Here is a 57,352-nt window from a genome sequence, read left to right as displayed (position 1 = left end):
GCTCATCGGGGCGCAGTGGGGCGACGAGGGCAAGGGCAAGGTTACCGACCTGCTGGGTGACCGGGTCGACTACGTCGTCCGTTACTCGGGCGGCAACAACGCCGGGCACACGGTGGTGACCCCGGACGGGCAGAAGTACGCGCTGCACCTGATGCCGTCGGGCGCGCTCTCGCCGAGCGCGATGATCGTGATCGGCAATGGAGTGGTCGTCGACCCGAAGGTGCTGATCTCCGAGATCGACGGTCTGGCCGAGCGGGGCGTGGACGTCTCCCGGCTGCGGATCTCCGGCGACGCGCACCTGATCATGCCGCACCACCGGGCGCTGGACCGGGTGGTCGAGCGCTACCTCGGTTCGTCCCGGATCGGCACCACCGGCCGGGGCATCGGCCCGGCGTACGGCGACAAGGTGGCCCGGATGGGCATCCGGGTGCAGGACCTGCTCGACCCGGGCATCCTGCGCAAGAAGCTGGAACTCGCGCTGCGGGAGAAGAACCAGATCCTGTTCAAGGTCTACAACCGCAAGGCGCTGGACGTGGACGCGGTGACCGAGGAATACCTCGGCTACGCGGAGCGGCTGCGGCCGTACATCGCGGAGACCCGGGTGATCCTCTGGGACGCCCTGGACCGGGGCGAGACGGTGCTGCTGGAGGGTGCCCAGGCCACCATGCTCGACATGGACCACGGCACGTACCCCTTCGTCACCTCGTCCAACCCGACGGTCGGCGGGGCCTGTGTCGGGGCCGGCATCCCGCCGATGGCGATCAACCAGGTGATCGGGGTGACGAAGGCGTACACCACCCGGGTCGGTTCTGGGCCGTTCCCGACCGAGCTCTTCGACGACAACGGCGCGCATCTGCGCAAGGTCGGCGCCGAGTACGGCACCACCACCGGCCGGGAGCGCCGGTGCGGCTGGTTCGACGCGGTGATCGGCCGGTACGCCGTCCGGCTCAACGGCATCACCGACCTGGTCGTCACCAAGCTCGACGTCCTCTCCGGGATGGAGAAGGTGCCGATCTGCGTCGGCTACGAGATCGACGGCAAGCGGTACGACGACATGCCGATGACGCAGACCGCGATCCACCACGCCAAGCCGATCTACGAGGAGCTGGACGGCTGGTGGGAGGACATCTCCAAGGCGCGGTCCGAGGCCGAGCTGCCGGAGAACGCCCGTCGCTATCTGGCCCGGATCGAGGAGCTGTGCCGGACCCGGGTCAGCGTGGTCGGCGTCGGCCCCGGCCGGGAGGAGAACATTGTCCGGCACGAGCTGATCCCGGCCAGAAGCTGAGCGAATCCCGCTCGGGACCCAGTTGATCCCGTCCGGAACCCGGTGATCCCGCGCGTGAGCCGGCCGAGCGTGGCCGGGAGCCGGCCGAGCGTGGCCGGGAGCGAGCGGCTGCGGGCCGGACCCGTAGGATCGGTGGTCGTGCGCGTACTACTCATCGGTGGCGGCGGGCGGGAGCATGCTCTGGCGCTCGGCCTGGCCGCCGACCCGGCCGTCGACCAGCTGATCGCCGCACCGGGCAATCCCGGCATCGCGTCGGTCGCGGAACTGCGTCCGGTGCAGGCCACCGATCCGGCGTCGGTCGCGGCGCTCGCCGTCGAGGTCCAGGCCGACCTGGTCGTGGTCGGTCCGGAGGCGCCGCTGGTCGCCGGGGTCGCCGACGCGGTACGCGCCAAGGGGATCGCCTGCTTCGGCCCGTCCGGCGCGGCGGCCCGGATCGAGGGCTCCAAGGCGTTCGCCAAGGACGTGATGGCGGCGGCCGGTGTGCCGACCGCCCGGGCCCGGACGGTCGACAACCCCGGTACCGGCGTCGGGTCCGCCCTGGTGGCGCAGGCGCTCGACGAGTTCGGCCCGCCGTACGTGGTCAAGGACGACGGACTCGCCGCCGGCAAGGGCGTGGTGGTCACCGGGGACCGGTCGGCCGCGCTCGACCACGCCGCCGCATGCGGCCGGGTCGTCGTCGAGGAATATCTGGCCGGGCCCGAGGTCTCGCTCTTCGTGGTCACCGACGGCGAGACCGCGCGGCCGCTGCTGCCGGCCCAGGACTTCAAGCGGGTCGGCGACGGCGACACCGGCCCGAACACCGGCGGCATGGGGGCGTACGCGCCACTGCCGTGGTTGCCCCCGGGCACCGTCGACGAGGTGATGGCCACGGTGGTCGAGCCGACCCTGGTTGAGATGCGACGCCGGGGCACGCCGTTCGGCGGGCTGCTCTACGTCGGGCTGGCCATCACCCGGCACGGGCCACGGGTGATCGAGTTCAACGCGCGGTTCGGCGACCCGGAGACGCAGGTCGTACTCGCGCTGCTGGAGACGCCGCTCGCCGGCCTGCTGCACGCGGCGGCCACCGGCACGCTGGCCGCGCATCCGCCACTGCGCTGGCGGTCCGGTGCGGCGGTCACCGTCGTGCTCGCCTCGGAAGGCTATCCGGACACCCCCAGGACCGGTGACGTGATCACCGGTGCCGAGCGGGCCGGGATCGTGCACGCCGGTACCGCGCGCCGCGCCTCGGACGGCGCGCTGGTCTCCGCCGGGGGCCGGGTCCTCTCCGGTACCGGCCTCGGTGCCGACCTCGACGCCGCCCGGCTGGCCGCCTACGAGCTGATCTCCGGGATCGGCCTGCCGGGAGCGCACCACCGGACCGACATCGCGGCGCTCGCCGCGGCGGGCCGGCTCGCCGCCCCCGACCGGATGGAGCCCTCGGCCGGCTGAGCCCCTCCACCACCTGCCCGCGGGTGCGGCCCGCCCCGGCACCCGCCCCGCGCGTGCTGGCACGAAACCGTGATTCGCCGATCGCACCGGGTTTCCTACCGTGAGATCACCCCCGGCCGTCGGTCTCGGGGGATCCCAGCGGCGGAGGAGCGACCATGCACAGGTACCTGACCCGGGCGGCCCTGGTCGCCCTCGGCGGCGCGATCGCGGTCGCGGCGACCGGTTGCGTGACGATCGAGACCGGTGGGTCCGCACCGGCCAGTTCGGCGCCGGCCACCGGCGACGCGGGCCTGGGCAGCGCCCCGCCGGACGAGACGGCCGCGACGCCGGCACCGACCGGCAGCCCGGCGGGGCACGGCGGCCAGCCCGGCGGTGGCGGCAACACCGGTGGCGGCAACACGGGCGGTGGCGGCAACACCGGCAGCGGTGGCAACAACAACAGCGGTACGACGGGCAAGAAGCCGAACGGCCCGACCATCGTCTACTACCGGATCAAGCAGAAGCCGCAGTGCGACCAGGGCACGAACGTCAACCGCATCCCCGGGGTACCGGTGATCCTGGAGTGGAAGGTGACCGGCACCGACAAGGTGACCCTCTCCGTCGACGGGCCCGGGATCTACGACACCTATCCGGCGGTCGGCACCGCGACCATCGACTTCCCGTGCGCGGGCATTCCCGGCGAGCACGTCAAGCACACCTACCAGCTCCGGACCGTCGGCGGCGGCGAGGTGCGGTCGAAGACCCTGACCGCCTCGGCACTGGTGCACGAGATCCCGATGGTCTAATCAGGCCCGGTGGTAGCGGCGCAGTTCCCGGGTCAGCACCTTGCCGGTCGCGTTGCGCGGCAGGGCCGGTACGAACAGTACGTCCCGGGGCACCGAGAACCGGGCGCGGTAGCGGCGGACGTACTCGCGTACCGCGTCCGGGTCGAGCGTCTCGCCCGGATGCAGCACCAGGTACGCCGCCAGCCGCTGCCCGTACGTCCGGTCCGGAACGCCGATCACCGCCACCTCGCGTACCTGGGGCAGCTTGGCGAGCAGGTTCTCCACCTCGGACGGATAGACGTTCTCGCCACCGGAGACGATCATGTCGTCGGCGCGGCCGTCCACATAGAGCAGTCCGTCGGCGTCCAGGTGGCCGAGGTCGCCGGTGTCCAGCAGCCGCCCATCGACCGGACCGCCCCGACCCTCCTGCTCCGGGCCGCCCGCCGTGTACCCCTCGAAGAGCAGCTCGTTGCCGACCAGGATCCGGCCGACCTGGCCGGTCGGGGTCGGCTCGCCGCGCCGGTCGACGATCACCAGCCGGGTGCCGTGCGGCGGCCGGCCGGCGGTGGTCGGCGCCCGGCGCAGCTCGGCCGGGGTGGCGATGGCGGCCCAGGAGACCTCGGTGGAGCCGTACAGGTTGTAGAGCACGTCGCCGTAGCGGTCCATGAACCGGGTGGCCAGCCCGCCGGGCAGCGCCGAACCGCTCACCGCGACCACCTCCAGCGGCGGTCGGGTGGCCGGCGGCGGCACCTCCAGCAGCCGCTGCACCATCACCGGTACGGCGAACAGCGCCGTGCAGGAGTGCCGTTGCACCGCCGCCAGCGCGGCCAGCGGCTCGAACCTGCGGTGCAGCACGACGGTGCCGCGCAGCGCGAAGGCCATCTGGAGCGCGGCGTACCCCCAGGTGTGGAAGAGCGGCGCGGCGATCATCATCCGGACGCCGTTGTGCAGCGGGATCCGGCCGATGATCGCGACGAGTGGGCCGAGGCCGCTCGGGGTGGGCCGGCGGGCACCCTTCGGCGTACCGGTGGTGCCGGAGGTGAGCACGATGGTCCGGCCGTCCCGGCCCGGCGGGCGCAGCTCGCCCAGCGGTGCCCCGGCGACCAGCTCCGGGTACTCCCGGTCGTCGACCCGCTCCACCTCCGCCGGCAACCCGACCACCCGGTCGAGGAACTCGGCGTCGTGCACCAGCAGCCGGATCCGTTGTTCCTCGGCGACGGTCGCGAGCTGCGCTCCGGAGAGCCCGGTGTTCACCAGTACGATGTCGGCGCCGAGCAGCCCGCCGGCGAGGGCGGTCTCCACCAGCCCGGCGTGGTTGCGGCAGAGCACCCCGATCCGGTCGCCCTCCGCGACGCCGTAGCGGGCCCGCAGCGACCGGGCCAGCCGTTCGGCCCGGTCCAGCAGCTCCCGGTAGCTGATCTCGCCGCGCTCCTCGTCGATCAGCGCGACCCGGTCCGGATCCCGGGCCGCCGCCTGGCGCAGTTCGCCGGCCAGGCTGAACCCCCAGTTCCGCAGCGCGCCGAGCTGCGCCGCGACCCGCCGGGGCGAGCCGGGCTTGAGCAGCCCGCGCCGGGTCAGCGTGGTGACGAGAAACGCGAGGTCCGAGGGCAAGGAGCGGCTCCGCTGGTTGTCGTTCTACTTCGGGGAAGGTGCCCGCCGGTCGGGGCGGCACCGGGCTCGGCCGCCGCCGCGACCGGGCTGGTCAGCGGATCTGGCGCCCGGAGATGGCCCGGGAGATGACCAGCCGCTGGATCTCCGAGGTCCCCTCGAAGATGGTGTAGATCTTGGCGTCCCGGTACCAGCGTTCGACCGGGTGCTCGCGCAGGTAGCCGGCGCCGCCGAGGATCTGCACCGCCTTCTCGGTCACCGAGACCGCCACCTCGCCGGCCTTGAGCTTGGACATCGAGCCCTCACCCGCGCTGAACGGGCGGTTGTTGCGCCCCATCCAGGCGGCCCGCCAGACCAGCAGCCGGGCGGCGTCGATCTCCATCCGCATGTCCGCGAGCTGGAACGCGATCGCCTGGTTCTCGATGATCGGCCGGCCGAACTGGACCCGCTCCTGGGCGTACGCCAGGGAGTATTCGTACGCCGCCCGGGCCACCCCGATCGCCTGGGCGCCGACGGTGGGCCGGGAGAGTTCGAAGGTACGCATCGCCGCCTGGCTGTTGCCACGCTGGCCGGAGCGGGCCCGGTCGAGCCGTTCGCGCAGTGCCTCGCGCCCGCCGAGCAGGCAGCGGCCCGGCACGCGTACCTCGTCCAAAAAGACGTCGGCGGTGTGCGAGGCGCGCAGGCCGAGCTTGCGCAGCTTCTTGGTCGCGGTCAGTCCCTCGGTACCGGGCGGCACCACGAACGCGGCCTGCCCCCGGGAGCCGAGTTCCGGCTCCACCGAGGCGGTCACCACGTGCACGGCGGCGATCCCGCCGTTGGTGGCGTACGCCTTCTGCCCGGTCAGCACCCACTCGTCGGTGGCCTCGTCGTAGCGGGCCCGGGTACGCATGGCGGAGACGTCCGACCCGGCCTCCGGCTCGGTGGTGCAGAACGCCGCCACCGCCGGCCGGTCGGTGTCGCCGTAGCACTGCGGCACCCATTCGACCAGTTGCTCGGGGGTGCCGGAGCCGTAGATCGCGGCGACCGCGAGGGTGGTGCCGAACAGCGCCATGCCGATCCCGGCGTCGCCCCAGAAGAGTTCCTCGTTGGCGAGCGGCAGGGAGAGACCGGTCGGGTCGGCCCAGCAGTTCGCGATGAACTCGAAGCCGTACAGTCCGACCTTCGCCGCCTCCTGGATCACCGGCCAGGGGGTCTCCTCGCGGGCGTCCCACTCGGCGGCGGCCGGGCGGACGATCTCGGCGGCGAAGCCGTGCACCCAGTCGCGCAGGTCCCGCTGCTCTTCGTTCAGGTCGAGCGAGAACTCGGTCACGCCGTCCCCTCGTCGTCGGTCGTCGGGTCGGTCCCCGGTGCCGGCTCGGCCGGCCCGGTGTCGGGGTCAGGCCTTCGGGATGTCGAACAGGTTGGCGATGTTGGCCGCCAGCCCGAGGTCACCCTTTGCCTTCAGCTTGCCGGTCATGAACATCATCACCGGGTTGGCGCCACCGGAAACGATCTTGAGGAACTCGACCGGGCCCATCGTGAGGGTGAGCTTCGGGTCCCGCTGCGGCGTCTCCGAGACCTGGCAGGCCCCGTTCTCGATGACGATCTCGTAGGTGTCGGAGCCGCCGTCGGGCCGGCCGGTGATGGTCCAGTGCAGGACCGTGTTGGTGTTGCCGGCCCGGTCGGCCCGGAACAGCGTCGGCATCCGGCCGAACACCGCGTCGAGCACGTTGCCGCGCAGGTCGCCGCTCATCACCTCGGCCAGCTTGTCGTCCGGGGTGGACTTGACGATCTGGGCGAACTGCTTGGGCTCGAGCGAGGCGAAGTTCGCCGGGTCGAAGTCGGTCATGCGAAGGCCCTCCGGGCTGCTGGTGATGGTCGCTTTCCGGTCAACATTATTGGTTACTCGCGCGTAACCTTACGCACGAGTAGGTAAGCTCGCAAGGTGTCGACTCCGCCCGCCTTCCGGCGGCTGCCCCGGGCCGTACGGGAGCAGCAGATGCTCGACGCCGCGGTCAAGGTCTTCTCCCGGCGCGGCTTCCACGCGGCGAGCATGGACGAGGTCGCCGACGAGGCGGGCATCTCCAAACCCATGGTCTACGCCTATCTCGGGTCCAAGGAGGAGCTTTTCACCGCCTGCCTGCACCGGGAGGGGACCCGGCTGGTGGAGGCGATCGTCGGCGCGGTCGTACCGGACGTGCCGTTCGAGGAGCGGCTCTGGCGCGGCCTGCGGGCGTTCTTCCGGTTCGTCGGGGCGCACCGGGACGGTTGGGCCGTCCTCTACCGGCAGGCCCGGGGCGAGCGGCCGTTTGCCGGCGAACTGACCGCGATGCGGAGCCGGATCATCGAGGTGGTCGCCGGGATGCTCGCCCGGGGGCTGGCCGCCGACGGCCGCGAGGTCCGCGCACCCGAGCTGGAGGTCATGGCGTACGCCCTGGTCGGTGCCGCAGAGTCGGTCGCGGACTGGTTGGCCGACCACCCCGAGGCCGACCCGGACGCGATGGCGGGCCGGATGATGGCCTTCGCCTGGACCGGCGCCGGCAACCTGCTCGCCGGCCGCCTCTGGCGACCACCGTCCGCCCCGACGGACTGACCGCTGTCCGCTCCGACGGACTGGCCACCGGCCGCCCCGACGGACTGGCCGCCATCCCTTCCGCCTCCTGGGCGGGCGCGACGCTGTCGTGAATCCGCTGCTTGACGTCTGCGGTCCAGGGTGTCAGTCTCATCTGACAGGGGGTGTCAGTCTCATCTGACGCCCGGAAAGGGAACCGGACGCATGGATCAGGCCCCGCCCTCGGGGGAGCAGTTGCTGCGGATGCTCACCGCGCTGGCCAGCCCGCACCGGCTGCGGATCGTGGCGGCCCTCGTCGAGGGCCGCAGCTACGTCAGCCAGCTCGCCCGCCGGCTGGGGATGAACCGGCCGCTGCTCTACATGCACCTCCAGCGGCTGGAGGCGGCCGGGTTGGTCGTCGGCGAACTGGAGACGGCCCGGGATGGCAGCTCGGTGAAGTACTTCGAGGTGGTGCCGTTCGCGCTGACGCTCACCCCGCAGTTGCTCGCCGACGCCGTCGCGACGCTGGGGGCGGCGGAGCCGGGAGCGGGCGGGACAGGGCAGAAGGGCCCGGCAGCGGGCGGATCGGGAGAGGACACGAGCACGTGACCACACTGTTGGCAGCCGACCTGGACATCGCGCAGACCGCCACGATCGCGTCGGCCGCGCTGGCGGTGGCGCTGGCCGCCGTCGTCGGCTTCGTCGGCCTGGGCTTCTACCGGGCCCGGCGCAGCACGGCCGGGGAGGCGGCGTACCGCGTCCTGGTCGAGCGGGTCGTCGAGGCGGAGACCCGGACGGCGGAGGCCACCGCGGCGACCGCCGAGGAACTGACCGGGCTGCGTGCCGAACTGCGCGGCACCCGCGACGAGATGACCGAGGTCAAGCAGCGCCTGGCCGAGCTGGAACGGCTGCTCAGCCAGATCGGCTGAGCACCGGCCGGCGGCACTTTCCACGGGGGAGGAAACCGAAATGAGCGACAGGCTGCGAGACGCCGTCCTGCCGGTGCTGGCGGCATTGGTCGCCCTGCCGACGGCGGTGGCTACCGGGATCGGTCCGGCGGCCGGGGCGCCGCCGCCGGAGGAGATGGTCCGGGTGGAGAGCTACCTGCGGGAGTACATGTCCGAGGTACGGACGCCCGGGCTGGCGTACGCGGTGGTGCGTGGCGAGCAGGTCGTCGGGCAGGGCGCCTGGGGCGTCGACGGGGACGGAGAACGGATCACCCCGCGTACGCCGTTCGTGCTCGGCTCGGTGACGAAGTCGTTCACCGCGCTGGCGGTGATGCAACTCGTCGAGGCCGGTCGGGTCGAGCTGGACGCACCGGTCCGCCGGTACGTCCCGTGGCTGCGACTGGCCGACGACTCGGTCGCGGCCCGGATCACCGTACGGCAACTGCTGATCCAGACCACCGGGCTGCCGCAGGTGGTGGCGATGGGGCTCACCGACCGGTACGACAACACGCCCGGCGCCCTGGCCCGCTCGGTACGGGACCTGGCGGCGGTCCGGCCGACCGCCGAGCCGGGCACGGTGCACCAGTACAGCGACGCCAACTACATGATCCTGGGCGTACTGGTCGAGGAGGTGACCGGGGAGACCTACGGCGGATACCTCCGCCGGCAGGTACTCGATCCGCTCGGGATGGTGGACTCCGCCGCCACCGCGGCCGAGGCGGCGGCGGTCGGCGTGCCGCCCGGGCACCGCTACTATTTCGGCCGCCCGCAGCGCTTCGCCCCGCCCTTCGACGGCTCGGGGGTGTCGTACGGTTTCCTGGCGGCGAGCCTGACCGACCTGACCCACTACGCCACGGCCCAGCTCGCCGACGGCCGGTACGCCGGCCGCGCGATCCTGTCGCCGCAGGGCGTCGCCCGGTTGCACGCCGGCCAGGTCCCAGCCGGCGGCGGCCGGTACGCCATGGGTTGGCGGGACGGCACGCTCGGCGATCCGGCCGAGCGGATCGTCTGGCACGCCGGGGCGACGGCCAACTCGTTCGGCCACATCCTGCTGGTACCCGGATCGGACCTGGCCGTGGTGGTGCTGGCCAACATCTACAGCCTGATGATGGACGGCCCGCTGGTCGCGGCCGCCTTCAACGTCGCCCGGATCCTGGCCGGCGGCGAGCCGGAGGTCGGGGCGGCGAGGGATCCCACCTTCACCCGACTGCTCGGCGGGCTGGTCGCGGTCGCCGTACTCCTGCTCGGCCTGCTGGTCTGGTCGGTGGTCCGGTCAGTCCGCCGGCCGGTCGGGCCGGCGCGGTCGGGCCGGCGGACCGTCGCCGGAACGCTCGGCTGGGTCGCCGGCTGCGCCGCGCTGGCCGCCGCGGTGACCCGGGTGGTCCCGGCGGCCTGGGACGGCGCCGGCCGGGCCCAGGTGCGGCTCTTCGCCCCGGACGTCGCTGACGCGACGGTGGCGGTGGCGGTGCTGGCCGGCCTGCTGGCCCTCGCCCGGGTCGGCGTCGCGGCCGTCGCTCTGACCGGCCGGTCCCGGGTGCCGGTCAAGCGGCCGCGCTACGAGGCGGTCGGCTGACCGGCCGCGCTTGCGGGGAGCGCACCGGCGGCGGAAACGGGGGTACGGGTGCTCCGGCCCGGTGGGACCGGAGCACCCGTCACGTCGCCGGTGGCGCGGGTCGGATCGGCCGACGCCGTGCCGACGGTCAGATCCGGCCGGTGCCGGCGCCGCCGGTGACGATGGACTTGACGTTGGCGGCCGGGTCGACGCTGACGCTGTACGGAAGGCTCCGGACACTGCCGCCGGCCTGGCCGCTACCCGAGTTCACGAAGTGGTTGTTCCGGGCGACCAGGGTGCCGGGGCCGGAGCTGGCCTCGCCGAGGTGGTACGGGTCGTCGGTGTTCTCGAAGTAGTTGCCCTCGACGAGCACACCGGCGCCCTCGGTCGAGGCGACGCCGTAGCCGCCGACGTTGTTGTAGTAGTTGTTGAAGACGTGCACCGGGTTGCCGAACCGGACCCGGGGGTGGCGCTGGTTGGAGCCGTCGAACCAGTTGTGGTGGTACGTCACGCGCAGCTTGCCGGAGTCCTCGCCCGCGTTGTCGTCGGAGTGGCCGAGCAGGAACGACTTGTCGTGGCCGTAGACCCGGTTCCAGGAGACGGTGGCGCAGTCCGAAGCGCGCTTGATGTCGACCGCGCCGTCGTTGCCGTTGGTGAAGCTGTTGTGGTCGATCCAGACCCGGGTCGAGTACTGCACGTTGATCGCGTCGTCGCTCCAGTTCCGGAAGTTGATGTTCCGGATGATGACGTTGCTGACGCTGGCGACGTTGAGCCCGCCACCGGTGATGGCGGCACCGCTGCCCACACCGATGATGGTCTTGTTGGCGGCGACCTTCTGCATGCCGCTGATCGACAGGCTGCCGGAGACTCGGATCACGCGCGCGCCGCTGGCCTGCATCTCGCTGACCAGTTGGCTGCCGCTGGTGACCGTCACCGGGGAGGCGTTGCCGCCGCCGGTGGTGCCGCCGCACTGGGTCGCCCAACCCTGCATGTTGAACGAGGCGGCCGACGCGCTGGGCATGGCGACCAGGGAACTGCCCACGAGCGTGGCGGCGGTGGCCGCAGCGAGCAGCGGGAGCCGGGAGAGCCGCCGGGTACGGCGGGTGGTGGATTCGGTGCTGGACACAGGAAACCTCCGAGCGGAAGTGGTCCACCCCGGCGGCCGGGTCGCGGGTGGGACGCGGACGCCGCCAGCGGTGAGTGGACGGTGCGGCCGGCGGGTCCGGACCGCACTGGGGACGGGAGCTGGAAAGCGCTTTCCAGCATCAAGCGAAGACTATCGATGTGCATCAGTCGTGTCAACGACAAATCTCGATGTTTGTTCCGTCCTGTCGGGCTTGGCCCGAGAGAGTGATCAGTCCGGATCACCCGCATCAGTCCTGGGTCGCGGCGACCCCGACCAGTCCTGGGGCCCGTCCGGATCAGTCCCGGGGCGCGGCCACCTCGCCGAGCAGGTAGGGACGGCCGCGCGACGGATCGTGCAGCCCGAAGCTCCAGCCCGGGGTCGCGGAGAACGCGACCGTCCCGGGCAGCGGCACGGGCAGCTTGAACGCCACGTCCACGGTGTACGCGTCGGGCAGCCGTCCCTCCAGCGCGGCCAGGCACCGGGCCTTGCTCCACATGCCGTGCGCGATCGGCCGGGGGAAGCCGAACAGCCGGGCGGCGATCCGCGAGGTGTGGATCGGGTTGTGGTCGCCGGAGACCCGGGCGTAGTCCCGGCCCACCCGGGAGTCCACCCGCCACAGCGCGGTCGGGGCCGGCGGGGCCGGTCGCTCCGTGGCGTCGCGTCGGCCGCCGTCGGCCGCCGTACGCTCCCGCCGCAAGTACGTCGACACGCCGCGCCACACCACCTCCCCGCCGGCCGAGGCGGTGCAGACCACGTCGAACTGCCGGCCCCGGTCGTGCGGGCGCAGGTCGACGGCGCGGACCGCGAGGTCCAGCGGCTCCGCCGCGTCCACGCGGCGGTAGGTGGTGATCCGGTTCGCCACGTGCACCAGGCCGACCATGGGCAGCGGAAACTCCGGTGCGCTCATCAGGCGCAGGGCCAGCGGGAAGGCGAGTACGTGCGGATAGGTCGGCGGCAGCGCGTCGGCGAGCCGGAACCCGCACACCCGGTCGTACGCCGCCAGGTGCTCCCGGTCGACCGCGACTTCCCGGACCAGCAGTTCGGTCTCGGGGAGCCGGTCGGCGCGCCGGGCCGGACCGAACCTCGGGGCCAGCCCGATCGCCGCCCGCCGGTAGAGCGGCCCGGCGGCCGGCAGCGCCGCCAACTCGACCCCGGACTTCTCCGGCGCTCTCCCGGGCTCGCCGTGCGGCCCCTCGGTGGCGTTCGGCAGCTCGGACATCAGGCCCCCAGCAGGCTCTGGCCGCAGACCCGCACCACGTTGCCGGTGACGCCGGCCGAGCCGGGCGAGGCGAACCAGGCGATGGCCTGTGCGACGTCGACCGGCAGGCCGCCCTGCGCCATGCTGTTCATCCGCCGGCCGGCCTCGCGGAGCACCAGCGGGATCCGGGCGGTCAGCCGGGTCTCGATGAAGCCCGGTGCGACCGCGTTGACGGTGATGCCGCGCTCGGCGAGCACCGGAGCCATCGAGTGCACCAGGCCGATCACCCCGGCCTTCGAGGTCGCGTAGTTGGTCTGGCCCCGGTTGCCGGCGATCCCGGCGATCGAGGAGACTCCGATCAGACGCCCGCCGCGCGGGATCAACTCGCGGTCCAGCAGTACGTCGTTGATCCGCTCCTGGCTGGTGAGGTTGACCTCCAGCACCGAGTCCCACCAGTCCGGGCTCATCCGGCCCAGCGTCTTGTCCCGGGTGATCCCGGCGTTGTGCACCAGCACGTCCACCCGGCCGTGCCGGTCGGCCAGGTGGTCGGCGAGCCGCAGCGGCGCGTCGGGTGCGGTCAGGTCGAGCTGTACCGCCGTACCGCCGACGGCGTTGGCGACCTCGGCGAGCGCGTCACCGGCCGCCGGTACGTCCAGCGCCACCACCTGGGCACCGTCGGCCGCCAGTACCTCGGCGACCTTCGCCCCGATCCCCCGGGCGGCCCCGGTGACCAGCGCGATCCGGCCCTCCAACGGGCGGGCCCAGTCGACCTCCGGCACCTCGGCCGGGCCGATCCGGACCACCTGCCCGGAGACGTACGCCGAGCGGCCGGAGAGCAGGAAGCGCAGGGTCGACTCGACGGCCCGTTCGGCACCCGGCACGACGTAGACGAGCTGCGCGGTCGTACCCCGGCCGAACTCCTTGCCGATGCTCCGGGTCAGCCCTTCGAGGGCGCGCTGCGCGGTCGCCTCCCGGGGCGTGCCGCAGGACTCCGGCGGGGTGCCGAAGACGACCACCCGGCCGGACGGGCGCAGCGCCCGGGCCAGCGGGTGGAAGAAGTCGAAGAGCGCGCGCAGCCCCGAGGAGTCGGTGATGCCGGTGGCGTCGTAGAGCAGGGCGGCCTGTGGCGGCACCCGGCCCGCACCGTCGCCCGGCTTTGTCGCGGTGGCGCCCGGGTCGGTCGGGGTGGCGGTCGCGGTCGGGCCGGTCGCGGTGGCCGCCGGGTCGGTGATCTCGACGCCGGCCGAGGTGAGCAGCTTGGCCAGCGGTTCGACCAGGCGGCCGCCGGAGGCGGCGTCGAGGCGTACCGGGCCGTGCGTCAGCGGGTCGCCGGGGTGGTAGCGGCGCAGCTTGGGCGGGTCGGGCAGGCCGAGGCGCTTGACCAGCGCCCGGCCGGGACCGGTGTGGGCGAAGCTCGCGTACCTGTCGCTCATGACCGTAGCCTACTCGCGGGTAAGGTAGGAACAACCCTGCGTTCTGGAGGCGTCACCATGGAAGCCGTACGTCGCGTCGCGGTCCTCGGAGGCAACCGGATCCCGTTCGCCCGCTCAGGCGGGCGGTACGCCAAGGCGTCCAACCAGGACATGCTGACCGCCGCCCTGGACGGGTTGATCGCCCGGTTCGGCCTGGCCGGCGAGCGGCTCGGCGAGGTGGCCGCCGGTGCGGTACTCAAGCACTCGAAGGACTTCAACCTCACCCGGGAGGTGGTGCTCGGCTCCCGGCTCGACCCGCGCACCCCGGCGTACGACCTCCAGCAGGCCTGCGGCACCGGCCTGGAGGCGACGATCCTGGTCGCCAACAAGATCGCGCTCGGCCAGCTTGAGGTCGGGGTCGCCGGTGGCGTGGACACCACCTCGGACGCGCCGCTGGCGGTCAACGAGGATCTGCGGCGCACCCTGCTGGAGATCAACGCCGCCCGTACCCTGGGCGGGCGCCTGAAGGCCGCCACCCGGTTGCGCCCCGGCCAACCGTTCCGGCCGGAGATCCCGCGCAACGCGGAGCCGCGTACCGGGCTGTCGATGGGGGAGCACGCGGCGATCACCGCCCGGCGGTGGAACGTCGACCGGCAGGCCCAGGACGAGTTGGCGGTCCGCTCGCACCAGCGGCTCGCCGCCGCGTACGACCGCGGGTTCTTCGACGACCTGGTCACGCCGTACCTCGGGCTGACCCGGGACCAGAACCTCCGACCCGACACCAGCGTGGAGAAGCTCGGCAGGCTCAAGCCGGTCTTCGGTACCCGGGGACCGGACGCCGAGCACGCCAGCATGACCGCCGGCAACTCCTCCCCGCTCACCGACGGGGCGTCGACTGTGCTGCTCGCCTCCGAGGAGTGGGCCAAGGCACACAACCTGCCGGTACTGGCCTGGTTCGGCCCGTCGGCGACCGCCGCGGTCGACTTCGTACACGGTGACGAGGGGCTGCTGATGGCCCCCGCGTACGCCGTGCCCCGGCTGCTCGCCCGGGCCGGGCTGACCCTGGCCGACTTCGACTACATCGAGATCCACGAGGCGTTCGCCTCGCAGGTGCTGGCCACCCTGGCCGCCTGGGAATCGCCGGAGTTCTGCACGGACCGGCTCGGCCTGGACGCCCCGCTGGGATCGATCGACCCCGCGAAGCTGAACGTCAACGGCTCGTCGCTGGCCGCCGGCCACCCGTTCGCCGCGACCGGCGGCCGGATCGTGGCCACCCTGGCCAAGCTGCTCGCCGAGCGCGGCTCGGGGCGCGGGCTGATCTCGATCTGCGCGGCCGGCGGTCAGGGCGTGGTGGCGATCCTGGAACGCTGAGCGGGCGCCGTCATCCGTGCCGAGTCCGGCCGCCCGGTCGAGGTGTCGATCCTGATCAAGGGCAGCCACGTGCACGAACTCCAGTACCGCCAGGGCATCCCGGCGGAGACCGTCAGATCGGTGACCTGGAGGCCAGAGGCGTTACCGGGGAGCCATAACGCCTCTGGCGTCCAGGTCTCGGTCGTGAGGCTGTCCGGGGGCAGTGGTCTGCGGTTGTGGCCGCGGCGGGAGCGCAAGCGGGGCAGCTCGACAGTCTCGTAGACGGGCAACGCCACCCCTCGCCGAACCGGCAACGCCGGCAGCCTCGTCGCCGGGCAGTCGGGCCGACTGACCCGGAATTGCCGGAATCGGCAACTCCTGGGTGGACGGCGCGGCGTTCTTCGCACCCGTTGCCGACGGCCGGTACGGTCGCGGTGGCCGGACAGGCGAGCAGCGGGGGCATACGCGATGGGCTATCCAGGGCAATCATCCGGGACGGTGCCGGTTCCGCCGGCCGGGCAGTATCCGGCTCCGCAGGCTGGAGCGGGCTCGGCGGGGCGTGCGCTGCTCGGCCTGGCGCTGCTGCTGCCGGCGCTGATCGCGCTGATCTGGTCGTACGTCGTACCGACCGCCTCCACCGTACTGACCAGCTTCCGGCACGAGAACCTCTTCAGCGAGCCCCGATCGGCCGGGATCGAGAACTATCAGGCGGTCTTCGAAGACGGGTTCCTGGGCCAGCTCGGGTTGGCACTGCTGCTCGGTCTGCTGCCGCTCGCGTTTGCGTTGCTGGTCGCGCCGCTGCTGGCGCTGGTCGCCGACCGGGCCGGCCGGCTGGGTCGGCTGCTCACCCGGGCGGTGCTGGCCGTGCCGATCGCCGGGTACGCCCCGGTCGCGGTGTTCCTCGGCTGGCGGCTGCGGCTGGCCGAGTCGGGCTCGCTCGCCGACGGCGCGCGGTTCGAGCTGACCTGGGTACTCGCGGCGACCTCGTTCGGGCTGGTGGTGGCGGTCGCCGCGACGGCATTCCTGAGTGCGCTGCGGCAGCGGGAACGGGGCCGTTGGCCGACTCCGGCCCTGCTCACCGTCGGTGGGCTGGTCGGCTTGGCCGTGCTCGCCCTGTCACTCCAGATCTTCACCGCACCGGCGCTGCTCACCAACGGCGGGCCGGCGCGTTCGACCATGACACCGGTCCTCGGGACGATGCAGACGAGCTTCACCACCTTCCGGCTCGGCCTGGGTGCGGCCACCGCCACGCTGCTGCTGGTCGTACTCGGCGGGCTCGGGCTCGCCGCGACCGGGTTGCTGCTGACCAGCCGTACCCGGATCGAGTTCGACGGTTGGCGGGACCGGCCCGGCGGCCCGCCGGCTCCGGTGCGCGGCCACTCCGCTGTCCACCTCGGAATCGTCATCGCGGCGCTGGTCGTCGTGCTCGGGGTCTTCGGCTGGGCCTCCGCGCCCTGGCTGCGGCATGCCTTCACCGGGGCCGACCTGCCCGGCGGGGTCAGCACGGCGGGCGTACTCGTCAACACCTGGCTGCCACCGTTCGTCTCGGCGCTGGTGTCGGTCGGGCTGGCGGCGGTGGCCGGGTTCGGCATCGGGGCGCTGCGCCCGCTCGGCCGGTGGAGCGAGTTGCTCCTCCTGCCGTTCGCGCCGTGGCTCTTCGTCGGCATCGGTCCACTGGCCGTCGCCGGGTTCAAGCGGGTCAGCGAAAACGACCAGGTCAACACGTTCCTCGGGATGATCCCGCCGGTCTGGCTCAGCGTACCGGCGCTGTTCGTCTTCACCCTGCTGTTCCGGGGACAGCAGCAGAAGTGGCGGGCCGGCGGGGACGGCGTCCGTACCCTGCTGCTGCCGGCACTGCCGATGCTGGCCGTCGCGCTCCTGCTGACCTGGCTGTTCAGCGCCGAGCAGCCGTTGTGGGCCCGCCTGGTCACGTCCGACCCGGAGAACGCGTCGGCCCCGTTGCTGGCCGAGATGCTGATGGCCGAGTTCGGCAACCGGGGCACCGGCTTCCTGGGCCTGGTCCTGCCGCTGCCGTTGCTCGTGTTGTTCCTACTGGCGTTCGCCGGGCTCCAGATCGGTTACCTGGACCGGCTGGCGATCCGGGTGGGCCGGTCAGCCGCCGAGCCGGCGCAGCAGCCCGGTCCGCCGCCGCAGCAGCCCGGTCCGCCGCCGCCGCACGTCGGGTTCGCCGGCCAGCCGGTGCCCGCACAGCCGTACGCTGCCCCGACCCAGCCGTACCCGGCGCCGTCGTACGGAGTGCCGCCGTCGCCGTACCCGCCCCAGTCATCCCAGTCGCCCTGGGCCGCACAGACCGAGCCGCCGTCGACGGGGAAGGCGGAGTAGCGCCGCGCCCGATTGCCTACCCGTGTTGCCCAGAGGGTGACCTGGACGTGGGAAGGCGCTACCCATGCCCGGTGACCGCCTTTGGCCTACAGGTGAAGGGTCCCGCTGCGTTCGCGGCTAGCCGGCCGGCGCCTTGGCGCTGATCGCGAGCGCGCCGAGCAGCCAGGCGTCCCGACCGGTCCGCGCGGTGACGACGGCGGGTCGGTCGCTGGGCAGGCGGGTCTGGAGTACCCGTGCGTCCGTACCGAAGGTGTTCCAACCGGCGGCCGTACCGTCGGCCCGGCTGGCGGCGGTGTTGTTCGGGTTTTTCCGGTCGACCGGGCTGGCGTTGATGTCGAGCCGGTCGCCGACGCTCGCCCGGTCGGTCTCCCAGCCGACGAACCCGATCTGGGCGTCGGCGCCGGGAGCACCCGGCAACGGAACGGCCACCGAGCCGCTGCGCTGGAGCGCCAGGGCGCCGTCGAGCACCGCGACGGCCCGGGCTGGGCCCCCGTCGGCGACCACGGCGACCAGGCTCCAGCCGCCGAACGCGCCGATCCCGCCGAGGAAGGCACCACGGTGCAGGCCGACCCACCAGGTGCCGGAGCCGGCGCTACGGGCGAGCCGGGTCACGTCGGCGAACGCCTGGTAGCCGCGCCGCCCCTCAAGGGTGGTCGGGAAGTCGTCGACCCGGGAAGCCCGGACGGGGGTGTAGCGGGTGCCGCCCGGTGCCCGGACGTACGCCGTCGGGCTGGCCGGCGAGTGCCCGGTGCCGGCCCAGTAGAGGCCGGCCCAGAGGACCCGGCCGGTCAGTCTCACGGTGGCGCCGCTGACCATTCCTCCGCCGGGCGCGCCGGCCGGTGCACCCGGCGCCGAGTACCGGGTCATCAGGTAGTGGCCGTTGTCGACGCGACCGAGGGCGGGGCGACCCGACCGGGCCGCCCGGCAGGTGAGGTCGAGGTCGGGGCAGGACAGCAGCGAGTTGCCGGCGGTGGTGAGCCGGGCCGGCACCGTACCGGCGAAGACCGCGGAGAGACCGGTGCCGGCGACCGTGAGTTGGGCCGACGCGGTGTGGGTCGGCAGGCCGGGCGTGTCGAGGGTGATCCGCACCGCGCCGCCCCGGGCGGTGCCCGCGACCGTGACCGGCAGGTACGCCGTACTCGACGACGCCGGGCCCAGCGGCCCACGCCGACAGGTGCCGGAGGTCCCGGCGGTGCAGGTCCAGCCGTCCCCGGCAGCGCCGGCGCGCAGCCGGATCCCGCTCGGCAGCGTCAACCGGGTGCTGAGCGGACCCGTCGCGGCGGCGAGTCCGGCCCGGAACGTCCCGGGTAGCCGCCCCCCGCCGCCGTTCGCCCCGGCCTGGTTGGTGACGGTCATGGCGAGCACCGCGGACCGGCCCCGGACCAGCGTGCCGACCGGCGCCAGCGCGACGGCCACCGCTCCGGGCCTGGCCGGGCCGGCGGCGCCGGGCGGGCCCCCGTCCGCCGCGCCCGCCACACCCGACCCGCCCGGCGGCTGACCGCCGACGGTGCCGGGCTCGGTGGGGCCCGGCGGACCAGGAGTGGGCTCGGAGGTCTGTCCCGGATCCTGCGGTCCGGTCGGGGGTACCGGGGCCGGTTGTTCCGGTCCGGCGACCGGCCCCGGGTTGCCGGTGAGGGTCAGCGCGACCGCCGCCACGGCGGCGAGGACCAGGCCGGCCGCGACGAGTTGGGTGACCCGGCGGCGGGCCACCCGCCGGACCCGGTTCCACACGGCGCCCGGAGCCGCCGTACCGGCGCTCAGGTAGCCGCCGGCTGCGGTCGTGCCGACCACGGCGGGAGCCAGCACGGCACCGAGGCCGGCGTTGATGTCGCCGAGTTCGACGAAAAGCAGATGGCAGGCCCGGCATCCGGCGAGGTGGCTCTCGACGTCGGCTGTCTCCCGCCGGGACAGTCCGCTCCGGACGTACGCGCCGAGCCGCTCGGCGACCCAGCGGCAGGTGTCGTCGGTACGAGCGGCGGCATGCTCACGCAGATAGTTCTGGCGTAGGCGCTCCCGGGCGCGGTAGGCGAGCGCCGAGATCGTGTTGGGGCGGACGCCGAGCAGGCGCGCGACCGTCGACGGCGGATCGCCCTCCACCTCGGTGTGCCAGAGCACCAGTCGCCACCGTTCGGGCAGCGCGGCGAACGCCCGGGCGACCATCGCCTGTTCCAGGTTCCGCACGGCGGGGTCGGTGAACGGTTCGCCGGCATCGTGGCGGGCCACGTCGTCGACGAGTTCGATCCGGCGGGCGCGGCGGGCCTCGTCGTAGAAGACGTTGCGCACGGTGGTGAGCAGGTAGGTGCGGAAGGCGGCACTGGGCCCGAGCCCGTCCCGCAGTACGGCGAGGACCCGGGTGAAGGCCTCCGCCACCAGCTCGTCCACTTCGGAGGGCCGATGATCCAGCGTACGGGCCAGCCGCCGGGCCGCCGCCTCGTGCCGGCTGTAGAGGGTGGCGTAGGCGTCGGTGTCACCGGCTCGAACGGCCCGGATCAGTTGTAGGTCGCTCCGCACGTCAACGGCAGCGCTGTCGTTGTCGTCCGCCATGTCCTGCCAAGTCCTGAGGTGTGGTCAATCCGTCGTGGGCAGTGCGGGCGGGACCAAACTACCAACAGCAAGTGGCCAAAGGCAGAAGGTGAGGGAGTGTTGTTGAGCTGCCTGCGCCATTTATTCGTTTTGCTGTTTTTGTTCCTGGCGCCGTCACGGTCCTCCGCAATCTCCGTCTAGACGAGAGGAACTGCCGCGACGAATGGAGTACCAACCCGGATGGACGACGAACGCCGACTGACACCGACGGCGGCGCACCGCCGTGCACGCGCCATCACCCGCTTCCGCACCGAGGCGGTCGTCCTGCGTGAGGCGTGGCGGGCGGCGGCGCTGCACCGCTGCCCGGAGCGGACCGGCGCGTGGTGGACGCCTGCGGTCGACAGCCTGACCAGAGCCATCGCGGAGACGCGCGATCCACGGCCGGCCTGTACCCGGCTGGGCCGGGCCAGGGCCGCCGCCGGGATGGGCGTCGACGACACCCTCGCCGACCTCGCCGCGCTGTACCGCCAGCTCCCGGCCGGCGAACCCCCCGCCCACCTGGTGCGGACACTCTGCGACTCGTGGACCGCCGCGACCCTCGTCCCGGACCACGCGGCGGCCTGTGTCGGCGCGCTGCCCCGGCTCGGCAGCGTCGGCCAGCTCCGGGCGGTGCTGAAGGAGATCGTCCGGCGCGCCTGCCGGGCCGGCGTCCCGCTCGGCAACCGGCACGTGCTGCTGGTCGCCGACCTCGCCGTCCCGCCCTCGGCGGCCGGTACCGTCCCGCCACCGGCGGCCGGACCTGCCATCCCACCGACGGAGTGCGGGGAAGACCTGGCGATCGCCGAGGAGTCCGTGCTCCGGGCCCGGGTCGCCACCCGGTTCCGGGCCAGTTTTCCCGACGGCGAGCCGATCATCCGGCTCTGGCCCGGCGGATACGTCGTGCCGACCACCGCCTCGGCCGAGCTGGCGCACCGTACGGTGGTGCTCTCCCGTGGGCTGGCCCGGATCGGGCTGGCCACCGCCCGGCTGTGGTGTCAGGACCTCCCCGACGACATCCCCGCCACCCAGGTGCTCTTCCGGCACCTCACCGACTTCCGGCACCGCACGGAGGGTTGAGGGCGCGGCACCGAGGGCTGAGGGCACCGCGCGGCGGGCTGGGACACCGGCCCCGGGCGAGACGGTTCCGCTCGGCCGGTGGCCGGTAGGCGGGTCGGTCGCGGGATGGTCGAGAATGGCGGGGTGACCAGCATCCCCAACGTCCTCGCCAACCGCTACGCCTCGGCCGAGCTGGCCGCCCTCTGGTCCCCAGAGGAGAAGATCCGGATGGAGCGCCGGCTCTGGCTGGCCGTACTCCGGGCGCAGCGCGATCTCGGCGTGCCGGTGCCGGACGGGGCGGTCGAGGCGTACGAGCGGGTGCTGGACCAGGTTGACCTGGCCTCGATCGCGGCCCGGGAGCGGGTGACCCGGCACGACGTGAAGGCGCGGATCGAGGAGTTCAGCGCGCTGGCCGGGCACGAGCAGGTGCACAAGGGGATGACTTCCCGGGACCTGACCGAGAACGTCGAGCAGCTCCAGATCCGCGCCTCGCTGGAACTGGTCCGGGACCGGGTGGTCGCCACCCTGGCCCGGCTGGCCCGGCTCGCCGTCGAGCACGCTGACCTGGTGATGACCGGCCGCTCGCACAACGTCGCCGCCCAGGCGACCACGCTGGGCAAGCGGTTCGCCAGCGCGGCCGAGGAACTGCTGATCGGGTACGAGCGGCTGACCGACGTGATCGGACGCTATCCGCTGCGCGGCGTCAAGGGTCCGGTCGGCACCGCCGCCGACCAGCTCGACCTCTTCGACGGGGACGCGGCGAAGGTGGCCGAGCTGGAGCGCCGGGTCGCCCAACACCTCGGGTTCCGCCGCGTGCTGGACAGCGTCGGCCAGGTCTATCCGCGTTCGCTGGACTTCGACGTGATCTCCGCGCTGGCCCAGGCCGCCGCCGCGCCGAGCAGCCTGGCCACCACGATCCGGCTGATGGTCGGCCAGGAGCTGGCCACCGAGGGCTTCCGCCCGGGTCAGGTCGGCTCCAGCGCGATGCCGCACAAGATGAACACCCGGTCCAGCGAACGGGTCAACGGCTTTGCGGTGATCATCCGGGGCTACCTGTCGATGGTCGGCGAGCTGGCCGGCGACCAGTGGAACGAGGGCGACGTCTCCTGCTCGGTGGTACGCCGGGTCGCGCTGCCGGACGCGTTCTTCGCCACCGACGGGCTGTTCCAGACCTTCCTGACCGTGTTGGACGAGTTCGGCGCGTACCCGGCGGTGATCGCCCGGGAACTCGACCGCTACCTGCCGTTCCTGGCCACCACCAAGCTCCTGGTGGCGGCGGTGCGGCGCGGGATCGGTCGGGAGACCGCGCACGAGGTGATCAAGGAGCACGCGGTCGCGGTGGCGCTGGCGATGCGGGAGAAGGGTGCCGCCGAGAACGACCTCTTCGACCGGCTCGCCGCCGACGGCCGGCTCGGGCTGACCCGGCCCGAGATCGACGAGCTGGTCGCCGACCGCGCCGGCTTCACCGGGGCGGCGTCCGCGCAGGTCCGGGCCGTGGTCGACCGGATCGCCGCAGTGGTCGCGGCGCACCCCGAGGCCGCCGCGTACGACCCGGCGCCGATCCTCTGAGCCGCCGGCCCTGAGCGCCGACACGCCGGGCGCCCGCCGAGCGGGCCCAGCCGTCGACCCGCCGAGCGGGCCCAGCCGTCGACACGTGTACCCGGTGGCGGCCGGGCCGCCCGGTGGCGGCCGGGCCGCCCGGTGGCGGCCGGGCCGCACACTGGGGCCATGCTCGACGACCTCGCCGACCGGGTGTCCCGGCTGGACCGTGCGATCGCGCCGATCGCCAACCGCCCCGTCGACCTGGCCGACCCGGAGTGGGCGGACCGGCTGCGGGCGGCGCCGCCCGCAGTCGAGCAGGCCGGTGTGGCCGACGAGGCGGCCGTCGTCCTGGCCGCGCTCCTCACCCTGTACGCCGAAGGGGACGACTCGACGCGTACGGCGATCCGGGGGCTGTTCCGGAAGCACCGGTCGTTCCAGTGGGGGGTCGGGATGTCGTTCCCGGCCGACACGGCGGAGCGGTTCCGGCGCCAACTGCTGCTGCTCTCCGCCCGCGACCAGGGCCTCGACACCCGGGACGAGCTGCTGACACTCACCGAGCTGTGCCGGGAGGCGAGGGCGGCCGGGGTGGCGCTCGGGCCGGTACTCCGCGAGGTGGCGGACCTCTCCAGCGACGTCGACCGGTACGGCATGGGCTCGATGCGGCAGATCCTGCTCCGCTGCGTACCCGGATGACGCCTACCTGCGTGGCACCTTCCGCAGCGTCAGTTCCGCGGAGTCGGGGTGCCGGCGGCGCTGCCCAGGTCCGGTGCGCTCGGCGCTTCGGCGATCGCACCGGAGTCCAGCGGCTCCGCCAGGTGCGCCGTCTCGGCCGCCACCTTCGGCTGGTCGCTGGGTGGATTCTCCGGTGGCTGCCGGACCGCCACCACCGCCGTGCCGTACGCGCACAGCTCCATCCACATCTCGCCGACCTCGCGGTGGTCGAACCGCATCCCGATCACGGCGTTCGCGCCGAGCCGGGTCGCCTCCTCACCCAACTTCTGCACGGCGTCGGTACGCCAGCGGGTGAGGTTCTCGGGCGCCTTGGGGTCGTAGGCGCCACCACGGAGGTTCTTCACGCCTTCCCGGTACGGGTTCCGGGTTCGGGCTTGGGAAGATACGACCTCGCCGAGTACTGCGCGGATCTCGTACCCCGGTAGATGATCCGTCGTCACGACCAGCACACCTTGATGCTGGCAGAGCCGGGCCCGCCCGCTTTGCGAGGGCTGTTCACATCGCTCCAGTTTGCGAAACGGCGCGGCTGCCGCGAAAGGGCGCCGGGAGCCCGACACCTGCCCCCACGCCGTCAAACGGTCCGGAGTTGACGGAAACGGCGCGGCGCGGACGTCCCAACGCAGCTGGAACGTCCGCGCCATACCCCTGAGGAGGGTGTGGAGTGGTGCCTAGACGCCGGAGACGGAGGTGATCCAGGAACGGTTGTAGGCGACGCTGCCGTAGTTCTGGATGCTCTGCCCGTCGGCGGTGGACGCGACACCCACCTGGGCGCCGTTGTAGACCTGCGGGCCGCCGGAGTCACCGCGCCAGGCGTTGCCGTTGATCCGGGCGCTGCGGATCGCCCGGCCGCCGTACGCGTCGGTGACGTTCGTGCTGGTCACCCGGACCGTGGCGGTCTTCAGGGTGGTGGACGCCGAGCAGCCGCTGTAGCAGGTCATCCCCCACCCGTAGATCGAGTTGGTGGAGTTGACCGGCGGGTACGCGCTGGACAGGGGCATGTAGCTGGTGTTGATCGAGGTGGACAGGTTGAGCAACGCCAGGTCGTACCGGCCGTAGCTGGCGGTCACCCCGCTGGTGGTGCCGCCGGAGGACCGGTTGACGCTGCCGACCCGCACCGACATCGTGCCGCTGACGCAGTGCCGGGCGGTGAGCACCCAGCGGGCCGCGATGATGGTGCCGGAGCAGGTGAACGAGCCGTTGCTGAACACGGCCGCGGCCCACGGGGCCGACGAGACGGTGCCGCCACCGATGATGAACGGGCTGACCGGGGCGGCTGAGGCGACGGACGGCGCGACGAGCGCGCCGGCCAGGGTGGTGGCGAGCATCACCAGGGTTCGGCGAAGACGCACGGGGGGGCTCCTTCCGGGGGGTTTACCCGGGGTCACCGGGTCGGTTCGAGCCGCCGTAGGCGGGAGGATGTCCGCCATACGGGTCTGGACACTCAACGTTCGGTGTAGGTAACCGGACGTTTGACGCCACACGCTAAGCCGTTCGTCACCTATTCACAAGGGTGAACCTCTGCGGTCGGTTTCCGACCCTCTCCGGCGGGTGACCGGGTCCACCGGAGGCGCCCGGCGGGCACCCCGGGTCCGTCGGGGCATCGACGCGCCGGCCCGTGCGTCAACTCGCTGGTCGGCCGGGTACGCTGGCTCCGCTCGCCCCTTTCGTGGGCCGGCACCCAACTGCGTACACAGTCAGGAGTGCCCAGTGCCTCGCGTCGTCGTCGACGTCATGCTCAAGCCGGAGATTCTCGATCCCCAGGGCCAGGCCGTCGCGAATGCGCTGCCGAGGCTCGGAGTCACGGACGTGTCCTCCGTGCGCATCGGTCGGCGGATCGAGATCGAGTTCACCGGCCAGCCGGACCTGGACCGGGCTCGGGAGATCGCGGACAAGTTGCTGGCCAACCCGGTGATCGAGGACTTCGCGGTCCGGGTGGCCGAGGCCGGGGATGCCGAGGAGAGCAATCCATGACCGCCCGGATCGGCGTGGTGACGTTCCCCGGCTCGCTGGACGACCGCGACGCGGCCCGGGCCGCCCGGATCGCCGGCGCCGAGGTGGTGTCGCTCTGGCACGACGACCCCGACCTGCGCGGCGTCGACGCCGTGGTGCTGCCCGGCGGCTTCTCCTACGGCGACTACCTGCGGTGCGGCGCCATCGCCCGGTTCGCCCCGGTGATGGAGACCATCGCCGCCGGCGCCCGGGACGGCCTGCCGGTACTCGGCATCTGCAACGGGTTCCAGATCCTCTGCGAGGCACACCTGCTGCCCGGCGCGCTCACCCGCAACCAGCACCTGCACTTCCGCAACCGCGACCAGGTGCTGCGGATCGAGTCGACGGGCACCGCCTGGACCAACGCGTTCCAGCCCGGGCAGGAGATCCTGATCCCGGTGAAGAACGGCGAGGGCTGCTACGTCGCCGACGAGCGCACCCTCGACGAGCTGGAGGCGACCGGCCGGGTGGTGGCCCGCTACCTGGGCGGCAACCCGAACGGGTCGCTGCGGGACATCGCCGGCATCCGCAACGAGGCCGGCAACGTGGTCGGGCTGATGCCGCATCCGGAGCACGCCGTGGAGGCGCTGACCGGCCCATCCCTCGACGGGCTCGGCTTCTTCACGTCGGTCCTCAAGCACCTCGCGGGAGTACCCGCATGATCGAACGGAGTGAGGTCATGGGCCAGCCAGAGCCCGCCCTCGCCGACCACCCCTCGGCATCCGGCCCCGCCGCGCGGCCCGGCCCGGCCGTCGACCCGGTGGGTCAGCCGGCTCCGGCGGAGCAGCCCGTGCCGGGCCAGGCGGTGCCGGCGAGCGTCGCCGCGGAGCTGCCGGTGAACGGCTACCCCGGCGGCGTGGACACCGTCTCGAACGCGGCGGCCACCCCCGGCGACCTCCAGCCCTACGCCGAGCTGGGCCTGCGCGACGACGAGTACGACCGGATCCGGCAGATCCTCGGCCGCCGCCCCACCCAGTCCGAGCTGGCGATGTACTCGATCATGTGGAGCGAGCACTGCTCCTACAAGTCGAGCAAGGTGCACCTGCGGCAGTTCGGCGAGAAGGCCCCGCCGAGCGACCGGCTGCTCGCCGGCATCGGCGAGAACGCCGGCGTGATCCAGATCTCCGACCAGCTCGCGGTGACCTTCAAGGTCGAGTCGCACAACCACCCGAGCTTCGTCGAGCCGCACCAGGGCGCGGCGACGGGGGTCGGCGGGATCGTCCGGGACATCCTGGCGATGGGTGCCCGGCCGGTCGCGGTGATGGACCCGCTGCGGTTCGGTGCCGCCGACCACCCCGACACCGCCCGGGTACTCCCCGGCGTGGTCGCCGGGATCGGCACCTACGGCAACTCGCTCGGCCTGCCCAACATCGGCGGCGAGGTCGTCTTCGACGCCTGCTACCAGGGCAACCCGCTGGTCAACGCGCTCTGCCTCGGCGTGCTACCCGTGCAGCGGTTGCAGAACAAGGCCGCCGCCGGCCCCGGCAACGTCGTGGTGCTGCTCGGCGCCAAGACCGGGCGGGACGGCATCGGCGGGGTCTCCGTGCTGGCCAGCGCCACCTTCGACGACGGCAGCGCCCAGCGCCGCCCGTCGGTGCAGGTCGGCGACCCGTTCATGGAGAAGCTGCTGATCGAGGCGTGCCTGGAGCTGTACGACGCCGGACTCGTCGTCGGCATCCAGGATCTCGGCGGTGCCGGGCTGACCTGCGCGCTCACCGAGACCGCCGCCGCGGCCGGCACCGGCATGCGGGTCTTCCTGGAGCGGGTACCGCTGCGCGAGGCGTCCATGCAGCCGCACGAGATCCTGGCCAGCGAGTCGCAGGAGCGGATGCTGCTGATCGTCGCCCCGGAGAAGCTCGACGCGGTGCTCCGGATCGCCGAGAAGTGGGGCGTACCGGCCAGCGCGATCGGTGAGGTGACCGGTGCCCCGGAGGGCTCCGGTCCGGGCCGGCTGCTGGTCACCTGGCAGGGGCACACCGTGGTCGACGTACCGCCGGGGTCGCTGGTGGACGACGGTCCGGTCTACGCCCGCCCGATGCGGGAGCCGGCCGACCTGATCCTGCTCCAGGCGGACCGGGCCGAGACGCTGCCCCGGCCGGCCACCGCCGAGGCGCTCCGGGAGACCCTGCTCCGGATGATCGCCTCGCCGAACCTCTGTGACAAGACCTGGGTCACCGAGCAGTACGACCGGTACGTGCTCGGCAACACCGTGCTGGCGCAGCCGGAGGACGCCGGGATCATCCGGATCGACGAGCGGTCCGGGCTGGGCGTCGCCATCTCGGTCGACGGCAACGGCCGGTACGCCCGGCTCGACCCGTACCACGGTGCGAAGCTGGCGCTTGCCGAGGCGTACCGGAACGTGGCGGTGACCGGTGCGAAGCCGGTCGCGGTGACCGACTGCCTGAACTTCGGCTCGCCGGAGGACCCGGGCGTGATGTGGCAGTTCGCCGAGGCCGTACGCGGGCTCGCCGACGGCTGCGCCGAGCTGGGCATCCCGGTCACCGGAGGCAACGTCAGCTTCTACAACCAGACGGGTGCGGCGGCGATCCACCCCACCCCGGTCGTCGGGGTGCTGGGCGTGCTGGACGACGTCGCGCAGCGGGTGCCGATGGGCTTCGCCCGGACCACCGGGGCCGACCACGACCTGATCTTCGTGCTCGGCGAGACCCGGCTGGAACTCTCCGGCTCCGAGTGGGCCTGGGTCACCCACGAGCACCTCGGCGGGGTACCGCCGAAGGTCGACCTGGCGGCCGAGCGGGCGCTCGCCGAGCTGATCGCCGAGGCGGCCCGGGTCGGGCACCTGCGCTCCGCGCACGACCTCTCCGACGGCGGTCTCGCCCAGGCGCTGGTCGAGTCGAGCCTCCGGCACGGCGTCGGCGCCAGGATCGCCCTGCCGGAGGGCTTCACCGCCGGCTCGATGCCGTTCGTCTTCCTGTTCAGCGAGTCGGCCGGCCGGGCGATGGTGGCGGTGCCGCGCGGGCACGAGAAGGCGTTCACCGCGCTCTGTGTCGAGCGGGGCGTGCCGTGGACCCTGATCGGGGTCACCGACACCGCCGGAAACGAGCTGGAGATCCGGGACCAGTTCACGATCGGCCTGCCGGAGCTGCGCGCGGCGCACAGCGCGACCCTGCCGAGCCTGTTCGGCGAGGGCACGGCGACGCTGGCCGAAGCCGTCGCGACCGGCACGAGCACCCCGGACCCCGGGCCAGCCGGCTCCGACCGGGGCGCCGCCGAGCCGGTCGTCGACACCGACCCGGCCGAGCCGGACGCCGCCGACGGGGCCGACGGGACCGAGCCGGTGGACTCCGCCGCTACCGCGTCGGCGCCGGCCGCCGGTCCGGAGGCCGCCGCAGGTCCCGCCACCGTTGCCGCTCCGGACGACACCGCCGCTGCCGGTGACGCCGCTCCAGCGGCTTCGGCTCCGGTGGACGCCGCTCCGAGCACCGCCGACGGGCACCAGGAGGCGGCGGCCCGGACCGACGCCGGAGATCGCCCGACGGATTGATCCGACCGCGCGGCGGTCGGATCTTCCGGTGGCGAGGGAACCGCATCGTGACGGAACCAGCAGGACCGGCGGAGTCGGTCTACGCCCAGCCCGGTACCGGCGCCAGGCTGGACTGGGGGCTGGCCGGCGCGGCCGAGTTGAGCCGGGTCTGCGCGGTGCTGGTGGTGGTCGACGTGCTCTCCTTCACCACGTCGGTCGAGGTGGCGGTCGCGCGGGGGATGCGGGTGCATCCGTTCCCCTGGGGCGCCCAGGCCGCCGAGTACGCCACCCGGGTCGGCGCGGTAGCCGCCGTCGGCCGACGCGCGGTGACGCCGGAGCATCCCTGGTCGCTCTCCCCGGCGGCCCTGTACACCGCTCCGGTCGTACCGGACCTGGTGCTGCCGTCCCCGAACGGCTCGGCGATCAGTGCCGCCGCCAGCGCCACCGGGCTGCCAGTGGTGGCGGCCTGCCTGCGTAACGCCACCGCCGTCGGGCGCTGGCTCCTCGCCCAGGGGTACGGCTCGACCACGGCACCGATCGGTGTCGTCGCGGCGGGGGAACGCTGGCCGGACGACAGTCTCCGGCCGGCCGTCGAGGACCACCTCGGCGCGGCTGCCGTACTGGACGCACTCTCCACAGTGTCCGGCGGGCTCTCCGTCGAGGCGGCGCTGGCGCTGGCCGCGTTGAACAGTCTCCCCGACATATCGGCGGCGGTCCGGGGCAGCGTGTCGGGGCGGGAACTCGTCACCCGGGGATTCGGCCAGGACGTCGAGATCGCGGTCCAGGTCGGCGTCTCCGACGTGGTGCCGGTACTCCGCAACGGGGTCTACTCGCCGGCCTGACCCAGGTCTTCCCCGTCGCCGTCCCGGGTAACGGACCCGTGCGGTGGTGAGAACCGGCAGGGGCCCGGCTCGCCGTCGCGAACCGGGCCCCTGCGGGTTATCTCGTGCGTGCCGCCTCGGTCAGTCGTCCAACCAGTCGAGCGACCGGCGCTCCGAACGGCTCGACTGCTGCGGTGCGGCGGACCGGCTGTGCCCGGCCCGTGGCGCATCGTCGTAGTAGCCGCCGCCAGCCTGCTGCTGGTCGTAGCCACCCCGGTCGTCGTAACCGTTCTGGTCGTCGTAGCCACCACGCGGCTGGTCGTAGCCGCCACCGGTGGTCGGCTGGTCGTAGCCGGCCCGGTCGGCGTCGTAGCCCTGCTGGTCGTAGCCGGCCCGGTCGGCGTAGCCCTGCTGGCCGTAACCGTCGTCGGCGCGGTCGTAGCCGGCACCGGTACGCGGCTCGTCGCCGTAGCCGCCCTGGCCCGCGCCGTAGCCCCCGGCGTCGTAGCCGTCGTCGTCCCGGCCGTACTGCTGGGTGGGCTCGTAGCCACCGTGGCCGGCACCCGAGGACGGGCGGTAGGCGTTGGTCTCGTACGGGTCGGCCGCCGGGCCGTACTCGTCGGCACCACCCCGGCCACCGGTGTAGCGCCCCGTCGGCTCGTCGTACCCGTCGTCGTAGCCACCGGCACCGTTGGCGGAGTATCCACCGCCGGAGACGGGCGCACCGTAGCCGGCACCCGAGCCGGGAGCGTTGCCGTAGCCGGCCCCGGAGGCGGGAGCGCCGTAGCCGGCACCCGAGCCAGGTGCGTTGCCGTACGCGCCGGCACCCGAGCCGGGGCGGTCACCGTAGCCGTTGGCGTTGCCGCCCCAGCCCGGCTGTCCGGCGCCGTAGCCCGGCGTCTGCGGCCCGGGCAGCGGCGCACCGTACGGATCCGGGAACTCCTCGTCGACCAGTGGGGCACTGTGCATCATGGTCGGTGCGTCGGCCAGGTTGCCGCCCCGGTTGACCATCGTCGGGTCGGCACCGGCCCGGTTGGTGACCCGGGTGGCGTCGTCGTAGCCGCCCCGGCCGGCCCCCGCGCCCGAGCGCGGCCCCGGCCCGCCCGGCCCACCCGGCCCGTCCTCGTCGTCATCGCCGCCGTCTTCCTTGCGGCGCATCAGCAGCAGCACGATCGCGCCGACACCGAGCGCGACCAGCAGGCCGCCGGCCAGGATCAGTACCCACGAGCCGAGCCCGCCGCCGGACTCCTCGTTGGCGGCCTGGTCCGCCGCACCGGCATCCTGGCTCTCCTCCGCGGCGGCGTCCTCGGTCGGCTCCTCCTCGGCGGCGTCCTCGGTCGGCTCCGCCGAGGTCTCCGGTGTCGCGCTCGGCGCACCGGCCAGGGCGAGTTGGATGCCCTGGTTGTTGACCCGGGCGCCAGCGGCCCCGTTCACGTCCTTGGTGTCGGTGATGCCGTCCTTGGTGGCCCGGATCTGGAGCCGCCCCGGCGCGATCGGCCGTTCCCGCGAACCAGTGAACCGGTAGCTGCCGCTGTTGCTCGTGTTGGTCGTGTGGGTACGACCCTGCCCGTCGGTCAGCCGGACGCTGGCGTTGGGAACCCCGTCTCCGGTGGTCTCGTTGGTGACCCGCCCCGACACCTCGGCGACCGTCTGCACCGGCGGCGGCGCGGGTCGACCGACCAGAGTTACTCGGGCGGTGGCTGTATCAGTGGGGCCGTTGCCGATAAGGGCGTCCTCCGTGGCGCGGACAGTGATCGTCGCACTCTGGTTAGAGTCAAGCGTTGCCGACGTCCGTTTGAAGACGGCCGTGTAGCTGCCAGCCTCGGCATCTTGCACGGAGCATCCATCCGTGCAAGTCAGCCGCGAGTTGTCGGAACTAACCTGGATGTCGGCGTTGTCACCACTGCCGTTGAAGGCGAGCGTGAACCTGACCGTCGTGGTGCCGTTGACATCGACAGAGCTAGGCGAGGCGGTAACGGTTCTGAGGTCTGGGTCAGCCAATGCTGGTGTGGTGGGTAGAGCGAATACAGCGCTGGCTGCCAGCGCTACGACCACACCGGCCCGGGAGATCCAGGCTCGTCGGTGTGCTGTCACGTCCACCGCCTTCCGGGGCTCCACCGCCGACCCGTCGTCGGCCGGGGATCAACCCATACGACTACACCGTCGGCAACTATGCCTTGTCTGACCGGATGAGCGCGACCCAGGGGCGGCGAAAAATGCCACGAAGCCGGGTCGTATCGTCCCGACGTGTCCTCTCCGCACAATAAGTCCGCAGCGGTCGCGGCCGCGCTGGCGGACCTCGACGCCGGCCGTACGCCGGACCGGACGACGTTGCGGGACGCCGTTCGTGCCCTGCTGAGCGACCTGGCCCGGGCTGCGCCGGGCCGGGCGGTAGAGGTCCGGGTGCCACCCTATGGGGCGATCCAATGTTGTGCGGGGCCCCGACACACGCGTGGCACCCCGCCCAATGTGGTGGAGATGGCACCGGAGACCTGGCTCCGGCTGGCGACCGGGCGGATGTCCTGGTCGGCGGCGGTCGCCGAGGGCCTGGTGCAGACGAGTGGCAATCGTGCTGATATCTCCCCATTCCTTCCTGTCTAGCCATGCTTATCCATCACCATCCGTCACTTACGGGGGCCATAACGTGGCTCTCTGTGTCGGCTGCGGTTCGCGTACACTGTCTGAGTCGACGGAACCCGAAATCACCCGGGTGACAGGCGAGTCCGAGCAGATCAGCAAGAGGGAGCGGCAGGTGCCCCGAGGCGACGGCCGGTTGAGCCATGACCTCGACCCCCAACGACCCGGCCCACAGGACGCGTGCGGCGTTTTCGGAGTCTGGGCTCCGGGCGAAGAGGTGGCGAAGCTCACCTACTTCGGTCTCTACGCACTCCAGCACCGTGGCCAGGAGGCTGCCGGCATCGCCGTCAGCGACGGGTCGGGCGTGGTGGTCTACAAGGATCTCGGCCTCGTCGCCCAGGTCTTCGACGAGCCGACGCTGGCGAGCCTGCGCGGCCACCTGGCGATCGGGCACACCCGATACTCCACGACCGGCGGGTCGACCTGGGAAAACGCCCAACCGACCATCCGGGCCAACACGGCGGGCACGACGATCGCGTTGGCGCACAACGGCAATCTGGTCAACACCGCCGAGCTCGCCCGGGACGCGGTCGAGCGCGGCATGGACTCCGACGGGTCGACCTCCGACACCGCCCTGGTGACCACGCTGCTGGCCAGCCGCCCCGACCTGTCGGTCGAGGCCGCCGCGCTGGAGGTGCTGCCGACGCTGCGCGGCGCGTTCAGCTTCGTCTTCATGGACGAGACCACGCTCTACGCCGCCCGTGACGCGTACGGGGTCCGTCCGCTGGTGCTCGGGCGGCTGGAGCGCGGCTGGGTGGTGGCGAGCGAGACCGCCGCGCTGGACATCGTCGGGGCGAGCGTGGTCCGCGAGGTCGAGCCCGGCGAGCTGATCGCCATCGACGAGCACGGCCTGCGGTCGGCCCGGTTCGCGGCACCGGAGCCGAAGGGCTGTCTCTTCGAATACGTCTACATCGCCCGGCCGGACACCACGATCGCCGGCCGCAACATCCACGCCGCCCGGGTCAGCATCGGCCGGCAGCTCGCCCGGGAGCACCCGGTCGAGGCCGACCTGGTGATCCCGGTACCGGAGTCCGGCACTCCGGCCGCGATCGGCTACGCGGAGGAGTCCGGCATCACCTACGGCGCCGGCCTGATGAAGAACCCGTACGTCGGGCGCACCTTCATCCAGCCGTCGCAGACGCTCCGTCAGCTCGGCATTCGGCTCAAGCTCAACCCGCTCCGGGAGAACGTCCGGGGCAAGCGGGTGGTCGTGGTGGACGACTCGATCGTGCGGGGCAACACCCAGCGGGCGATCGTCCGGATGCTGCGTGAGGCCGGTGCCCTGGAGGTGCACGTCAGGATCTCCTCGCCGCCGGTCAACTGGCCCTGCTTCTACGGCATCGACTTCGCCACCCGGGCGGAGCTGCTCGCCAACGGGCTGGACAACGAGGGCATCCGGCGGTCGATCGGGGCCGACAGCCTCGGGTACGTCTCCCTGGCCGGTCTCATCGCGTCCACCGAGCAGCCGAAGACCCGGCTCTGCCGGGCCTGCTTCGACGGGGAATACCCGATCGAGCTGCCGGCGGGGAACCTGATCGGCAAGCACGTACTCGAAGGAGTTGACCGCCGGGTCGCCGGCGCCGGGGCGGAGGAGGCGGTCCCGGACGGGGCCGCCCGCGGTCCGGGCGGTCAGCCGTTCGTGAGCAGTTCCAGTGGCGGCGAGGTGTCGTCGCACGCGTAGGCACCACGCCGGGTGGGCTCATGGGCACGACGCCCGGCGACAGGACCGGCCCGACCGGACACATCCGGCCGGGCAGCACGAAAGTCGAGCGATCCTCGACCGCTACCGACGCGGCCAGCCGCGAGAACCACAAAGGGGAGAACCGTGACGCACGTGACCGAGCGCAGTGGTGCAGGAAGCGGCCCGGGCGGCACCCATCAGCCCTGGACGGCGGGGATGGGCCGGTCCGGCCGCAAGCGCACCGTGTCGTACGCGGACGCCGGCGTCTCGATCCACGCCGGTGAGCGCGCGGTCGAACTGCTCCGGCCGAAGGTGCAGGGCACCCGGCGCCCCGAGGTGATGGGCGACATCGGCGGTTTCGCCGGCCTGTTCCGGCTGGACACCCAGAAGTACCGCAACCCGATCCTCGCCTCGTCGACCGACGGGGTGGGCACCAAGCTGGTCATCGCGCAGCAGATGGACATCCACGACACGGTCGGCATCGACCTGGTGGCGATGGTGGTGGACGACCTGGTCGCCTGCGGTGCCGAGCCGCTCTTCCTGCTCGACTACATCGCCTGTGGCGAGGTCGTCCCGGACAAGGTCGCCGAGATCGGCGCCGGCATCGCCGACGGTTGCCGGTACGCCGGCTGCGCGCTGCTCGGCGGCGAGACCGCCGAGCACCCCGGGGTGCTCCGTCCGGACGAGTACGACGTCTCGGCCACCGGCGTGGGTGTGGTGGAGGAGAGCGAGATCCTCCGCCCGGAGCGGGTCGAGGTCGGCGACGTCGTGATCGCGATGGGCTCGTCCGGCCTGCACTCCAACGGCTACTCCCTGGTCCGGCACGTGCTGCTCGGCGCCGGCCGGATGCGGCTGGACAGCGTGATCGAGGACTTCGGCCGGCAGCGCACCCTGGGTGAGGAGCTGCTGACCCCGACCAAGATCTACGCGCAGGACTGCCTGAAGCTGATCGCCGAGGCCGAGGTACGCGCCCTGGCGCACGTCACCGGCGGCGGCATTCCCGGCAACCTGGTCCGGGTGCTCCCGGACAACGTCGACGCGGTGGTCAACCGGGCCACCTGGCGGCCGCAGCCGATCTTCGACCTGGTCCAGGCCAAGGGCCGGATCGAGGACCAGGACATGGAGTCCACCTTCAACATGGGTGTGGGCATGTTCGCGATCGTGTCGGCCGAGGACGCCGACCGGGCGCTGGCCTGCCTGACCGGCCGGGGTGTCGAGGCCTGGCAGGCGGGTGAGATCATCGAGGGCACCGGTGAGGTGCACATGATCGGCCAGCACACCCGGGGCTGACCCGGCGCACGAGCCGGCGGCCACCCGGGGCGCGACCCTGCCACCCGGGCCACGACGCCGGGCCGAGCACAACAAAAACGCCAAAACCCGCATCCGCGATATTTGCCCGTGATTCTCGGCATACCTGGTCAGGACTTCACCGGGGTGGCTACCGCCACCTAGCCTGAGGGGCACCTCAGAGGCGGGGGAGGAGGGCCATGGCTGTCCGTGGACAGGAGTTTTCCGGCATGCGGGGGATCGCTGCGGTCCCCAGCTACGTGGTCATGCAGCCGACCACGCTCTGCAACCTCGACTGTGCGTACTGCTATCTCCCGTTGCGGGCGGCGGACCGTCGGATGACGGTACCGGTGGCGGCCGCGGTGGCCGGGCCGGTCAACGACTGGGCCCGGCACGGGCGGTTCTCGGTGGTCTGGCACGGGGGTGAGCCGCTCGCCGCCGGACGGGAGCATCTGGCGGCCCTGCTGGCGCCCTTCGACTCCTCGGTCGAGCACCACGTGCAGACCAACGCGACGCTGATCGACGACGCCTGGTGCGAGTTCTTCGCCGCGCACCGGATCCGGGTCAGCGTCAGCATCGACGGACCCCGGGACCGCAACCGGGAGCGGGTCGGCCGGGGCGGCCAACCGTCGTACGACCGGATCATGGCGGGCGTCGAGGCGCTGCGCCGGCACGGGATCCCGTACTCGGCGCTCTGTGTGGTGAGCCGGCCTGAGCCGGGGCTCGCCACCGAGCTGTACGACTACTTCCTCGACCTCGGCTGCGACGTGCTCGGGATCAACATCGAGGAGACCGAGGGGGTCAACACCCGGCGCAACGCCCATCCGGCCGAACTGGTCAGCGGCTTCTGGGCGGAACTGGTCTCCGCCTGGCGCCGGGACCCCCGGATCCACCTCCGGGAGATCGAGTGGTCGCTGCGGTACGCTGCGGCCGTCCTCGACGGGGCCGAGGACGACGTGCTGCCCCGCCAGCTCGACCCCATCCCGACCATCGGGTACGACGGCTCGGTGGTGCTGCTCTCCCCGGAGCTGGCCGGCTTCTCCGACCCGGACTACGGCGACTTCAGCAGTGGAAACGTCCTGGAAACCCCGTTGGGTGACATTCTCGCCACGGCGGCACAGACGCCGTGGGTGACGGAGTTCCTGACCGGCGTGGAGGCCTGCCGCGCCCGCTGCCCGTACTTCGGATTCTGCGGGGGTGGGCACGCCGCCAACCGCTACTTCGAGCACGGGCGTTTCGATGGTACGGAGACCGACCACTGCCGCAACAGCAAGATCCGTCTACTAGAGGGAGTGTTGGACCATGCCCGAGACCACGAGCCAACGGCCGCCTGAGCCCGTCGAGGCCGGACCGCACGATCCGCTGGCCGCCCGGGTCCTGGGTGCTCGGGCCGGGCTCACCACGCTGCTGCGGGAGGCGGCGGAGGCGCGACGGCTCCGGGCCGAGGTGGCGACCGGCGGGGACGGTGCGGCTGCGGTCTGCGCCTGGAACCACTTCGAGAACATCCCGACGTTCTACAACTGGAACAACCGCCCCCGCTGAGCCCGAGGACGGTCGATCCGCCGGAGCGTCCGGTTCCGTCCGCCGAGGGGTCGGACGTCCCGGGGTGCGGCGTACGACGGTACGCGAAGGGCGGTGGGGCTTTCCCGGTGTCGGGGAGGACGGGCCACGGCCAGCGGTAAGGACCTGCCGAGGGGTTGGAGACAGGCTCCGTCCCCGGCAGGTCCTTACCGGTTGGCGTCCCGATCGGCGGTACGGCCCGCAGGCACTCGGACACGCGTGAGCACGCGGTGTTACCGCGTGCTCAGATGTGACCGGAGGTCAGCGGGTTGACGCCCAGTTGCCCGGGTCGTCGTCCGCGTCGTGATCCTCGTCATCGTCGTCGACATACTCTTTGTAGTCGTCGTCGAAGTCGTGGTCCGACTTGCGGCTGCCGCCGAGTTCTCGCTGCAAGGCGGCGAGGTCGGTGTTCGGGGAGTGGTACTTCAACTCCCGGGCGACCTTAGTCTGCTTGGCCTTAGCACGGCCGCGCCCCATGGCTCGACCCCCTCGCACAGAATTCGGGGCAGCCCGAAGGCGGGCCCCGATGACGTCAGGCATCTCTCGTGGCTCTTACGGTACATGGGGATGCCCCGGTTCGGCACCTCGGGTTACCACCGCCCGTGCCCGCGCGTCGCGGGGACATCGACGGGCGGTCCCATGCTACTCAGTAAGGAGCGCCGGCCCGGCCTGGCCGTGACTTGTTTGGGGCCTCCAGCCCCAATCAGTCCAGTACAGCGTACTTTCTGCCTGATTAACCGGCAATCGACCGGGCGTCCGTGGCGGAGGTGGGCACCGAGCCGGTACCCGCATCGGCCCCACCCCCTCGCGGACGGCGGACCGGTCAGCGCAGGTGGATGGTGCGCAGCCGGCCGACCTCGGCCATCCGGCGCTCGGCGAGCCGGTCCGCGGCGACCGCCGGCGGCACCCCCTCGGCGTCGGCCAGCCGCAGGATCTCCCGGGTGGTGTCGAAGATCCGGGTGGCCCGCAGCTTGGCCCGCTCGAAGTTGAAGCCCTCGATCTCGTCGGCGACCTGGATCACCCCGCCGGCGTTCACCACGTAGTCGGGGGCGTACAACACGCCCCGGTCGGCGAGCAGCTTCTCGATGCCCGGGTGCGCGAGCTGGTTGTTGGCCGCGCCGACCACCACCGAGGCGCGCAGCGCCGGCACGGTGTCGTCGTCCAGGGCGCCGCCGAGGGCGCACGGGGCGTACACGTCGATGTCGGAGGTGATCAGGGCCTGGGTGTCGGCGACCACGTCGACCTGCGGGTAGGCCTGCCGGACCCAGGAGAGCGCCTTTTCGTTCACGTCGGTCGCCACCACCGAGGCGCCGTCGTCGATCAGGTGGCCGGTCAGGTGCTTGCCGACCTTGCCGAGCCCGGACACCCCGACCCGGCGCCCGGCCAGGGTCGGCGAGCCCCAGGTGTGCTCGGCGGCGGCCCGCATCCCCTGGAAGACGCCCCAGGCGGTCAGCACCGACGAGTCACCGGCTCCGCCGTGCTCGACGCTGCGGCCGGTCACGAAGCGGGTCTCCCGGGCCACCAGGTCCATGTCGGCGACGTAGGTGCCGACGTCGCAGGCGGTGTAGTAGCGGCCGTTCAACGACTCCACGAAGCGGCCGTACGCCCGCAGCAGTGGCTCGGTCTTGATCCGCTCCGGGTCGCCCCAGATGACCGCCTTGCCGCCGCCCAGGTCCAGCCCGGCGAGCGCGTTCTTGTACGCCATGCCACGGGACAGGTCGAGCACGTCGTGCAGCGCCTCGGCCTCGGTGGCGTACGGGTAGAACCGGGTGCCGCCGAGCGCCGGGCCGAGCGCGGTCGAGTAGATGGCGATGATCGCCTTGAGTCCGGTCTGCTTGTCCTGGCAGAACACGACCTGCTCGTGGCCGTCGGATTCCGGACCGTCGGTACTGGCGAATACGTCCATGTCTGGCTCCTGATCGCAGGTGGGCATCCTTGTGGGATGCGGGCGGGAGAGGGCTCCCGGTATGCCGGCGGGGGATGGTGCCGGCCTGCTCCGAGCCTAATCGCGATCGGCCTCAGGGTGGATCGCGGCCGGCGCGCCCGAGACTGATTGGAGATGCTGGAGACTCCGCCGCTCTCGTTTCGTGGGAGGATCGCGCCGTGCCGTCGCTCTTCGCTTCCTACCTGCGGGTGTACGAGCCGTTGACCGCCTTCGATCGGGACCGGCAGCTCTTCTGGCGTCGGTACGTCAAGGAGGGCAGGGCGGTGGCCCCTTTGGAGGGGCCGGTCCGGCAGCGGACGGCGGTGATCGAGGCGCTCGGTGCCGGCTGGACCCGGCTGCCCGACCTGCCCGAGGAGGCGTACGTCCTGGAGGCGGACGACACGCTGCTGGTCTGCCCCTGGAACCTGCGGGTGCGGGTCGCCGAGGCGGCGCTGAGCGCCCGGGACGGCGTGCCTCCGGTGCTGGCCGACGCGTTCGTCCCGCCGGTGCTGGCCGGCCAGGCGAAGGCCGTGGTGGAGGACTGGCGCAGCGGGGCCCGGGTGCTGGAGCACGGGGTGCCGAGGCTGCACGAGCAGATCGCCACCTGGGGAGTGCCGCTGCGCTGGTTCGTCTTCGTCGACCCGGAGGAGCGCGAGCTGACCACCCGGCCGGACCGGCGGGTGCTGCGCTACCGCACCGAGATCTCCAAGGCCCGGCGGCGGGCCTCCCGGGGCCTGTCGGTGCTGCGCAAGTCGGTCGGGGACGCGCCGATCACCGAGGCCGTCGAGGAGGGGGCCCGGTGGCTGGAGGAGTTCCATCCCCGGTCGGTGGTGGAGCTGGACTACGGCGGGCTGGTCGACCTGCTCCCGGACGAGGCGCTGGCCGCGGATGACTCTCCGGAGCTGGTCGCGGCCGGGCTGGCCGGGCTGTCCCGGGGCGACGCGGAGGCGGCCACCGAGGCGTACGAGAAGCTCGTGGCGCGCTGGCGGGCGGTCCAGTTACTGGAGCGTTGCAATTAGCGAACAATGCGGCTCAGGGCCCATTGGGAGCGCGCACAGGTGAATGCCCCTCGTAATATCGACGTCACGAGGGGCAATCGGCCGTCCGGTTAAGTCTTTTTCTGGCATAAAAAAGGACCATATATCGGTCATTGTTCATCCGTCCATCCAGGGACCTTCGGCCGTTCGGCCCATGTCGGACATCGGGGACTAGCCGGACCATGGGAGACGCGTCGGCCGGCGGGACCCCGGCCGATGTCTATAGGCACCTGTGGAGGAGTGACCGATGGCATCGCGTACGCATGAACCTGAGCCGCTACTCACGCCGGCAGAGGTCGCGTCGATGTTCCGTGTCGACCCGAAGACCGTGACCCGGTGGGCTAAGGCGGGGAAGCTCAGCGCGATCAGAACGCTGGGCGGGCACCGCCGTTACCGCGAGTCGGAGGTTCGTGCCCTGCTGCAGGGCCAGATCCCCCAGCAGCGGCAGGGCGACTGAGACTCGAAACCGAACGTCGAAACAGGGGTGGGGCTCGTACGAGCGTACGAATCCCACCCCTGAATCGTGTCCGGGCGAGTCAGCTCCCGGTCAGCACCCCGTCTTGCCGCTCCGCCCCGTCCACCAGCCGGCCGTCGCGCAGCGTCAGGACCCGGTCCGCCAGGTCGATCAGGGTCGGATCGTGCGTGGCCACCAGCGCGGTCATCCCTCGGGCGTGTACCAGCGCGCGGAGCAGGTCCATGATCGAACGACCGGTCTCCGAGTCGAGCTGGCCGGTCGGCTCGTCCGCGATCAGCAGCGCCGGATCGTTCGCCAGCGCCCGGGCCACCGCGACCCGCTGCTGCTGGCCGCCGGAGAGCTCGTACGGGCGCTGTGCCGCCTGACCGCCCAGCCCGACCAGTTCGAGCAGCATCGTCACCCGCTCCTCCCGCTCCGCCCGGCGCCGCTTCGCCAGCCGTAGCGGCACCCCGACGTTCTCCGCCGCGGAGAGGATCGGGATCAGCCCGAAGGACTGGAAGACGAAGCCGATGGTGGAGCGGCGCAGCTCCAGCAGTTCGCTGCTCCCGGCGGCGGTGATCTCGTGCCCGGCGACGTGTATCCGCCCGTAGCTCGGCCGGTCCAAGCCGCCGATCAGGTTCAGCAGGGTGGTCTTGCCCGCGCCGGACCGGCCCCGGATCGCCACCAGTTCGCCCCGGGCGGCGCTGAACGAGACGTCCCGGACCGCGTGCACCACCCGGTCCCCGGCGGCGTAGTCCCGGCCGACGCCCTCGACCCGGACCAGTTCCTCAGCCATCCCGAGTCCTCTCCCGCCGTCTCCGTCCGCTTCCCGGTGCCGCTGCACTGCGCCGGTCACGGCCGCGCACCGTCCCCGCCCGGCCGGACCTGCACGTGGTCCGGCTCCAGGTTGAGCCGGACCCGGTCGCGCAGGCTCAGCGCGTCCACGAAGGCGGCCGGCAACTGCATCCGGCCCGACCGGTCCAGCAGCGCGTACTCCTCGGTGACCAGCTCTTCCACCCCGTCGGCGCCGAGCCGGGTGGAGCGGCGTACCTCGGAGGCGGTCCGCCCGTCGCGGATCGCGACCGTCCGGCGGACCTGGGACGAGACGGCGTGGTCGTGCGTGACCACCACGATGGTGACGCCGAGTTCGGCGTTGATGGTGCGCAGCGCGCCGAAGACGTCGGCCGCGGTCGCCTCGTCCAGCTCACCGGTGGGCTCGTCGGCGAAGAGCACCTCCGGGTCGTTGGCCACCGCGACCGCCACCGCACAGCGCTGCTGCTCGCCGCCGCTCATCTGGTCCGGCCGCCGGTCGGCGCAGTAGCCGACGCCGACCATCTCCAGCAGCTCGGTCGCGCGTTCGCGGGCCGCCCGGCCGCGCAGCCCCCGGGCCAGCCGCATCGGCAGTTCCACGTTCTCCCGGGCGGTCAGGTACGGCAGCAGGTTGCGGGCGGTCTGCTGCCAGACGAAGCCGACGGTGTGCCGGCGGTACCGCAGCCGGCGCTTCGGCGACATCGTCAGCAGGTCGAAGTCGGCCACCCGGGCGATACCGGCGGTCGGCACGTCCAGCCCCGAGAGGATGTTGAGCACCGTCGACTTGCCCGAGCCGGAGGCGCCGACGATGGCGAGCAGCTCGCCCCGGTCGACCACCAGGTCGAGCCCCTGCAGCGCGACCACCTCCACGCCCTCGGTCTTGAAGATCCGGACCAGCCCGTCGCAGACGATGTGTCCCCGCAGCCGGTCCTCGCCGCCGGCCCGGGCCGCCGCCCGCTCCGCGGCCCTGCGCTGGAGTACGGCGAGATCGGGCACCGCAGCGGCAGTCGTCGGACTCGCCATCAGTCCTCGTCCCCTCTCCGAGCCATCAGTTCTCCTCTCCGAGCCGGAGCACCTCGCCGAGGCGCATCCGGCGGTTGATCAGATTCTCGACACCGAGGGCGGCGACCAGCGCCGCCACCACCAGCAGCAGTACGCCGACCACCAGCAGCGGATCCAGGTGGATCCGGGCCGGCAGGCCGCCGGTGAACCCGGACAGCCCCAGCGCCGGCCCGAGCAGCCGGGGCAGGGCCACCCCGACCAGCCCACCGGCCAGCACCGCGACGCCGAGCAGCGGCACCAACTCGTAGACGAGCAGCCCCCGGCCCTGCCGACCGGAGAGCCCCATGGTGCGCAGCCGGGACAGCATCCGGCCCCGCCCCGGCGCCTCGGCGAGTACGGCGAAACCGACCGCCAGCAGCGCCAACGCGGTCGCTCCGGCCACCCCGGTGCCGAAGGTGAAGCTGAGCAGCCGGTTCACGCCGCCGCGTTCCAACGCCTGCCGGTGCGCCGACCAGGTGGCGACACTGACCGGCGTCTGCGGGCGTACCTGCTCGACCGGCTGTGCCAGCACCTTCGCCAGGTACTCCCGCTGGGCGGTGTCGACCGTCGCGGTCAGCTCGGCGGTGGCGAAGCCGTCGCCGGCCACCAGGAACTGGTTGGACCGGATCGGCTGGAACTGCGGCACCGGCAGCGCCTGCCAGGGAAGTACGACGAACCGGCGGACGTCGGCCGCCAGCCCCGGGAAGCCGGACGCCACCCGGTCGACCCGGAACTCGTACCGCCGGCCCTGCACCTCGGTCACCGCACCGGCACCGACCGCCTCGGCCACCTCCGGCGAGACCAGCGCCGGCACCGGACCGTCGATCCGCCCCGGCGCGGCCAACCCGGCCGGCACGGTGACGTCGACGCCGCTCGCCGCCAGCACCCGGGCCAGCGACGGGCCGTCCACCACCAGTACCTGGGTCTGGCCGAGGTCGCGGCCGCCGAGCAGGTCCGGGGTGGGTGAGCGCAACGGCTGGCCCACCTCGACCGCCAGCGGGCTGACCGCGCTCACCCCGGGCAGCGCGGCGAGCCGGTCGGCGGTGGCCTGGTCGGAGTAGGAGCCGATGACCCGGGCGTCGGCGCCGATCTCCTGGTCGGTGACCCGGTCCCGGGCCTCGGCGACGGTGCTGGTCACCACGCTGGTGAAGACACCGGTGGCGATCGCGACGACGAGCACGGCCAGCGGCCCGACGGTCACCGGCGCGCCCCGGCCGGCCCGGGCCAGCCCGACGAACGGCACCACCGTACGGGCCCGGGCGGCGATCCGGCCCACCTGGCGCAGCGGCCACGGCACCAACCGCAGCGCCACCAGGGCGGCGGCCACGGCCAGCAGCACCGGCACCGAGACCAGGTACGGGTCGACCCCGCCGTCCTGGCTCAGCCCGCGCCGTTGCAGCAGTACCACGCCGAGCACCGCGAGCAGCAGCACGAAGAGTTCGGCGGTCAGCCGGCGTACCGACGGGCGGTGGCGCACCAGGTCCCGGCGCCGGCCCACGAAGCTCGCCCGGCGCTGGCTCAGCATCGCCAGCAGCGGAATCGCCAGGGTGGTGCCGACGGCCACCAGCGCGACCCCGAGCGGCTCGGCCCCGGCCGGGCGACCCGGCGCCAGCCGGCCGAGCAGCCAGCCGGCGAGTACCGCGACCGGCAGCACGCCGACGGTCTCCCGCAGGGTACGGGCACCGATCTCCACCGCCGCCGCCCCTCTGGCCCGGAGCAGGGTGAACTCCTCCCGGCGGCGCTGCACCGCCAGCCCGGCGGCGAGGGCGACCAGCCCGAGCAGGGTGGCCAGGATGCCGGCCTGCACCACGGCGAGCAGTGCCTGCACCGCGCGGAGCTGGCCGTCGAACCGGGTCAGGCCGCTGTCCAGGCCGGTGGCCAGCACCAGCCCACGCTCCGGCGGGGTACGCCGGGTCGCCGCGATCGCGGTCAGCACCTCCGGAATGTCCCCTGTGGTCATCCGCTCCTCGTCGACCCGGTAGCGCCACTCGTAGGTGAGCCCGAGCCGTCCACCGGCGGCGGTCATCCCGGACAGGTCGGTCAGCAGGGCGGCCCGGTGGGTGGTGCCGGCGGTCGGGTCCGGGCAGGGCACCTCGGCGATCCGGATCCCGTCCCAGGCGGGTGCGGCCGGGTCGATCGGGTCGTACAGCCCGACGATCCGGACCGGGACGGAGCCCTGGGCGAACCCCTTGCCGCTGAGCACGACGGTGGTGCCGACCCGCAGCCCGAGGATGCCGGCCGCCTCCCGGGACAGCGCCGCCTCGACCCCGTCCCGGGACGCCGGCCAGCGACCCTCGACGACCCGCAGCTCCCGTTCGACGTCGGCCTGGCCGCGCAGTTGCAGCTCCGGCCGGCAGCTTCCGCGCAGCGACGGCGCGTCGCCCGCCACGCCCAGGTCCTTCGGGCCGATCCGGCCGGCGAACCACTGCTGGCCGACCAGTGACGGCAGCGGCCCGGGCAGCTTCTGCCGGTACCGGTCGAGTTGGGCGGCGGCCAGGTGGGCGTCCGGGCTCTGGATCGCGTCCTGGTTGGCCGTGTAGGTGAGGTCCCGGACCTGGTACGGAAGTCCGCGTACGTCGTGCCGCATCCCGTCGTCGGCGAACTCGTTCGCCAGCCGGGGCGCCCCGGTGACCAGCAGCGCGGCCACCAGCCCGAGTACGCCGAGCAGCCCCAGGTAGCCGGCGAAGATCCGGGCCCGGCGCAACGGCCCCGGCAGTCGAGCCCCGGACCGCCTCGGCACCGATCCACCCCGCACAGCGTCCTGCCCCTCCACGGTTCCCGCGTTCACCGGTCCTCCCCGATCCGCAGCTGGGCCGCGGCCAGCCGTTGCCGCATGGTGGCGGCGGTCAGCCCGCTCAGCGCGAGGGCGAGCAGCAGCAGTACGGCGGCGGTCCCGGTCGCGGGCAGCCAGGCGACGTCCAGCAGCGGCGCCGGTACCGGCCGCTGCGCCGACGGGGTGAGGATGACCAGCGGGGCCATCGTGGCCGCCACGCCGACTCCCACCCCCAGTCCGACCAGCACGCCGATGCCGGCGAGGAACGCCTGCTCGACCAGGAGCGATCGGGCCAGCAGCCGGGGGCCGGCGCCCAGGGTGTGCAGCACGGCCAGCTCGGTGACCCGGCGCCGGGCGGTGGCCCGGACGTCCACGGTGACGCCGACCGCAGCGAGCAGGATGGCGCCGAGCGCGGCGGCGAAGAGAGCGGCCCGGGCGCCTACGCCGTACGGGTCGTCGCCCGAGCGGCTGGCCACCTCCACCCGGTCGGCGACCTGGAGCCCGCCGAGCCCGGCCGCCGCCCGAGCCGCCTCGGCGTGCTGCTCGGGGCGGGTGGTCAGCCACCACTCCTCGGGCGCGGCGAGGATGCCCCGCTCGTGGAAGAGCGCCGTAGCAAGCGACGGCAGGTCGACCAGGAGCCCGGCCGACTCCGGTACCCCGGGCAGCGCGGCGACCGTACCGGTGATCCGGACGTCGACGGCTCCGCCGGCCAGCACCAGTACGGTCTGGTCGCCGACCCCCAGTCGCAGCGCCGCCAGCGCCTCCGGGGTGGCCACCACCGGCACCTGCCCCGGGCCGGGCGCGACGGTCACGGCGAACGAGATCAACGAGCTGACGCCCGCCCAGCCCCCCGACGGAGACGCCTGGTACTGGGCGGTCAGCCCGCGCGGTCCCGCCGTCGCCGGTCCGGTCTCGCCGGAGCGGTGCACCGCCTGCCACTGCCGGCCGTCGGCGACCGGCACGGCGGTCCCGGCGCCGCCGGCCGGGGCGGCGCGGAGGTCGGTGAGCTGCCAGTCGACGACGTACCCGGGAGGTCCGTGGGTGTCCACCGCGAAGCCGGCCAGTCTCGGCGGGGTGTCCCCGCTCGCCGGTAGCTGCACGCTGAACCGCAGCGGCTCGTCGTCGTAGCTCGCGCCGAGCGGGATCCGGAGGTGCCCGCCGTGCGGCTCGGTGAAGACGGCAGTGGTGCGGACCGGAACCCGGGCGGAGCCACCGGTGCCGGTGGTGGTGATTCGACCGGTCAGCCGAGTGGTTCCCGGCGGAAGCTCCACGACCGGGGCGGTCACCCGGGCCCCGGCCATCCCGGTGAAGAGCCCGGCGGCGGCGCCGTCGACCAGGTCGTCCCGGAGCCGGACGACCCGTCCGGCCTCGGCGACGTCCAGCGCGACCATGCCGGCCGGCACGCCGTCGGTGCCGAGCCGGGGACTGTCCCGCCAGGCGGGCAGGACCAGTTCGGTGCCGGGCAGCTCGGCGAGCTGCCCGGCCCGGGCCGGCGGCGCGACCCCGCTCGACTCGACCAGCCGCAGGTCGGCGCCGACCTGGTGGTTGGCCTGGTCGGTCAGGGACCGTTCCGAGGTGGCGGCCAGGCACCAGGCGAGGGTGCCGACCGCCACCGCCAGGGCGAGCAGCAGCACCGGGCCGGCGTGCGGCCGGCGGCCGGCCTGCCACATCCCGAGCATGGTGCCGGTCCAGGACCTGCGGTCGACCCACCGCTCGGCGAGCCGGGCCATCGGCGGCAGGCCGCGCAGCGCGAGGACCGCGCCGGCGAGTACCCCCACCGTGGGGGTCGCGGCCAGCAGCGGGTCGATCCCGAGGGCGCCGTCCGGGCGGGAGCCGGCCAGCGGCGAGGAGTACTGCCGCAGTTGCAGCCAACCCAGCACCGCCAGGGCGACCAGCGCGACGTCCAGCCCGGCCCGCTGCGCGATCGTCCGCCGGCTCGGCCGGGACCGGCTGGCCAGCTCGCCGACGTAGCTGCCGCCGCGGCGCAGCGCCGGGCCGAGCATCGCCAGCGCGCAGCCGAGCGCGGCCAGTGCGGCGATCAGCCAGGTACGGGTGTCGAGCCGGGGATCCAGCCGCAGCGCGGCGGCGGCCAGCATCGGGGTACGGTCGGCCAGCCGGACCAGTTCGGTGGCGAGCACGGGCGAGATCACGGCGGCCGGCAGGACGACCAGCAACGCCTCCCGGGCGGCCAGCCCGGCCAACTGGCCCCGCCCGGCGCCCCGGGCCCGGAGCAGTGCCGCCTCGCCCCGGCGCTGTTCGGTGAGGAGCAGCGCGACCAGCAGCAGCGCGTACCCGCCGAGGACCACCACCAGCAGCATCGGGGTGACCAGCGCCGACCGGCCGACCAGCCCGGCCCGGTCCAGCCGCTGCATGAGCTGGTCGAGCTGCGTGGTGACCAGCCCGGAACTGCCGAGCCCGGTCTCGGCGGGCAGGCTGGCGCTGGTCTGGCTGGCGGCCTCACCCAGCCGGCCCAGCGAGGTCATCGTCACCCCGGACAGATCGGGTTCGACCAGCCAGCCGGCGGAGGCGTTGGCGATGAAGTGGTCGAGGAAGTCGGCCCGGTCGACGGCCAGCGGCCCGTACGTGGCGGACCCGGTCGCGACCCCGTCCGTCACCTCGGGCACGAGCCGCCAGTACGGGTCCCGGATGTCGCGCGGCTTCCAGACGCCGGTGACGGTCACCTCGGTGACCCGGTCGGTGACCCGGTCGGTGATCGGGATCCGGTCACCGACCCGGGCGCCGAGGATCTTCGCGACCGGCTCGGCGAGCGCGGCCTGCACCGGTCGCCGGCCGGGGCTCGGCCACGCGCCGTCGGTCAGCAGGGCGTGCCTCGGAAGGTCGTCGAGGAAGACCACCCGGGCGAAGACCAGGCCCTGGGCGTCCGGTACGGCGTCTCCGGTGCGCCCGGCGAACTGCCGCCCGGCGGCGTAGCCCGCCCCGGAGATGTCGGCCGGTACTCCGCCGAAGCCGCCGGTGAACCGGGAGCGTACCGCCTCGTCCCGCTCGGCGAGGCTCTCCGGTGTGCTGCCGGCGGTGCCGCGTACCAGGATCGACCGCTCCTCCTGGGAGGCCGACGCGACCGCACGCTCGGTGCCGGAGTCGACCACCTCCCGGCTGTAGCCGGCGAGCCCGGTGAGCAGGGCGGTGGCGATCAGGGTCGCCCCGGTCGCCGCGAGGAGCAGACTCTTCGCACCCCGGGCGCGCCGAAACACCAGCCTCATCGTTCTGCTTCTCCCCCATGGGCGAGGCGGGCGGCGTCGGTCGTCGCCCCTCATGGCTGCGAAGCGCCCGAGGGCGAGCGAAAGGTTGGCGTACGGCGGAGTGAATTGCCTGACAGGCGACTTCGTGACCCGATCATGACGGAACTGAGATCGAGTTGTTGTGGATCATCACTGGCCCGGGCGGTGGCGGCACGCACCGTCCGGGACGATTTCGGATCCGACAAGGCCGTGGCGGCGGCTCTCCGGATCCGACGTACCCGGAGAGCCGCCGCCACGGCCACGATCGGCCTGGTGCCCGGCGGCGTCGGTCAGGTGGTCGGCGGAAGGCCGCCGTCCCCGTCCACCACCTCGTCCGGCTTGCCGTCCTCGTCGGCGTCGACCATGGTGATGTCGACTTTGCCGTCGCCGTCGGTGTCGAACTGGAAGAGGTCCGCCTTGCCGTCGCCGTCGGTGTCCACCACCCAGACGTCGGTCTTGCCGTCCTGGTTGGCGTCCGCCCGGAGCAGTTCGATCCGTTCGTCACCGCGGGTGTCGACGGTCTCCTGCGACTCGCTCATCTGTTGCCCTTCCGTCAGCTAGAAGTTCTGGCCACGCCGGAACCCTCGATCTGCGTGCCGCCCGGACACCCACGAGAAACTCCCCGACACGACTACCGCACTGTGCCACCTCGCACTACCCCTGTGGGGCCCCGACCATGCCGACCGGGGCACGGCGAGACCCGGGCACAGGCAGCCGAGCTGGACGGATCGGGCAGCACGACGGCCGCCGTACGCGTCCGGCGGCGTTCGCCGCCGCGATCAGTTCGTGACGTACGGGTTGGTCTGCCGGTCCTGGTAGTTGACCTGGTCGACGGTGCCGTCGTGATCGGTGTCCACCATCAGCCGGTCGGCCTGGCCGTCCTCGTCGGGGTCGACCCGGATCTCGTCCGGGCGCCCGTTGAAGTCGCTGTCGGTCATCCAGGTGTCCGGCCGGCCGTCGAAGTCGGCGTCCGCGACCACCCGGTCCACCACGCCGTCCCGGTTCGCGTCGGTGACCACCGAGTCGACCCGGCCGTCGCCGTCGTTGTCCTCCAGCACCTGGTCGACGTGGCCGTCCAGGTTGGAGTCCCGCTCGACGCTGTCCAGCCGGCCGTCCCAGTCGGTGTCCTGGTAGCGGACGTCGGCCACCCGGTCGCCGTTGACGTCGAACTCGAGCAGCTCGGCGTAGCCGTCGCCGTCGAGGTCGGTGGCGACCTCGGTGATGCCGCCCGCGTAGTGCGTCACCACGGAGGTGACCGGCGGGGGCTCCTCGGCGATCTCCGGCGGGTCCAGCCCGAGCGGGTCCGAGGAGAGCGGGTCCGAGCCGAGGTCCGCTGCCGGTCCGAGGCCCTGCTGGTCGTCGACGCCGGGCAGTTCGTGCTCCGGAAGGGCGTCGCCCAGCGCGCTGGGGTCGTCACCGTCGTAGCTCATGTCGTACCTCCCCGGTCTCCCTGTGCCCGGCGGGACCGCCGGACACACGGGTAACGCTAGGCCGACCAGCCCACCCGGCGACTCCCGGAAGTGTGCCACTCCCATCGGGTACCGGCGGACCGCCGCTCGGGCGGGTGAGGTTACTGCTGCTGGATGTGCACCCCGGCGGCGGCGAGCGCCTCGATGACCCTCGCCGACTCGCCGAAGCCGATCACCAGGATGGCGTCGGCGCCGAATTGCTTGATCTCCTGAGCGCCCTCGGTGAAGTCCACCGGCGGGGCGTCGGGGCCGTCCTTCACCTCGTAGTTGAACAGCCGTACCTGGTCCGAGCCGTGCCCGGCCCGCTCCAACTCGGCCCGGACGTTGCCCTGGAGCCCCTCGCCGTACGAGTCCTGCCGGGCCACCAGCGCGATCCGGCTCGGCCCGTCCCGCAGGATCATGTCGGCGAGCGCCCGCCCCTGGAGGATGTCCGACGGGGCGGTACGGAAGTAGAGCCCCTGGTCGTCCACGGTGCTGAGCCCGGCGTCGGTGTTGCTCGGCGAGAAGAGCACCAGCCCGGCCGCCATCACGTCCGGCAGTACCGCCCGGGAGATGCCGGAGGCGCCGGCCCCGATGATCACGTGCACCCCGGCGCGTACGTGCTGCGCCACGGTCGCCTTCGCGGTGTTCGGGTTGGTGCCGTCGTCGCCGTCGACCCAGACCACCGGCTTGCCGAGTACGCCCTCGGCGGCGTTGACCTCGTCGACGGCCAGCGCCACGGCCGCCGCCATCGGCGGATAGGCGAGCGCCAGGTCACCGGTGCGGGGCAGCAGGCCACCGAGCTTCAGCGGCGCGCCGCTGCTCTGCTCGACCGCCTTCGTCTGCCGCTTGCCGGCCGGCGGCTTCTTGACGCTGGCCGTGGACTCGTCACCGGCGCCGAGGAACTCGGTCTTGCCGTCGTCGAGCTGCTCGTCGCTGCCGAAGTGCAGGGTGGCGTAGCTCGCCGTGGAGGGCTCGCCGGCGTCGGTGAAGCCGCCCCGGCTCAGCGAGACGCCCCGGTAGGCGACGTCGGTGCCTTCCCGGGCGAGTTGCAGGCAGGCCGCGATCGAGTCGCAGCGCTCCCCGCCGGTGGTGACCCCGACGATCTGCCCGGCGATCTGGGCTGGCTCGGTCGAGCCGGCGAGCTGCGCCGCGATCGCGCTGATCGCGACGGCGTCGTACGACTCGGCCGCGTAGAGGAAGTCGGAGAGCTTCGGGTCCTTGCGCCGCAGCCGGTTCTTGAAGTCCTCGGAGAGCGGGGTGAGTGGCGTGGTGCCCTTCATGCCCTTGAGTAGACCGGTCTGCTGGTCGAACTCCGCCTTGAAGGAGTTCTGCATGTTGCCGTCCGTGCCGTACAGGCGGACCTGGGTCGGCCGGGACTGCTCGGCCTGTCCGGCCTCACCGTCGCCATCCGAACCGCAGCCAGCCAGCAGCAGCGCCGCACAGGCAGCGGCGGACAGTGCGGCGCGGCGGGTGCCGCGGAATACGAGCATGGGGTCGTCCTTCCTCCCCGGAGATCCGTTGCGCAGATTAGCGCGCCTGCTCCCGGCGTGCGCCCGCGGTCGACCGTCAGTTGGCGACCGAGGGGCTCTATCATCCTGGATAGGTATCGTTCATGCCGTTTGTCGGACGCTGCTTGACCTGGCGGCATACCCTTCCGCACGTGACGGACGTTCCGCAGGAGACGCTGGATGACGCCACCGCCGTGCTCACCTCCGCGCTGGCCGGTGACAGCGACGGCGTGGTCGGCACGTTCGACGCGGTGGTCGACCGGTCCGGCGTCGCCGGTGCGTACGAGGTGGCCTGGTGCCTCGCCGCCACGATGGTCGGCGACGGTGTGCCCCGGGGCGCGTGGACCCTCGACTTCCCCGGGATCGACGAGGCGGGTTACGACGCGCGCTGGGTGGCCCGGTTCGTCAGCGCGTACGCGAACGCCGACGGCGACACGGGTGCCGCACTCTTCGGCGCCGCACTCGCGGACGGGCAGTTGCCAGAATGCCTGCTCACCCTTGCCGGGTCGGCCGTCGCGACGTTGCGGCACCGCGCCGGATAGCTCTCTCATCGACGTCCATCTTTGCATGCTCCTCATCCGGTTTGTCCAGCGGGCAGCCGCCGGACCGGTGTGATAGCTCTGGTGCATGTCCGACGCGATGCTCAGCAAGGTCCGCAAGTTGCTGGCCAAGGCGGAGGACCCGGCCTGCACACCGGCCGAGGCCGAGGCGTTCACCGCCAAGGCGACCGAGCTGATCGCGCGGTACGGGGTGGACCGGGCGCTGCTCGCCGCCCGTGACCCCGGCACGGACCCGGTCGGCGACCGGATCGTCGACATCCCCGCCCCGTACGCCCTGGACAAGGCGGGCCTGCTGGCCGGGGTCGCCGACGCGTTGCGCTGCCGGTCGGTACGCCGGCGCGGCGGCAGCGGGTTCGTCATGCACCTGTTCGGCTTCGCCAGCGACCTGGAACGGGTGGAGCTGCTCTTCACCTCGCTGCTGGTGCAGGCCGCACACGGCATTTCGGTCGCGCCGGTCCCGCCAGGCGACCATCCGGCCGCGTTCCGCCGCTCCTGGCTGGCCGGCTTCGCCGCGGCGGTCGCCGGGCGGTTGCGCCGGGCCGAGGCGGCGGCCGCCTCGACGGCTCCGTCCGGCGCCCCCTCGGTGGCCCTGGTCCTCGCCGACCGGTCCGACCGGGTCGACCGGCGCCTCGCCGAGGCCTACCCACGACTGCGCACGGCCGCGCCCCGCCGGCTGCTCGGCGGCGGCCTGGAGCAGGGCGCGGCGGCGGGCCGGCGAGCCGACCTCGGCGGCACCGAACTCCGCTCCAGCCGGCCGGCGCAAAGCGTCGGCGGGGCGTCGACGGAGGTGAGAGGGTGAGGGCGGGCGGCCACGGGGGCCGCGTAGCGCCGCTGCCCTGATCTCCGCCGCGCCTGGCTGGCCGGTCGGTCGGGTGGGAGCGGCAGAGGGCACCCATGACCAGGATCGGCGTCGTGCAGTGGCTGCGTCGGCGGGACCCGGACTACCGGGTACTCCGCCGGGGTCTCCGGCTGGCGCTGGTCGCCGGCGCCGGCCTCTTCGGCGGCAGGTACGGCCTGGGCAACCCGCTGCTCGGGCTCTACACCCTCTTCGGGGCGATCGCCCTCGGCTTCATCTCGCAGGTACCCGGTGGCCCCACCCAGCGGGCCCGTACGCTGCTCGCCGCGCTTCCGGCCGCCTGGCTCCTGGTGACCGTCGGGTCGCTCCTCGCGGTCAACACCTGGGTCGCGGCGGCCGGCATGCTGGTGGTGGGATTCGCCATCCCGTTCGCCGGAGTCGGCGGGCCACGGATCCTCGGCCTCGCCACCGGATTGCAGCTCTTCTACATCGCGGCGTCGTTCCCGCCGTACCAGCCGGAGACCCTGCCGTCCCGGCTCGGCGGGGTGACGCTCGGGGTGGGCCTGCTGATCGCCGCCGAACTGCTGCTCTGGCCCGACCCGGCGCCGCCCGGCTACCGGCAGCGGCTCGGCGAGGCGGCCGGTTCGGCGTCCCGCTTCCTCGACCTGCTGGCCGGGCTACCCGGCGGTGCGCCGGTCGACCGCGCCGAACTGTCCCGCCGGGAGGAGGAGGCGGCGCGGGCGATGGAAGGGGTCTGGCTGGCCCGGATCCCGCCTACCCAGCGGCCGGCCTCGGCCGGTCCCCGCGACCGCGCGCTGCGGCACGGCGACCGGCTGCTGCGCCAACTGCTCTATCACGCGTGCCGGATCGCCGGCGACCTCGGCGACGTCCGCGACGACGAGCTGGCCGGGCTGCTGCGGCAGTCGGCCGGCGTCCTGCACGACGCCGGCCGGACACTGCGCGGCGGGGCGGAACCGGTCGAGATGACCCGGCTGACCGAGCTGGAGGCCCGGATCAAAGACCTCTACGACCGGCCGCCGGCCACATCGACGCAGGAGTCCGGCCCGGCACACCTGCGCTGGGAGGCGATCTGCCTGCGGGCCGCAGACCACGCCCACGCGTTCGGCGTCGCGGCCCGGATCGCCGCCGGGTCGCGTCCACCGGCCCGGTCGCCCGGCGGACCGGGCCCGGACGAGTTCTGGTACGCCCACCGTTCGCCGTTCGCGCTCTACTGGCACCAGTTCCGGTTCCATCTGACGACCCGCTCGGTCTATCTCCAGGGGGCGATACGGGTCTCCCTGGCCCTGGCCACCGCCCGGGTGGTCGCGGGCTTCCTGCACCTCAACCACGGGTTCTGGGTACTGCTGGCGATCCTCACCCTGATGCGGACCTCGGCCGTCGACACCCGCAGCGCGCTGCGCCCGGTGCTGCTGGGCACGCTGCTCGGCGCCGCTGCCGGCAGCCTGCTGCTGTTCGGCGCGGGCGAGGCCGCGGAGGTACTGCTGGTGGCCCTGCCGGTCGCCATGGTGCTGACCTTCGCGATCGGCCCGCTGCTGCCGCAGCTCTGGGGGCAGTCGCTGTTCACCGTGCTGTTCGTGATGGTCTTCGCTCAAGCCGGTCCGGCGAACCTGCAGATCGCCGGTGCCCGGCTGCTCGACGTGACGATCGGTGCCGTGCTCGGGGTGCTGGCCGGCCTGCTGCTCTGGCCGAAGGGTGGCAGCGGGGAGCTGCGCCGCTCCATCGCCCGCTATCTGGCGGTGAGCGCCGCCGCGGCCGAGGAGGTGACCCGGACGCTGTCCGGCCGGCCGTCCCGGCAGGACGCGGTCGGTGCGGCGCGGCAGGCGTGGGTCCTCGCCGAGGCGTCGTTCCTGCAGTACCAGATAGAGCGGGACGACCCCCGGTTGCCGCCGGTCAACTGGCAGGCGGCGCTCGCCGCCGGCCAGCACCTGCACCTCGGCGCGGTGTCCCGGCTGCGCCGGGGCGCGCACGCCCGGCTGACCCGGGTGCAGGACGCCGCCGGCCCGCTCGACGACCTCGCCGGACGGCTCCGCCGCCGCTACGCCGACCTCGCCGAGCAGGTGTCCACCGGCCGGCTCAGCCGTCCGGTGACCCCGCCCCGGCCACCGGAGGACTTCCCCGCCCGGGTACGCGATGTGCTGGCGGCGGGTGAGTCCCGGGCCGCCGCGTTGAACCTGGTGGACGTCGAGCTGTGGCTCACCGGCGCCGGGGCCGAACTGGAGCGGATCCAGCCGGAGATGGCGAAGGCGACCGCCGGCCACGGCCAGCCCGGCTGACCCGGTATGCGCGCCGGGCTTCAGCCCTGGCCGCTGGCGCTTTCGACGGCCGCCGCGTAGCGGGAGAGCAGCTCGTACCAGCCGGCGGTGAGCGCCTCGCGGTAGCCCTCGGCGGCCTCGCCGTGCCGGTCGAAGTCGCGGTGTTCCACCTCGACCAGGGTGGTTCCGTCGGCCTGCGGCGCGAACCGGGCCTCCACCACGCTGCTCCGGGCCGGATCCGGCACCGGGGCCCGGTCCGGGCCGATCTGCCAGTTGAACACCAGGCGCCGGGGCGGCTGCCAGTCCAGCACCCGGCCCCAGTCGGCGCGGAACCCGTGCGGGCCGATCTCGTACAACATGCCGCCGCTGCCGGGCTCGATGCCGAGCTTGGCCAGTTGCTGCGGGCCGGACCAGGTGTATTCCTTCACCCACCAGTCGGCGAGACCCTCGGTGAAGACGGTGAATGCCCGGTCGGCCGGGCCCGGGACACGGAGGCTGCTGCGCACCGAGTACGTGGTGGTGGCCTGCTGGATATCGGAGGCGTTCGTAGTCTCCTGTCCCATACGCCGGGACCATACCGGCTGCTGCTGAGCTGTGCAGCTTCTACATCGACGGACGGTCGATCCCTGCGCCGAGCGGTAGATCATCAATGAACCTTTCTCAACCTGGACCGCGCGGCGCTTACGCACCGCATCCGACCTTGCGGTCCGTCGGACCGCAAGGGGAGGTTGAAAAGGTTCGATGGACGGTCAGACCGGGCCGCGCGACTACCATCGACCGGGAGCACTGGCCGAGCGAGTCGACCCGGCCGCACCCGGGGCGACGCCGGTGGGAAGGAGATCCGGCGTGCCCGACGATCCCGCCGCGTACCGCCTCGACGGGCGTCGACTCCGGCGCCGACTGCTGCTGGTCGCGTCGTCGTACCTGTTGGCAGTGTTGGTGTCGGCCCTGGTGGCCCGCGCGGGCCTGGCGGCTGGCCGGTCCGGCGCCGACCGGATCGGGCTGCCCTGGGCGGTCGTCGGGCTGGCCGGGATGCTCGGCGCCGGCACCCTCACCGCCGCCGCCTGGTACGCCCGCCATAGCGTCGGCACCTGCCCCGCCGATCCGACCCGGCTGGCCCGGGCGGTACTGCTGGCCCGGGTCGGCCGGATCGGGATGGTGCTGGTCGCTGCGGTACTCGGGGTGGTGCTGGCGCCGGACGGGGCCGAGCGCGGCTTCGCCATCCTGGCCAGTACCGGCCTCGCCGCCCTGCTCGCCCTCTTCGCCGTACTCGCCAACGACCTGACCCGCCTCCTACCGGACGAGAGCGGCAGTACGTAGCGTTTGGCCGGCTATAGCCGGCCAAACGCTACGGGATCAACAGTCACTCGCAGCCCACGCCGTCGCCGTCGCGGTCGAGGTGGCGGCCGTAGCCGGGGTCGCCCCTGCGGATCGGGTCGGCACCGGCGGCGCGGACGGCGGTGCAGTTCTTGTAGTAGACCGAGGAGGACCCGCCGTCGTCGTCGTTGTCGTCGTCACCGGTGCCCGGTGCCGGCCCCTCGGCCGACTCGCACGCCCGGCCGTCGCCGTCCCGGTCCAGCCCCGCGCGGTAGCCGGGCTGGCCCTTGCGTAGCGGCGCCTCACCGGCGTCGCGTACGGCGGAGCAGTTCTTGTAGTAGACCGGCTTCGGCGGGGCCTTGCTGGTGGGCTTCGGCGGCGGCGGAGGTGCGGCGGCGGTGGTGGCCGGCGGGGTGGGCTCCGGTGCGCTGGTCACCACGACCGGCGCTGGTGTCGTCGGTTGACTGCTGGCCTGGGCCGCCGCCGGCTCCCGGTCGGGGTCTGCGTCGTCCGGGGAGAGCGCGGAGATGACCGAGGTTCCGCAGCAGGCGAGCACGAAGAGGCCGAAGATGCCGAGTACGGCGACACCGAACCGCTGCGCGCCGGTGAGCTTGCGAGGTTGCCGCCCTGGCCGGAGCGGTTGTGTCGGGTGGATCGGCGGTCGGCCCGGGGCGGCGGGTGGCTGCTGGCGGTTCCAGGGGTCTTGCGGTGGCGGATAGGACATCGTCGCAGTGTTGCGCTGTGGATACGCTCCGGATAGCGCTTGATCGGGTCTGACCGGCGGCCGACCGTCCGGCCTGCGTGAGGAGTCAGCCGGTGGCGCTCGCCGTGCGTCCGGCGCTTTGGAGCGTCCCGCTCGGGCTGCGGCCCGGCTAGCCACCTATGGCTCGCCCGGTGTGGGCTGAGAGTAGCGGTCGGGCGGAGCGGAGACCGGACGTAGCGGCAGCGCTCGCGTCCGTTCGGTCCACCTAGCGGAGGCGAACGAACTGGCGCCTTGTGCCTAGCCTCATCCTGCAACGGCCGGCCACCCAGGAGATCAGGATTCCGAGGATGCCGAAGGAGTGGTGATGCGCCAGCCCTCGCCCGGCTGGAAGGCAGGGGCAGTGCCGCCAGCCGGGCGAGCCACTCGTCGGCTCCGACCGTCCAGGGCCGACGCCAACCTCGGTGAGGTGACGTGGGCGGGGTCAGACGTGCAGGGTGGGCCGGTAGATGAGTTCTTGGGTGCGGCCGTCGAGCGTCCGGCTCTCGATCAGTTCGAGGTCGAAGTCGGCCGCG

48 protein-coding genes and 1 pseudogene (1 of these 49 cut by a window edge) are annotated in these 57,352 nt (G+C 73.0%); 28 read left to right on the top strand and 21 right to left on the bottom strand.

Annotated elements, in window-relative coordinates; translation table 11 throughout:
• The 3 genes from AAH979_RS11410 to AAH979_RS11400 form a co-directional block, all read left to right on the top strand.
• Positions 1-1,285 carry the 3' portion of an adenylosuccinate synthase gene (locus AAH979_RS11410; protein WP_346258051.1) on the top strand. 14 nt of this gene lie to the left of the window's left edge, so 1,285 of the gene's 1,299 nt are visible here — the last part of the coding sequence; the start codon falls outside the window, past its left edge; it ends in the stop codon at positions 1,283-1,285.
• A 138-nt stretch (positions 1,286-1,423) separates the two neighbouring features.
• Positions 1,424-2,713 (top strand): phosphoribosylamine--glycine ligase, encoded by a 1,290-nt coding sequence (gene purD / locus AAH979_RS11405; protein WP_346258050.1) that lies wholly within the window; start codon positions 1,424-1,426, stop codon positions 2,711-2,713.
• Between the two features lie 155 nt (positions 2,714-2,868).
• Complete coding sequence (locus tag AAH979_RS11400) at positions 2,869-3,498, top strand: hypothetical protein (protein ID WP_346258049.1); 630 nt, start codon at positions 2,869-2,871, stop codon at positions 3,496-3,498.
• Here the strand turns inward: AAH979_RS11400 and AAH979_RS11395 are convergent, their stop codons facing one another.
• The 3 genes from AAH979_RS11395 to AAH979_RS11385 form a co-directional block, all read right to left on the bottom strand.
• Positions 3,499-5,088 (bottom strand): AMP-binding protein, encoded by a 1,590-nt coding sequence (locus AAH979_RS11395; protein WP_346258048.1) that lies wholly within the window; start codon positions 5,086-5,088, stop codon positions 3,499-3,501. It abuts the gene before it with no gap.
• A gap of 91 nt (positions 5,089-5,179) precedes the next feature.
• Entirely contained in the window at positions 5,180-6,394 is a 1,215-nt protein-coding gene (locus AAH979_RS11390; RefSeq protein ID WP_346258047.1) for an acyl-CoA dehydrogenase family protein, read from the bottom strand.
• A gap of 66 nt (positions 6,395-6,460) precedes the next feature.
• Complete coding sequence (locus AAH979_RS11385; RefSeq protein WP_346258046.1) at positions 6,461-6,913, bottom strand: SCP2 sterol-binding domain-containing protein; 453 nt, start codon at positions 6,911-6,913, stop codon at positions 6,461-6,463.
• Between the two features lie 96 nt (positions 6,914-7,009).
• Between AAH979_RS11385 and AAH979_RS11380 the strand changes: the two genes are divergently transcribed.
• The 4 genes from AAH979_RS11380 to AAH979_RS11365 all read left to right on the top strand — a co-directional run bounded on the left by AAH979_RS11380 (position 7,010) and on the right by AAH979_RS11365 (position 10,135).
• On the top strand, positions 7,010-7,657 hold the full coding sequence (locus AAH979_RS11380; protein ID WP_346258045.1) for a TetR/AcrR family transcriptional regulator: 648 nt from the start codon (positions 7,010-7,012) through the stop codon (positions 7,655-7,657).
• Between the two features lie 183 nt (positions 7,658-7,840).
• Positions 7,841-8,224 (top strand): winged helix-turn-helix domain-containing protein, encoded by a 384-nt coding sequence (locus AAH979_RS11375; RefSeq protein WP_346258044.1) that lies wholly within the window; start codon positions 7,841-7,843, stop codon positions 8,222-8,224.
• Entirely contained in the window at positions 8,221-8,544 is a 324-nt protein-coding gene (locus AAH979_RS11370; protein WP_346258043.1) for a hypothetical protein, read from the top strand. Before AAH979_RS11375 ends, AAH979_RS11370 begins: the two co-directional genes overlap by 4 nt.
• 40 nt (positions 8,545-8,584) lie before the next feature.
• Positions 8,585-10,135: a serine hydrolase domain-containing protein gene (locus AAH979_RS11365; protein WP_346258042.1), complete on the top strand. Its 1,551-nt coding sequence runs from the start codon at positions 8,585-8,587 to the stop codon at positions 10,133-10,135.
• Positions 10,136-10,262: 127 nt separating this feature from the next.
• Here AAH979_RS11365 and AAH979_RS11360 read toward each other — a convergent pair whose 3' ends face one another.
• From AAH979_RS11360 to AAH979_RS11350, 3 genes are all read right to left on the bottom strand, one after another.
• Positions 10,263-11,240 (bottom strand): right-handed parallel beta-helix repeat-containing protein, encoded by a 978-nt coding sequence (locus tag AAH979_RS11360; RefSeq protein WP_346258041.1) that lies wholly within the window; start codon positions 11,238-11,240, stop codon positions 10,263-10,265.
• Positions 11,241-11,535: 295 nt separating this feature from the next.
• Positions 11,536-12,459 carry a MaoC/PaaZ C-terminal domain-containing protein gene (locus AAH979_RS11355; protein WP_346258040.1) on the bottom strand — a complete coding sequence of 308 codons (924 nt, stop codon included), beginning with the start codon at positions 12,457-12,459 and terminating at the stop codon, positions 11,536-11,538.
• Positions 12,459-13,871 (bottom strand): 3-oxoacyl-ACP reductase, encoded by a 1,413-nt coding sequence (locus tag AAH979_RS11350; RefSeq protein ID WP_346258039.1) that lies wholly within the window; start codon positions 13,869-13,871, stop codon positions 12,459-12,461. Before AAH979_RS11350 ends, AAH979_RS11355 begins: the two co-directional genes overlap by 1 nt.
• A gap of 57 nt (positions 13,872-13,928) precedes the next feature.
• On the opposite strand from AAH979_RS11350, the gene AAH979_RS11345 reads away from it, so the two are divergent.
• The 3 genes and pseudogenes from AAH979_RS11345 (at position 13,929) to AAH979_RS11335 (ending at position 17,543) form a co-directional block, all read left to right on the top strand.
• The gene (locus tag AAH979_RS11345) at positions 13,929-15,221 is read left to right on the top strand and encodes an acetyl-CoA C-acetyltransferase (RefSeq protein WP_346258038.1); all 1,293 of its coding nucleotides are present in this window, start codon (positions 13,929-13,931) and stop codon (positions 15,219-15,221) included.
• Positions 15,222-15,230: 9 nt separating this feature from the next.
• Positions 15,231-15,317, top strand: a pseudogene (locus AAH979_RS11340) (GntR family transcriptional regulator); the annotation flags it as partial.
• A gap of 381 nt (positions 15,318-15,698) precedes the next feature.
• Positions 15,699-17,543, top strand: a complete 1,845-nt coding sequence (locus AAH979_RS11335) for a sugar ABC transporter permease (protein WP_346258037.1) — start codon at positions 15,699-15,701, stop codon at positions 17,541-17,543.
• 117 nt (positions 17,544-17,660) lie between these two features.
• Here the strand turns inward: AAH979_RS11335 and AAH979_RS11330 are convergent, their stop codons facing one another.
• Entirely contained in the window at positions 17,661-20,087 is a 2,427-nt protein-coding gene (locus AAH979_RS11330; protein ID WP_346258036.1) for a sigma-70 family RNA polymerase sigma factor, read from the bottom strand.
• A gap of 219 nt (positions 20,088-20,306) precedes the next feature.
• On the opposite strand from AAH979_RS11330, the gene AAH979_RS11325 reads away from it, so the two are divergent.
• The 3 genes from AAH979_RS11325 to AAH979_RS11315 all read left to right on the top strand — a co-directional run bounded on the left by AAH979_RS11325 (position 20,307) and on the right by AAH979_RS11315 (position 23,396).
• The gene (locus AAH979_RS11325) at positions 20,307-21,182 is read left to right on the top strand and encodes a hypothetical protein (protein ID WP_346258035.1); all 876 of its coding nucleotides are present in this window, start codon (positions 20,307-20,309) and stop codon (positions 21,180-21,182) included.
• A gap of 123 nt (positions 21,183-21,305) precedes the next feature.
• Complete coding sequence (gene purB, locus AAH979_RS11320) at positions 21,306-22,730, top strand: adenylosuccinate lyase (protein WP_346258034.1); 1,425 nt, start codon at positions 21,306-21,308, stop codon at positions 22,728-22,730.
• A 159-nt stretch (positions 22,731-22,889) separates the two neighbouring features.
• Complete coding sequence (locus AAH979_RS11315; protein WP_346258033.1) at positions 22,890-23,396, top strand: hypothetical protein; 507 nt, start codon at positions 22,890-22,892, stop codon at positions 23,394-23,396.
• Positions 23,397-23,425: 29 nt separating this feature from the next.
• Here the strand turns inward: AAH979_RS11315 and AAH979_RS11310 are convergent, their stop codons facing one another.
• Both AAH979_RS11310 and AAH979_RS11305 read right to left on the bottom strand, forming a co-directional pair.
• The gene (locus tag AAH979_RS11310) at positions 23,426-23,884 is read right to left on the bottom strand and encodes a YbjQ family protein (RefSeq protein ID WP_318398999.1); all 459 of its coding nucleotides are present in this window, start codon (positions 23,882-23,884) and stop codon (positions 23,426-23,428) included.
• 219 nt (positions 23,885-24,103) lie between these two features.
• The gene (locus AAH979_RS11305; RefSeq protein WP_346258032.1) at positions 24,104-24,784 is read right to left on the bottom strand and encodes a DUF1986 domain-containing protein; all 681 of its coding nucleotides are present in this window, start codon (positions 24,782-24,784) and stop codon (positions 24,104-24,106) included.
• A 358-nt stretch (positions 24,785-25,142) separates the two neighbouring features.
• On the opposite strand from AAH979_RS11305, the gene purS reads away from it, so the two are divergent.
• From purS to AAH979_RS11285, 4 genes are all read left to right on the top strand, one after another.
• Complete coding sequence (gene purS / locus AAH979_RS11300) at positions 25,143-25,406, top strand: phosphoribosylformylglycinamidine synthase subunit PurS (RefSeq protein ID WP_346258031.1); 264 nt, start codon at positions 25,143-25,145, stop codon at positions 25,404-25,406.
• On the top strand, positions 25,403-26,086 hold the full coding sequence (purQ, locus tag AAH979_RS11295; RefSeq protein ID WP_346258030.1) for a phosphoribosylformylglycinamidine synthase subunit PurQ: 684 nt from the start codon (positions 25,403-25,405) through the stop codon (positions 26,084-26,086). Before purS ends, purQ begins: the two co-directional genes overlap by 4 nt.
• Before the next feature lie 143 nt (positions 26,087-26,229).
• The gene (gene purL / locus AAH979_RS11290; protein ID WP_346258181.1) at positions 26,230-28,929 is read left to right on the top strand and encodes a phosphoribosylformylglycinamidine synthase subunit PurL; all 2,700 of its coding nucleotides are present in this window, start codon (positions 26,230-26,232) and stop codon (positions 28,927-28,929) included.
• A gap of 47 nt (positions 28,930-28,976) precedes the next feature.
• Complete coding sequence (locus tag AAH979_RS11285; protein WP_346258029.1) at positions 28,977-29,750, top strand: 2-phosphosulfolactate phosphatase; 774 nt, start codon at positions 28,977-28,979, stop codon at positions 29,748-29,750.
• A 120-nt stretch (positions 29,751-29,870) separates the two neighbouring features.
• Here the strand turns inward: AAH979_RS11285 and AAH979_RS11280 are convergent, their stop codons facing one another.
• Positions 29,871-31,367, bottom strand: a complete 1,497-nt coding sequence (locus AAH979_RS11280; RefSeq protein ID WP_346258028.1) for a carboxypeptidase regulatory-like domain-containing protein — start codon at positions 31,365-31,367, stop codon at positions 29,871-29,873.
• Between the two features lie 609 nt (positions 31,368-31,976).
• Here AAH979_RS11280 and AAH979_RS11275 point away from each other — a divergent pair.
• From AAH979_RS11275 to amcA, 5 genes are all read left to right on the top strand, one after another.
• Positions 31,977-32,330 (top strand): sterol carrier family protein, encoded by a 354-nt coding sequence (locus AAH979_RS11275; RefSeq protein ID WP_346258027.1) that lies wholly within the window; start codon positions 31,977-31,979, stop codon positions 32,328-32,330.
• Positions 32,331-32,481: 151 nt separating this feature from the next.
• Complete coding sequence (gene purF / locus AAH979_RS11270; RefSeq protein ID WP_318399091.1) at positions 32,482-34,047, top strand: amidophosphoribosyltransferase; 1,566 nt, start codon at positions 32,482-32,484, stop codon at positions 34,045-34,047.
• Positions 34,048-34,191: 144 nt separating this feature from the next.
• Positions 34,192-35,337: a phosphoribosylformylglycinamidine cyclo-ligase gene (purM, locus tag AAH979_RS11265; RefSeq protein ID WP_318399006.1), complete on the top strand. Its 1,146-nt coding sequence runs from the start codon at positions 34,192-34,194 to the stop codon at positions 35,335-35,337.
• Between the two features lie 227 nt (positions 35,338-35,564).
• On the top strand, positions 35,565-36,668 hold the full coding sequence (gene amcB, locus AAH979_RS11260; RefSeq protein ID WP_346258180.1) for a cyclophane-forming radical SAM peptide maturase AmcB: 1,104 nt from the start codon (positions 35,565-35,567) through the stop codon (positions 36,666-36,668).
• A complete protein-coding gene (amcA, locus tag AAH979_RS11255) occupies positions 36,637-36,876 on the top strand; it encodes a multiple cyclophane-containing RiPP AmcA (RefSeq protein ID WP_318399007.1) in 240 nt (79 codons plus the stop codon). Before amcB ends, amcA begins: the two co-directional genes overlap by 32 nt.
• 279 nt (positions 36,877-37,155) lie before the next feature.
• On the opposite strand, the gene AAH979_RS11250 is transcribed toward amcA, so the two are convergent.
• Together AAH979_RS11250 and AAH979_RS11245 are read right to left on the bottom strand one after the other, a co-directional pair.
• A complete protein-coding gene (locus tag AAH979_RS11250; RefSeq protein WP_203867382.1) occupies positions 37,156-37,371 on the bottom strand; it encodes a DUF3073 domain-containing protein in 216 nt (71 codons plus the stop codon).
• Between the two features lie 346 nt (positions 37,372-37,717).
• The gene (locus AAH979_RS11245) at positions 37,718-38,800 is read right to left on the bottom strand and encodes a Glu/Leu/Phe/Val dehydrogenase dimerization domain-containing protein (RefSeq protein WP_346258026.1); all 1,083 of its coding nucleotides are present in this window, start codon (positions 38,798-38,800) and stop codon (positions 37,718-37,720) included.
• Positions 38,801-38,997: 197 nt separating this feature from the next.
• Here AAH979_RS11245 and AAH979_RS11240 point away from each other — a divergent pair, with 197 nt between their 5' ends.
• On the top strand, positions 38,998-39,837 hold the full coding sequence (locus AAH979_RS11240) for a hypothetical protein (protein ID WP_101368644.1): 840 nt from the start codon (positions 38,998-39,000) through the stop codon (positions 39,835-39,837).
• 265 nt (positions 39,838-40,102) lie between these two features.
• Positions 40,103-40,312 (top strand): BldC family transcriptional regulator, encoded by a 210-nt coding sequence (locus AAH979_RS11235; RefSeq protein ID WP_007073996.1) that lies wholly within the window; start codon positions 40,103-40,105, stop codon positions 40,310-40,312.
• A gap of 79 nt (positions 40,313-40,391) precedes the next feature.
• On the opposite strand, the gene AAH979_RS11230 is transcribed toward AAH979_RS11235, so the two are convergent.
• From AAH979_RS11230 to AAH979_RS11200, 7 genes are all read right to left on the bottom strand, one after another.
• The gene (locus AAH979_RS11230) at positions 40,392-41,105 is read right to left on the bottom strand and encodes an ABC transporter ATP-binding protein (protein WP_346258025.1); all 714 of its coding nucleotides are present in this window, start codon (positions 41,103-41,105) and stop codon (positions 40,392-40,394) included.
• A gap of 56 nt (positions 41,106-41,161) precedes the next feature.
• Positions 41,162-42,142, bottom strand: a complete 981-nt coding sequence (locus AAH979_RS11225; RefSeq protein ID WP_346258024.1) for an ATP-binding cassette domain-containing protein — start codon at positions 42,140-42,142, stop codon at positions 41,162-41,164.
• A gap of 25 nt (positions 42,143-42,167) precedes the next feature.
• Positions 42,168-44,948 (bottom strand): FtsX-like permease family protein, encoded by a 2,781-nt coding sequence (locus AAH979_RS11220; RefSeq protein WP_346258023.1) that lies wholly within the window; start codon positions 44,946-44,948, stop codon positions 42,168-42,170.
• Positions 44,945-48,154, bottom strand: a complete 3,210-nt coding sequence (locus tag AAH979_RS11215) for an FtsX-like permease family protein (RefSeq protein ID WP_346258022.1) — start codon at positions 48,152-48,154, stop codon at positions 44,945-44,947. Before AAH979_RS11215 ends, AAH979_RS11220 begins: the two co-directional genes overlap by 4 nt.
• Before the next feature lie 308 nt (positions 48,155-48,462).
• Positions 48,463-48,711 (bottom strand): hypothetical protein, encoded by a 249-nt coding sequence (locus AAH979_RS11210; protein ID WP_318399012.1) that lies wholly within the window; start codon positions 48,709-48,711, stop codon positions 48,463-48,465.
• A 240-nt stretch (positions 48,712-48,951) separates the two neighbouring features.
• Positions 48,952-49,602, bottom strand: a complete 651-nt coding sequence (locus tag AAH979_RS11205) for a hypothetical protein (protein WP_346258021.1) — start codon at positions 49,600-49,602, stop codon at positions 48,952-48,954.
• A gap of 140 nt (positions 49,603-49,742) precedes the next feature.
• Positions 49,743-51,113 (bottom strand): ABC transporter substrate-binding protein, encoded by a 1,371-nt coding sequence (locus AAH979_RS11200; RefSeq protein WP_346258020.1) that lies wholly within the window; start codon positions 51,111-51,113, stop codon positions 49,743-49,745.
• 170 nt (positions 51,114-51,283) lie between these two features.
• Between AAH979_RS11200 and AAH979_RS11195 the strand changes: the two genes are divergently transcribed.
• The 3 genes from AAH979_RS11195 to AAH979_RS11185 all read left to right on the top strand — a co-directional run bounded on the left by AAH979_RS11195 (position 51,284) and on the right by AAH979_RS11185 (position 54,781).
• Positions 51,284-51,673, top strand: a complete 390-nt coding sequence (locus AAH979_RS11195) for a hypothetical protein (RefSeq protein ID WP_101368637.1) — start codon at positions 51,284-51,286, stop codon at positions 51,671-51,673.
• Positions 51,674-51,758: 85 nt separating this feature from the next.
• The gene (locus AAH979_RS11190) at positions 51,759-52,490 is read left to right on the top strand and encodes a DUF2786 domain-containing protein (protein WP_346258019.1); all 732 of its coding nucleotides are present in this window, start codon (positions 51,759-51,761) and stop codon (positions 52,488-52,490) included.
• A 95-nt stretch (positions 52,491-52,585) separates the two neighbouring features.
• Entirely contained in the window at positions 52,586-54,781 is a 2,196-nt protein-coding gene (locus AAH979_RS11185) for an FUSC family protein (protein ID WP_346258018.1), read from the top strand.
• 20 nt (positions 54,782-54,801) lie between these two features.
• On the opposite strand, the gene AAH979_RS11180 is transcribed toward AAH979_RS11185, so the two are convergent.
• Positions 54,802-55,323 (bottom strand): SRPBCC family protein, encoded by a 522-nt coding sequence (locus tag AAH979_RS11180; RefSeq protein WP_346258017.1) that lies wholly within the window; start codon positions 55,321-55,323, stop codon positions 54,802-54,804.
• A 283-nt stretch (positions 55,324-55,606) separates the two neighbouring features.
• Between AAH979_RS11180 and AAH979_RS11175 the strand changes: the two genes are divergently transcribed.
• Complete coding sequence (locus tag AAH979_RS11175) at positions 55,607-56,080, top strand: hypothetical protein (RefSeq protein ID WP_346258016.1); 474 nt, start codon at positions 55,607-55,609, stop codon at positions 56,078-56,080.
• 43 nt (positions 56,081-56,123) lie between these two features.
• Here the strand turns inward: AAH979_RS11175 and AAH979_RS11170 are convergent, their stop codons facing one another.
• Complete coding sequence (locus AAH979_RS11170) at positions 56,124-56,801, bottom strand: excalibur calcium-binding domain-containing protein (protein ID WP_346258015.1); 678 nt, start codon at positions 56,799-56,801, stop codon at positions 56,124-56,126.
• Positions 56,802-57,352 lie beyond the last annotated feature (551 nt).

The sequence above is a fragment of the Plantactinospora sp. ZYX-F-223 genome (genome assembly GCF_039649625.1).
Classification (GTDB): domain Bacteria; phylum Actinomycetota; class Actinomycetes; order Mycobacteriales; family Micromonosporaceae; genus Plantactinospora.
The sequence above is the reverse complement of the archived record's forward strand: the minus strand, read 5'-3'. Positions and strand labels throughout refer to the sequence as shown.

What these genes read in the sequence shown, in the direction of transcription:
- AAH979_RS11400 (WP_346258049.1), top strand. Translation starts at nt 2,869, where the DNA reads ATGCACAGGTACCTGACCCGGGCGGCCCTGGTCGCCCTCGGCGGCGCG.
- AAH979_RS11385 (WP_346258046.1), bottom strand. Translation starts at nt 6,913, where the DNA reads ATGACCGACTTCGACCCGGCGAACTTCGCCTCGCTCGAGCCCAAGCAG.
- AAH979_RS11375 (WP_346258044.1), top strand. Translation starts at nt 7,841, where the DNA reads ATGGATCAGGCCCCGCCCTCGGGGGAGCAGTTGCTGCGGATGCTCACC.
- AAH979_RS11365 (WP_346258042.1), top strand. Translation starts at nt 8,585, where the DNA reads ATGAGCGACAGGCTGCGAGACGCCGTCCTGCCGGTGCTGGCGGCATTG.
- AAH979_RS11355 (WP_346258040.1), bottom strand. Translation starts at nt 12,459, where the DNA reads ATGTCCGAGCTGCCGAACGCCACCGAGGGGCCGCACGGCGAGCCCGGG.
- AAH979_RS11350 (WP_346258039.1), bottom strand. Translation starts at nt 13,871, where the DNA reads ATGAGCGACAGGTACGCGAGCTTCGCCCACACCGGTCCCGGCCGGGCG.
- AAH979_RS11345 (WP_346258038.1), top strand. Translation starts at nt 13,929, where the DNA reads ATGGAAGCCGTACGTCGCGTCGCGGTCCTCGGAGGCAACCGGATCCCG.
- AAH979_RS11330 (WP_346258036.1), bottom strand. Translation starts at nt 20,087, where the DNA reads ATGGCGGACGACAACGACAGCGCTGCCGTTGACGTGCGGAGCGACCTA.
- AAH979_RS11325 (WP_346258035.1), top strand. Translation starts at nt 20,307, where the DNA reads ATGGACGACGAACGCCGACTGACACCGACGGCGGCGCACCGCCGTGCA.
- AAH979_RS11315 (WP_346258033.1), top strand. Translation starts at nt 22,890, where the DNA reads ATGCTCGACGACCTCGCCGACCGGGTGTCCCGGCTGGACCGTGCGATC.
- purQ (WP_346258030.1), top strand. Translation starts at nt 25,403, where the DNA reads ATGACCGCCCGGATCGGCGTGGTGACGTTCCCCGGCTCGCTGGACGAC.
- amcB (WP_346258180.1), top strand. Translation starts at nt 35,565, where the DNA reads ATGCGGGGGATCGCTGCGGTCCCCAGCTACGTGGTCATGCAGCCGACC.
- amcA (WP_318399007.1), top strand. Translation starts at nt 36,637, where the DNA reads ATGCCCGAGACCACGAGCCAACGGCCGCCTGAGCCCGTCGAGGCCGGA.
- AAH979_RS11250 (WP_203867382.1), bottom strand. Translation starts at nt 37,371, where the DNA reads ATGGGGCGCGGCCGTGCTAAGGCCAAGCAGACTAAGGTCGCCCGGGAG.
- AAH979_RS11245 (WP_346258026.1), bottom strand. Translation starts at nt 38,800, where the DNA reads ATGGACGTATTCGCCAGTACCGACGGTCCGGAATCCGACGGCCACGAG.
- AAH979_RS11235 (WP_007073996.1), top strand. Translation starts at nt 40,103, where the DNA reads ATGGCATCGCGTACGCATGAACCTGAGCCGCTACTCACGCCGGCAGAG.
- AAH979_RS11230 (WP_346258025.1), bottom strand. Translation starts at nt 41,105, where the DNA reads ATGGCTGAGGAACTGGTCCGGGTCGAGGGCGTCGGCCGGGACTACGCC.
- AAH979_RS11225 (WP_346258024.1), bottom strand. Translation starts at nt 42,142, where the DNA reads ATGGCGAGTCCGACGACTGCCGCTGCGGTGCCCGATCTCGCCGTACTC.
- AAH979_RS11215 (WP_346258022.1), bottom strand. Translation starts at nt 48,154, where the DNA reads ATGAGGCTGGTGTTTCGGCGCGCCCGGGGTGCGAAGAGTCTGCTCCTC.
- AAH979_RS11210 (WP_318399012.1), bottom strand. Translation starts at nt 48,711, where the DNA reads ATGAGCGAGTCGCAGGAGACCGTCGACACCCGCGGTGACGAACGGATC.
- AAH979_RS11205 (WP_346258021.1), bottom strand. Translation starts at nt 49,602, where the DNA reads ATGAGCTACGACGGTGACGACCCCAGCGCGCTGGGCGACGCCCTTCCG.
- AAH979_RS11200 (WP_346258020.1), bottom strand. Translation starts at nt 51,113, where the DNA reads ATGCTCGTATTCCGCGGCACCCGCCGCGCCGCACTGTCCGCCGCTGCC.
- AAH979_RS11190 (WP_346258019.1), top strand. Translation starts at nt 51,759, where the DNA reads ATGTCCGACGCGATGCTCAGCAAGGTCCGCAAGTTGCTGGCCAAGGCG.
- AAH979_RS11185 (WP_346258018.1), top strand. Translation starts at nt 52,586, where the DNA reads ATGACCAGGATCGGCGTCGTGCAGTGGCTGCGTCGGCGGGACCCGGAC.
- AAH979_RS11180 (WP_346258017.1), bottom strand. Translation starts at nt 55,323, where the DNA reads ATGGGACAGGAGACTACGAACGCCTCCGATATCCAGCAGGCCACCACC.
- AAH979_RS11170 (WP_346258015.1), bottom strand. Translation starts at nt 56,801, where the DNA reads ATGTCCTATCCGCCACCGCAAGACCCCTGGAACCGCCAGCAGCCACCC.